Source organism: Campylobacter concisus (genome assembly GCF_002165785.1).
Lineage (GTDB): Bacteria > Campylobacterota > Campylobacteria > Campylobacterales > Campylobacteraceae > Campylobacter_A > Campylobacter_A concisus_W.
This window is the reverse complement of the sequence record NZ_NDYO01000006.1, coordinates 1-57,671: the sequence shown is the minus strand read 5'-3', so window position 1 is coordinate 57,671 and position 57,671 is coordinate 1. Positions and strand designations below refer to the sequence as shown.

Sequence of the window (57,671 nt, the reverse complement as noted above, 5' to 3'; positions counted from 1 at the left end):
ATATAAGAAAAAGCAAGGCAAACATTAGATATAATCCCACAATTTTTAATATAAGTGGGTAAAAATATGAATTTCTCAGATATTTTTTCAAAGATAAGAAAAGCTCAACCTCGTCCGGAAGAAGCGCCTACACACTGGGTAAAATGCGATAATTGTCACTCACTGATGTACTACAAAGAAGTTGAAGCTTGTTTTAATGTATGCCCAAAATGCGGCTATCATATGAGATTAAAAGCTACTGATCGCATAAATTTGATCTGTGATGAAGGTAGCTTTGTAGAATTTGACGCAAATTTAAAACCGGTAGATCCATTAAATTTTGTTGATAAAAAATCATACAAAAAAAGAATCACAGAAAATAAAGAAAAAACAGGACGCACAAGCTCAGTGATATGTGGCGAAGGTAAATGCGACGGGCAAGAGATCCAGCTAGTTGTTTTTGACTTTGGCTTCATGGGGGGTTCGCTAGCTTCAGTTGAGGGTGAAAAGATAGTAAGAGCGATAAAACGAGCAATAGAAAAACGCCAAGCTTTAGTCATAGTGAGTGCTTCAGGTGGAGCTAGAATGCAAGAGAGTACATTCTCTTTGATGCAAATGTCAAAGACATCAGCCGCTTTAAAACTACTTGATGAAGCAAAATTACCTTACATCTCAATACTTACTGATCCGACAATGGGTGGCGTTAGTGCCTCTTTTGCTTGGCTTGGAGATCTAATAATCGCTGAACCTGGCGCTTTAATAGGCTTTGCTGGTCAAAGGGTCATCAAACAAACCATTGGTGCTGACCTTCCAGAGGGATTTCAAAGAGCTGAGTTTTTATTAGAGCATGGCTTAATCGATGCTATTGTGCCAAGAAGCGAACATAAAAAATATATAAGCGATATGGTTAAATTTCTCACAAATAATAAGACAATACATCAAAAAGAAAGACAAGATGAGAGTGGAAATAACTTTGAACTAAAGCTAAAAACCAAAGGCTAAATTTGGAAATTTCAGTTTTTAGCATTCAAAAATCATTACGTGACAACTTTGAAAACGAGATACAAGAATATATAAAAATGAGTGCAAAATTTGCCAAGATAAACGATAAAGTCTTTTTCAATGAAAAAATAGCAAAAGCTCAAAGTACTGGAAAAAACGAAGCTTTAAGAGCTTATGATGAAATTTACGAACCAAATTTAAAAGGCTTTTGCGTAATGCTTGATGAAAATGGCTTGCAACTTGACAGCCAAGAATTTGCACAAATTTTAAACTCAAATTCACAAATTAACTTTTTCATAGGTGGAGCTTATGGCCTTAGCCAAAATTTAAAGAATAAAGCACAAAAAATTGTAAGCTTAAGCAAGATGACGATGGCTCATAAGGTTGCCAAGCTTGTACTTTTTGAGCAAATTTTTAGAGCACTTTGCATAAATGCAAACCACCCATACCACAAATAAAGGAATATAAATGACACAAACTGAGCTAAATTTTTTTAAAAAATTACTTGAAGAAAGAAAATTACAGATCAAAAAAAACATCTATGATTCATCTGTTGAAGTAAATGGCTTAAGAGATAGTGGTGTAAGCGACGAGTTTGATATAGCCTCAGTAAATACAGACCAGCTAATAGAGCATTCGATCTCGACGCAACAAAGAGCGGAGCTATCAGAGATAGATGAAGCACTAGAGAAGATAGCAAATAAAACTTATGGAATTTGTGACATGTGCGAAGAGGAGATCGGCGTCCCTCGCCTAAAAGTAAAACCGCATGCAAAATACTGCATAGCTTGTCGTGAGATAATAGAAAAAACAGCAAAAAACTAAGGAGAAAATATGAAAACCAGAAAATTTCTCGTCTACTGCATAATCTACATAGTAGTTGTTGCAGGACTTACCTATTCTCTTAATAGTTCAGACTTCACCTTTGAGCTCTTAGGTCAAGCCATAACCTTGCCAGTAGCTGTCTGGGTGGCACTTCCAGTAGCCATTTTGGCGCTCCTTGCCCTACTTCACATCGCATATCACGGATACGCCTTTTATAGATATAAAAAATGGATAAAAAAAGATAGCCAACTCTACAAAGACTTAGCAAAAGAGACGCTTCTTGGCTTTGAGAGCAACAAAGACTTCAAAACCGATACTTACAAGATCGCCTCACAGCTCACACGCTCTATCTCACCAGTAGGCGAGCTTAAAGATGTTGGTGTTGATGACGGCGAGATAAACAATATCTTACAAACCATAAAAAGCATAAAAAACAAAGAGATCGTCGATCTAAAGAAATTTAGACTAGCAAAAGATAGCAAGCTAAACATCCTAAACGAGCTAAACAAGATCGAGCAGATGCCTACTTACTATCTTGATGTGCTTAAAAATCAAGAGCAAAACGATAGCCTTAAAAAAGCGGCCTTCGATAAGCTCATAAAAACAGCTTCATTTAGCGAGATCAAAAAAATCGATCCAGAGCTAGCAAGCGAAGATATAATGACCATTATCACGCGTTTTGTAAATGATGAGATCGACCTAAGTAGCGATGAAATTTTTGATCTTTTAAATAATGCAAAAGTAACAAAAGTACAATACGACAAAGCAGCTATAATGCTTAAAAATAAGCTAAAACCAGACGCATTTATCGGCATCTTTGAGAAGCTAAAAAGCATCCATGCTGACGCTGATGAAGCCTACGTATATGCGCTATTTGAGCTTCAGATGCTTGATAAAGTAAGAGAGGCTATCGAAGGTAGCGACCCAGATGAGTTTAAAGAGATAAAGGTCTTGCTGTTTTTACGAGATAACGGCAAAATGGTGCCTAGCTCGCTATTTTTTAAATGATAGACTTTAGCAAAAAGCCACTTTTCTTAGCACCTCTTGCTGGCTTTTCTGACTTGCCACTAAGAAGCGTAGTTAAGAAATTTGGTTGTGATGTCACTGTTAGCGAAATGATCAGCGCAAATGCTCTAGTATATGAGAGTAGTGATAAAACTCTTGAAATGATTAAAAAATCCCCAAACGAAGAGCCTTATGTCGTTCAAATAGCTGGCAATGACACAGAAAATATAAAAAAAGCTGTGCAAATTATCAATAAATTTGATGGGATTTATGGGCTGGATCTAAACTGCGGCTGCCCCGTACCAAAGGTCGTTAGACAAGGTGCAGGCTCAGCCTTACTAAATAATCTTGATAAACTTCAAAGCATAATCTCAGCCATAAAAAGTACTTCAAACAAGCAAAGCTTAAGCGTTAAATTTAGGCTTGGCTTTAATGATAAAAATGAGATCAAAATCGCAAAAGCCTGCGAAGAAGCCGGCGCAGACTACATCGCAGTGCATGGGCGTACAAGAGCTGGTGGATACAGCGCAAAGGTTGATTACGAAGCGATCGCTAGAGTAAAGGCTAGTGTAAAAATTCCAGTCGTCGCAAATGGCGATATAAATGCGCAAAATGCAGATAAAATTTTAAATTTCACAAAATGTGACGCCCTAATGATCGGTAGAGCAAGCATCGGCAACCCTTGGATATTTCACGAGATAAAGACCAAAACTAGCGTAGATAAGGCGCTAAAACGAAAGATCATCCTAGCTCACTTTGATGCGATGATCGAGCACTACGGTGAGCACGGACTTTGCATATTTAGAAAGCACTTGCATCAATACAGCAAGGGCATCGACGGTGCAACAACCTTTAGAAACGATATAAATTTCATCAAAGACCTGACAGCGATGAGAGAGCGCATAAGGGAGTTTTTTGCCTAGATGCAAGGCTATATCCTGCGCGTGCAAAAGGTCAGAGACGAGGACCTTTTAGTCTTTGTGCTAACGCCAAATTTGCTCGTAAAGTCGTATAGATTTTTTGGCGCTCGCCACTCAAACATCATGACTGGCTACAAGATCGACTTTGAGCTAGAGCAAGAGGCGAAATTTCTACCAAAGCTTAGAAGCATACTTCATCTTGGCTTTAAATGGCTGCTAGAGCGAGACAAGCTCATCATTTGGCAGCAGTTTATGCGCCTACTTTATGATCATCTAAAAGAGGTCGAGCAGCTCGATAAAATTTATTTTAATGAGCTTGATCGCTGCGCCAAACAGATGCAGCTACAAAATCCAAAACGCCTTATCATCGAAAGCTACGTTAAAATTTTAGAGTATGAAGGTAGGCTTCACAGCGAGCTTGAGTGCTTCATCTGCGACGAGGAGATAGAGAACGAGCTTTGCCTAACTCGTGGTTTTTTACCCTCTCACAAGCACTGCCTTGATAGGAGCGAATTTGACGCTAGCAAGATCAAAAATTTATTTGATACAAAAAGCACGATCGAGCTAAATGACGATGAGATAAACCGACTTTATAAAATTTTACTTGACGGACTTTAAGTTATAGCTTGCTATTTTAAATAGCTATTTTTTAATATTTAAAGCACATGACTATTTTTTTAAGCTTAAATTTTCTAAGTTACAAAATTTTAACCAGTGGTTTTTGCACTAAATGCTTTTGTATTTGTTGTATATGACAGTTTTGATTTATGCACAAGTACAAGAATTTCATCTATTCATACATTTTGTATTTATTTTGACAAAAGCCAATTAAAATAGAAATATTTATAGATTGCTTCTTGGGATTAGTCCCAAAAAGCAAGTAAAATTTTACTCTTCACTACTGCTATTGAGAGCAAAAAAAGTATCAGTATGAATATTTTCAAATGCTGCTTTTAGCGAAGTAAAAAGCTTTGGATTTTCTTTTTCTAAAGTCGCTAAAAGCTGTTTGGTTTCATATCTAGCATGCGGCATCTTTACGTCAAATCTCATTGCAGGGCATGCTTCATCGCCAATGACTCTTAATTCATTTTTGATAGCATTTTCGCGAAGCTGTCTCTCGCGAATGAAGATAAACGGTCTAATAACCGTGATTCCATTTTTTGCAGTATATTTTGGAGCAAGCGTCCTTAGTGCACCATTATATGTAAAGTTCATAAAAAAGCTCTCCGCTGCATCGTCTAAATGATGAGCAATCGCGAGTTTATTAAAACCATGCTTTAAGGCGTAAGTATAAAGATAACCTCTTCTCATACGAGAAAAGAAACTACAAAAACTAGAATTCTTACGGATTTTCTCTTTTGAAATTTCAAAAATTGAGCTATCTATTACTTCGTGCTCTATTCCGTGCTCATTGCAATGCTTTGTAAGATAAGCGTAGTCCTCACCCATGCCGTAGCTTAGTGTTACTGCTTTAAACTCAAATTTTTCAGGTGTAACGTTTTGGATATGCTTTAGTACGTGAGCTAGTGCGAGGCTATCTTTACCACCGCTAAGACCAAGCAAGATCTTATCTCCGCCCTCTATCATCTTGTATCTGGCATTTGTCTGACCAACTTGCCTAAGAAGCCTTTTACTAAGCTCTATCATAAGCTTTCTACCATTTCAAGTATAAATTTTGCACTAACATTTGCTGAATCTTGCAAAAATTTATCAAAGTCAAACTCTGCTGCATCACCAGCTCCATCGCTGATAGCTCTTAGTATAAAAAATGGCACACCAAGTGTTTCGCAAACTAGTGCAACGCTAGCACCTTCCATCTCGGTAGCGCTCGCATTAAATATCTTTTTAATCCAAGCTTTCTTTTCATTATCGCAGATAAACTGATCTCCAGTCGCAATAATACCAGCGCTTAAGCTCATATCTTTTTTATCAGCTATCTTTTTTGCCAGTTCATTTAGCCCTACATCACTTTTGACAAAGATACTTGTGCCTGGCACATAGCCATAAGGATGGCCAAAAGCCGTAATATCAAGATCGTGTTGCACCAAGCTAGTAGCATAAAGCATATCGCCTATTTTTAAACTCTCATCAAGTGAGCCAGCTACACCAGTAAAGAGCAATTTTGAGGCCTTAAATTTTTCTACCATTAAAGTTGCCGTTATGGCTGCATTTACTTTACCTATCTTTGAATAGGCAATGACTAGCTCTTTTCCTTTATAGTTTGCTAAGTAAAATTTATTATTTGCATATTGAATAGTTTTATATTCACCGACCATTTCAAGGATCGGCGTTATCTCTTCTTGCATAGCTCCAAGTATCGCTATCATCTCTCCTCCAAAATTTTCACAACTTCTTCAAGACTTGCCATATCAGTAATACTATAAGTTGGCTTTTCGGTAATTTTTTTATTGATGCCCTTTAGCGTCGTAGCGCCAAGCTCGATAAAACAATCAACATTATTTTCATAGTTTTTAATGCTTTGTTTATAGCAAACTGGTTTTATTAGCTGCTCTTTTAGTAGGACTAGTGCTTCGCTTTTATCAGTATAAATTTTAGCATTTACATTTGAGACAACTGGAGAAAATTTGGCAGCCAAAGTACTCTCAAGCTCGCTTGCCAGCCTAACACTAGCTGGTTCAAGTATCGGACAATGGCTTGCTACTGACATATTTAAAAGCACTGCTCTTTTTGCGCCAGCTTCTTTAAATTTTGCTTCATAGCTAGCAAGATCAGCTCTTACACCAGCGACAACGATTTGTCCATCGCAGTTGTAGTTTGCAGCATAAATTTGTAAACCTTCTTCTCTTGCTTTTTTACAAATTTCTTCAACCACTTCATCACTAAGTCCAAGAACTACCATCATGCCAGCATCTTTGCCAACGCAGGCTTCTTGCATAAATTTACCACGTAAATTCACAAGCCTAATCGCATCAATAAAATTAAATGCTCCACTAACTGCAAGAGCAGTAAATTCTCCAAGTGAGTGCCCGAGACTAAATTCTGGTTTTTCTTTAATAAAATTTGAAAAAGCCAAATAAGTCATTAGCGAGTTTAAGACAATAGCTGGCTGAGTAAATTCTGTTTTATCTAACTTATCGTTTTGTGTAAATAAAAGCTCTTTGTAATCAATGCCAGTATCATTACAAGCATCATTTAAAAGTAATTTAGCAGTAGAAAAATTTTCGTAAAAGTCTTTACCCATACCAATACTTTGCGAGCCTTGGCCCGCAAAAACAAAAGCAAATTTTTTCATTTTAGCTTCTTAGTGATGGTGATGTCCATGTCCACCGCAACCGCAACCACCATCCTCGTGTCCATGACCCCCGCAGCACTCATGCTCATGCTCATGATCGTGACCACCACAACCGCAAGTATGAGCCCCAGCCACCATGCCTGTTGCTTTTTCATCTTCTGTCGCATCTCTAACTTCTAAAACTTCAACATTAAATAGTAAATCTTTACCAGCATATGGGTGATTAAAATCAACTGTCACTTCATCATCTTTGATCTCTTTAACAATAACACGAACGCTTGAGCCATCCTCATTTTGACCAAAAAGTTCCATTCCTTCATGCAAATCTATACCAGCAAATTGCTCTTTTGGTAACGACTGAATGGCTTCATTATTATATTCACCACAACCCTCTGCTGCCTTTACGCTTATAGTTGCTCTTTCGCCTGATTTTAATTTGCTTACTTCTTCTTCAAGCTTTTCTATAATATGGCCATGCCCTGTTATAAATGAAATTTGGCCACCTTCTTGCATGTTTGACTCTAAAATTTCACCAGTGTTAGCATCTTTTAGTTCGTAAAACATAGTTATAACTTGATCTTTACTCACAATAATCTCCTTAGATTTGGTTTTTTGATTAATGTGGGATTATATCTAAAAAAGATTAAAATTTAGTTTCTATTGGGAGAGGCTTTGGCTTCTTTGCTATCTGGATAACCGACTTTTAAAGCCTTATAAAATCTATTTGCACTTTGCGTATCACCTATCTTATCAAAGCTTATAGCTGTGTGATATAGAAGTTTTGGTGTATAGTCAGCCTTATCTTCGTCCTGTATGCTTTTTTTGTAGTATTGTATAGCTGTGCTGTATGATTTTTGACTGTAAGCAACTTCACCTAAATAATAATTTGTTGCACCAGTTTTATAGCCTTTTTTATTTAAATATTCAAAATATTCAGCTGCTTCTGTGCTATTGCCAGAATTTAAAAGTTTAATGCCATCAGCCAAAATATCTTTATCGCTTTTTCCACTAAAATTTGAAGTTGGCTTATTTTGTTGTTTTGGATTTGTATTTTGCTTTGGTTGGGCAGCATTTTTATCCATTATTGCACCTAATTTATTTAAGGCAGCAGTAATGTTCTTGTAGTTTTTGTCTTGTATATCTCTAGTTTCATCAACATAAGCCTTCAGCGATGTCAAACTTACACCAGAATCACTTATGCCACCATTTACCTTCGTCTCTATATCATTTATTCTTTGCTCAAGCTTATTCATTCTAGCGCTCATGCTCTCAAACAAACTTTGCAAACCTTGAAGTTGTTCTAAAACACTATTTATATTCTCTTCAATGTTTTGAACACTTCGCTTATTATTTAAGGTAATTTTTTCATTGTCAGTTAGACCGTATGGATTAGCACTATCCATATTTCCTGCATCAAAAGCCGAAATCTCTTGGCCGAAGGTGATAGAGATAGTGGCTCCTATCAGAGCCACTACAATTATTTTTTTATTCATTATTATTTAATTATAAATTATGGAAGTACTTTGAAATCTGCACGTCTATTTTGAGCATCGCAAGCTTTTGTTTTATCTGTACAAACTGGATTGCTTTCTCCAAAGCTAACTACAGCGATTCTATCAGCACTAACGCCATTTCTTACAAGAGCATCTTTAGCACTTTTAGCACGTTTTAAACCAAGAGCATAGTTATACTCATCTGTACCCCACTCATCGCAGTTACCTTCTACTTTTATAGAAAGAGCTTGAGCGTCAGCTTGGTTGAATACTGATGCATTTGAGCTAACAACACCTTGTTGATCAGCTTTGATATTAAATTTATCAAAGTCAAAGTATACACTTTTAACTTGACTCTCGATATTAGCAATAAGAGCTGCTAATCTATCAGCATCGCTCATGCTACCTGAATTGTCTGCAGATTGATTTGAATTTGAATTCATATCAACTTCAGGGTTTTTTGAGCTACAACCGCTCAACAATAAAGTTGCAACTGCAACACTTGCTAGAACTACTTTTTTCATTCCTTATCCTTTTTTAGAAATTTGGTCGAATTATATCACAAAAATTTTAAATTTTATCAGAATCTTACCAATCTATAGATTGAATTTTTCCTACTTTTAAAGGAAACTGAAAACTTCTGTTTTCATTTAGCCTAACAACACCTAGTGAACTTTGACCGCCAAGCTCTTTTATAAAGACGACACTTTGCCCATCGCTTGAGAATCTTGGATAGTTATTTTTGCCATTTGCTGTAAGCTGGCGTATAAAATCCGTTTGAGTTGAAATTAGATATATATTAAAACTACCGCTTACTTCCCTGCTTGAATAAACAACATAATTTTCAAACGTGCTTACAGAGTTGTTATTCTTACCATGAAATACCATTTGTTCAACGCTTCCGCCAGAAATCGCAGGAGTTGCGAAAACATTAGGATAACCAAGCCTATCTGATACAAAAACTATTTTGCTATCATTATCTACAAAATTTCCATTTACATCTATGCCTGGATAATTAGTAATCTGCGTCAAATTTTTACTATTTGTATTATAGATAAAGATATCTGGTTGATCTTTTGGTGCCATAGTTAATAAAATTTTACTTCCATCTTTACTAACATCTGAGGCTATAAGCATGCCAATACTATCAATTATCTTTGTTTTTGTACCAGAATTTAGATCATACCTAAATAAAGTTGGTTTATTATTTACATAAGATGTATAGTAAAATTTGCTTTGATCGGCCCCAGCCCATTTAGGAAAAATATTTAGTCCGCCACTTACTATGGTCTTTTGATATGTAAGTGTATAATCAGCAACTATAATAGAGCTTTGGCGAGCTGAAGTATATTTTGAAAGAATGATAAATTTTTCCATCCAGCCAACTGGTGGTAAATTTAGCTCATTAGTAAGCTCAACTATACTTTTATGTGCCAAAAACGGATACTTTGCGCCGTCTGGCATAGTGTAAACCTTCTCATATCTTGTAGTTGCTGTCTTAGCGTTTATCAGTTTTACTCTTAAAGTAAGAGGTGAGCCCATAGAGCCTTCAAGAGCATATCTAAAGATAAGCTCGACGCCTTTATCACTCATTGTATTAGTAGTCGCATCTCCTTCATAGGTAGAAGGCACATGATCTTCGATTACTTCAAAATCGGAACTAACCTTTAGATCTCCTAGCATGATTTTAAAGAATTTATCTTTAAATCCCGCATCGCTAACAGCAGTTGTTGCATCTTGCAAAGCTATCTTTGGCAAGGCAATACCTTGATTTACAACAGATATGGTCGCATCAGCAGCATAAAGCCCTAGAGAAACACATAAAAAAAGAAAAATTTTCTTCATCTCTACTCCATAATTTTATAAATTTTAGTTTATTTTATCTTCTAAATTTAAATTAAAAGTAGTGCTTTTGTCTGGATTAAATGGAAATTTCTCCGTTGTAAGTTTTTCTAAGCACTCTCTTACTTTTGCGTTAAATTCTTCATTATATGATAGCTCTAAAATTTCATAGCTAAAATTTCCGCTCTGATCTATCATAACTTTAACTTTAGCTAAATTTGCAGAGTCGGCCTTATAGCTTTGCCATCTTCTTTGAATTTGTTTTGTTATTGCACCCATTAGTGGATCGTAAGTACCGGTAGATTGTGATTTTGGAGCAGTTGGATTTTGGTCTATCTTTAAACTCTTTATTATATCACTAGCTTCTTTTGCGGCTTTTGAACTAGAAGCTTCGCTTTTTTTACGGCTTTGCACTTTATTTTCGGCCTTTTTTATACCATCATCTTTTTTAAGTTTCGTAGAATCTATGTCACTAAAAAGGTCTTTTATATTTGGTTCTTTTGGTTTTGGCTTTTCAACTGGCTTTGGTGTAGGCTTAGGCTCAGGTTTTGGTTCTGGCTTAACATCTTCTTTGGGTTCTTCACTTGGTTTTAAAATTTCTGGTTTTGGTTCTGGTTTTTTAGGCTCATGTTTTGGTTCCTCTTTTGGAGGAGTTGGTAAGCTTGGGGTAGGCAATGGTTCATCTGGTACAACAGGCTTATTTGTAGTCTCTTGTTTATCTTCTTCAGATTCCTTTTTAGGTTCAGGCTTTGTCTCTTTAACTACTTCATCTGCTTGTTTTGGAGCTTTAATGGTTTGATCAACTTCTCTATCAACCATAACCACATCCATAATAGCATCTTTATCATCGGTATATTTTTTAGGAGGTTCTGCAAAAAAAGTAAGCTTTATAAACAAAACAAGTATAATAATAACGTAAATACAAAACGCTACAAGAAACGAACTAAGCGTTGGAAATTTAACTTTATTTGACATCTTAACCGTTTGTCTCTAAAGCTACTTTATTAAAACCAGCACCTTTCAAAGTCTTTAATACAAACATAACATCATCGTATTTTAAATTTTTGTCAGCTTTTATATAGATAGGCGAGGTTTTATCGTATTTTGTACTCATTAATGCGATATTATCAGGAAACTCAGCAAGGCTCATAGTGCTTTGATCAACTCTAACTTGCCCCTGTGAATTTATAGAAACTATAAGGTCTTTTTGCTTAGATGTTGAAGTTTTTGCCTTTGAACCATCCGGAAGAGTAATATCCTCTTGATATGTTATAGTTGGCATAGTAACCATTAAAATAGCTAGTAAAACAAGCATAATATCAACAAGAGGAGTTATATTTAGCTCTGGTGTCTCATCGGTAAATTTAACGGCCATTTATAGTATCTCATCATCTTTTTTAAGTGCTATCATTACATCAGCCTGACGCTCAATAACACTCATTAATTCATAAGCTTTTCTTTTTATGAGTAAGTTGAATGTATATGCTGGGATGGCAACAAAAATTCCACAACCAGTTGCAACAAGTGCCTCTGAAATAGCTGGAGCGATAATACCAAGTGATGAACCTCCACCATTTCCAAGCTGTGAAAATGTTTCTAAAATAGAAACAACGGTTCCAAAAAGACCGATAAAAGGAGAAGTAGATGCTATTACACTTAGCCACGTTAGTCCACTTGTAGCATTTTTCTCGGCTATACTTATACATACGTTTAGTTTTTCTCTTGAGATTCTTCCATTTGCACATTTTCTCAAAGACGAATCATTTGGAATATTTTTAGCACCCATAAGCAGTGCTTCAAGTGCATTTTGCTCACGTTTTTGCCAAGCTCCAATACCAGCCATTCTTGAAAAAAGAATTGTGAAACTAACTATAAAATATATTGACAGCCAAGTTAAAACAATAATTGTAATAAAACTACTTCTTTGAATGTAATTTAAAAATAAATCTATACCGCCCACTTATCTAGTTCTCACTACATTTTCCATTTTAGATATAGTTGCTGCAAAAGCATTTGTATCACTGCTCATGCTCTCTATCAAATTTCTAGCAGCTTCCAATGAATTTGCAAGCTCACTTTCGCTATCACCAGAGACATAAATCGCACCGTCAGCAAGTATTACTACCTTGCCTTCGTCAATCTTTGCATAGCCCCAGTTAATCGCAACAACATCATGTTTTTTATTTTTATGTTCTATATCTATAATACCTGCTTTTAAAAGAGATATTAATGAGGCATGGTTTGGTAAAACACCAAACTCACCCTCGCTACCTGGAAGCACCACACTGCTCACGTCATCATTAAATATCTGACCTTGAGGAGTTACGATCTCTAAATGTAATTTATCCATTACGCTTCCTTTTTAAATTTAAGCCTTAAGTTTCTCAGCTTTAGCTAAAGCCTCATCTATATTTCCAACCATATAAAATGCTGCTTCTGGTAAGTGATCATATTTACCCTCTAAAATTCCCTTAAAGCCAGCTATATTTTCGTCAAGACTTACATATTTACCAGGGCTACCTGTAAATACTTCAGCAACGAAGAATGGCTGAGATAAAAATCTCTCGATCTTTCTTGCTCTATCAACTGTTAACTTATCTTCTTCGCTAAGCTCGTCCATACCAAGGATCGCAATGATATCTTGAAGATCTTTATATTTTTGGAGCACAGCTTGAACGCCGCGAGCTACCTTATAGTGATCTGCTCCTAAAATTTGAGGATCGAGCATTCTTGATGTTGAATCAAGCGGATCAACAGCTGGATAGATACCTTTCTCTGCGATCGATCTGTTAAGAACTGTTGTAGCATCAAGGTGAGCAAAAACAGTTGCAGGAGCTGGATCCGTAAGGTCATCAGCTGGAACGTAAACAGCTTGAACGGATGTAATTGAACCTTTTTTAGTTGATGTAATTCTCTCTTGGAATTTACCCATCTCACTTGCAAGAGTTGGCTGGTAACCAACAGCTGACGGAATACGTCCAAGTAGAGCTGACATCTCTGCACCTGATTGAGAAAAACGGAAGATATTATCGATAAACATCAAAACATCAAGCCCCATCTCATCACGGAAGTACTCAGCCATTGTAAGACCAGTTAGCGCGATACGGTTTCTTGCTCCTGGTGGCTCATTCATTTGACCATAGCACAAGGCAACTTTATCCAAAACATTACTTTCTTTCATTTCGTGATAAAGGTCATTTCCTTCACGAGTTCTCTCACCAACGCCTGCAAATACAGAATAGCCACTGTGTTTAAACGCAACGTTGTGGATAAGCTCCATAATAATAACCGTTTTACCAACGCCAGCACCACCAAAAAGACCTACTTTACCACCCTTTGCATAAGGAGCTAGAAGGTCAACTACCTTGATACCCGTTTCAAAAATTTCACTCTTTGTACTTTGCTCTTCAAATGGAGGAGGATCGCGGTGAATAGACCAGTGTTTATCAAAATTTATACCCTCACCCTCATCGATCAAATCACCAACTACGTTAAAAATTCTACCTAGAACTTTTTCACCAACTGGCACACTAATAGGTGCACCAAGCGCTTTAGCCTCTAAGCCACGAGTCAAACCCTCGCTCATGTCCATAGCAATAGTTCTGACTCTATTATCACCTAGGTGAGCAGCAACTTCTAATATTAGTTTATGTTTCTTGCCCTCAACCTCAAAGAAAACTTCGATAGCTTCATTGATCTTCGGCAAGTAGTCATTAAAGTCAACATCGACCACAGGGCCCATAACTTGACTAATAACACCCTTCATTCATACTCCTTTTATTTCATTGATTCAACACCACTGATGATCTCGATAAGCTCAGTGGTAATAGACTCTTGTCTTGCTTTATTGTAAGCAAGATTTAACTGTTTGACGCGTTGTTTAGCATTGTTTGTTGCATTATCCATAGCTTGCATTCTAGCGCTGTGCTCAGCCGCTAAAGAGTCAACTAAAGCATAATACATACTATACTCAAAATATTTATTGAGCAATTCATCCATAATCTTAGTATAGTTGTCCTCTGGCTCAAATTCCATCAAAGAATTTGTCTCAACCGCAACTATCTTAGATGGCTCAATAGGCACAATATCATTTACTCTAATCTCTTGAGAAATCATATTTTTATAGCCATTGTGTATTAGCACGACCTTATCAGTTACGCCGTTAGTAAAGTCATCAATAGCGTCTTTTATGATCTTTTGAGCTTTTTCATATGTAGGTGATGAGCTAGCTCCGACATAAGTCTCGAGTAGTTCAACGCCTTGGAAATTGAAAAATTCTATGCCTTTTTTACCAACAGCTCTTAGTCTGACTTTGATCTTTTTGGCTTTTAGCTCATCGATCATGCGCCTAACTGTCTTTATGGTCTGGACATTAAAGCCACCGCAAAGCCCTTTATCAGCGGTAACAAATATAATATCAACCTTTTCTACACTCTTTGTTGTGTTAAAAAATTTACTCTCAGTCATAACTGAAGCATATTGATTGATCTTATAAGCTATCTCTGATAAAACCTCATTGATCTTAAGTGCGTAAACTCTAGAGTATCTAGCAGCTTCTTCAGCTTTGCGAAGCTTTGCTGTAGAAACAAGCTTCATTGCACGAGTCGTCTTTTGAGTATTCTGAACGCTCTTAATCTTTCGTTTTATATCTTTTAAATTTGACATATCTTAGCCCTAGTTAGCGGCAAAAGTCGCTTTAAAATCTTTCAACGCTTTATGTAAAATTTCTTCTACTTCTTTATCAAGAACTTTTTTAGTTCTGATTTGCTCAAAAATTTCAGGGTATTTTGCCTCAATATATGGATAAAGCTCTGCTTCAAATTTTGTTACATTTGCAGTTGCAACATCATCTAAATAACCCTTAGCACCAGCAAATATGATAACTACTTGATTCTCAACTGGAAGTGGAGAATATGGGGGTTGTTTTAGCACTTCAACCATCTTTTGACCACGCTCTAGTTGTTTTCTTGAGCTCTCGTCAAGATCACTTGCAAATTGAGCAAATGCTTGTAGCTCGCGGTACTGAGCAAGGTCTAGTCTTAACGTACCAGACACTTGTTTGATAGCTTTGATCTGAGCTGCACCACCGACACGAGAAACAGAAAGACCAACGTTGATCGCTGGGCGGATACCTGAGTTAAATAAGTCACTTTCAAGGAAAATTTGACCATCTGTAATAGAAATAACGTTTGTTGGGATATAAGCTGAAACATCACCCGCTTGAGTTTCAATGATAGGTAGAGCTGTTAAAGATCCAGCACCTAGTGCGTCATTTAGCTTACTTGCTCTTTCAAGAAGTCTTGAGTGAAGGTAGAAAACGTCGCCTGGGTAAGCTTCACGACCTGGTGGTCTTCTTAGTATCAAAGACATCTCGCGGTAAGCAACCGCATGTTTTGACAAGTCATCATAGATGATTAGCGCATGGCGAGAGTTGTCTCTAAAATATTCACCCATTGTTACGCCAGCATATGGAGCAAGGTATTGAAGCGCAGCTGCATCGCCAGCACCAGCATTTACAACTATCGTGTAGTCCATAGCACCGTACTCTTCAAGTTTTTTAACGACTTGAGCAACGGTTGATTGTTTTTGACCGATAGCTACGTAGATACAAATGACATCTTGACCTTTTTGGTTGATGATAGTATCTATCGCAACTGTTGTTTTACCAGTTTGGCGGTCGCCGATGATTAGCTCTCTTTGACCTCTGCCGATTGGCACAAGTGCGTCGATAGCTTTGATACCTGTTTGAAGTGGCTCATGAACGCTCTTTCTAGCCATTATACCTTTTGCTTTTTCTTCGACGAAGCGAGATTCAGTAGCTTCGATTGGTCCTTTTGCGTCGATTGGCTCACCAAGTGAATTTACAACACGGCCGATCAATGCGTCACCAACTGGAACACGTAGAAGTTTTTTAAGTCTTTTTACAGAGCTTCCTTCTGTAATGCCGCTAGTTTTTCCAAGGATAACTATACCAACACTGCTCTCTTCAAGGTTAAGAGCCATACCCTTTTCGCCGCTTTCAAATTCAACCATCTCGCCAGCCATAACGTTTTTCAAACCATAAACGTTAGCAACGCCATCAGCGACTGAGATGACTTTACCAGTCTCTTCTACATCAACACTTAAATCAAAATTTTCAATACGCTCTTTGATTATCGTGCTAATTTCGTCAGCTTTAATTTTTGCACTCACGCTTTCACTCCTTTTTAAATTGCTTTTAATATATATTCACTCATTTGACTTTTTAGTCTGTCGATCGAGAAATTTACCTCGACACCTAAATCGTCTAACTCAACTTTTACGCCGTTGTAATCGCTCTTTGAGCCATCAAGCTTGATCTTAGAGTCAAATTTCTTAGAGAAATTCTCTTCTAAAGCTTTTAGCTGCTCAGCGCTTAGTTCAAAATTTCCAATGACCTCACCACGATATATATTTTCAAGCAAAGATTGCTCTAACTTCATCTCGTTTAAGATCGCTGGGATAAGCTCCAGTCTTTTATTTGTGCCAAGAAGCTTAATAAAATTTGTAAATTTGACATCTTGACTTTTAACCAAAGATAGTACAAAATCAACCTTTTGTGAGGCCTTTAAAGTAGGCAAACTTATAATGCTTTTAAATTTATCGCTAGCAAAAGCTGCTGCCAGCTCTGATAAATTTTCAACAAATATATTAAGTTCATTTGATTTTACGTCGCTTAAGATCGCTTTTACGTATTTTTTAGCTACTACTTCATTCATTAGCTAACCTTTTTAAGTATGATATTTATAAGCTCTTTTTGATCGACTTTTAGGCTATCGCTTGAGAAAATGTCGCTCAAAATTTCATTTACAACGCCTTTTGTCATCTTGCGCTCTTCAAATTCTTTTTGCTCTTTGTAGCTCTTTTGAAGATTTGTTATATCATTTTGAGCATCACTTTTAACCTTAGCAGCTAAATTTAAAGCCTCTTTTTTAGCAGTTTCGATTAAAGAGTTTGCATTTTGCTTAGCCTCTTCTACACGTTTTAGAGCGTCATCTTTTTTGGCCTTAGAATCACGGAGTTTTTCTTGGATACTTTCAAGCTTGTTTGAGATCCTGTCAATTCTGCTTTGATAAAGAGCTTTTAGTGGCTTAGCTGCAAAATATACCAAAATAGCAAAGAAAAGTAAGAAGTTTAGCGTTCTCTCTACTATATCGTAATTTGTTCCGCCATGCCCACTAGCATAAGCTAGAAATGGAAGTGCTAGAAAAAATAAAATTTTTATCTTCATGAAATTCCTTTAAATTTTAGAGAGTTTGGCATTTAAAGCCGCTCTAAGTTCAGGTAGTTTAGCTGATAGATCTGCCTTTAAGTTATCTTTCTGAGAGCTTAGAGCATTTAAAAATTCATTATAATTAGCCTCTAAACTACTCTTTACGGCATTTACTTCTTTTAAAGACTCTTCTTTTGCTAAATTTAAGGCTTCTTGCCTTATTTTATTGGCCGCAGTCCTTGCGTTTAATATAATCTCTTCAATCTCTTTTTCATGAACACTTAGATCACTTGCATTTTTACTAGTACTCTCTTCATCATTTTTTATAGAGGCATTTCTGTCATCTATGAATTTGAGCATTGGCTTATAAAGCAAGGAATTCAAAATAGCGATCAATATCAAGAAAACGACAGCCGTTAAAAGCATCAATGGCACATCTATTTCTAACATCCACTCTCCTTATTTTATCATTAAGTTTTATTTAATATTCAAATTAAAGTCTGATTTTACAATAAATTACTAAAAATAAAAATAAATTTGTAATTCTATTTTAGCCTAGAAATAAATTCTTCTATCTGTGAAATATTATTAAATTCTAAAACTAGATTGCTAGATTTTACTTTTGCTTTTATCTTTAAATTTTTAAAAATTTCTTGTAAATTTGATAGTTTTTTACTCATTTCCTCAGAAATTTTTAGCTTTTTATCTTTTATCTCTTCCTTATTTTTTATCTTTTTTACTAAAATTTCTGTGTCTCTAACGCTTAACTTTTGACCGATGATCGTATCAACAACCATCTTTTCTTCTTCGGCGCTAAGCCCAACTATAACTTTAGCGTGGCCTTGTGTGAGCTTGTCTTCTTGTAAAAGTTTTTGCGTATAGTCACTAAGAAGTAAAAGCCTCATCGTATTTGTTATTTGTGTTCTACTTTTATGAATGATATTTGCCAAGCCGTCTTGTGTGATCTTATACTCATTTATGAGCTCTTTATACGACTTTGCAAGTTCGATTGGATTTAAATTTTCACGCTGAATATTTTCGATAAGCGCAAGCTCTCTCAAATTTTGAGACTTGATATCAGCGATGATTGCCTTTATCTTGCTTGCTCCAAGCATCTTTGTAGCGCGGTATCTGCGCTCACCAGCTATTAACATATAGCCATCATCTTTTTTGATGACGATTATTGGCTGTATTAGTCCGTGCCTTTTGATGCTAGCACTTAGCTCTCTTAAAGCCTCTTCGTCAAAATGTGTTCTTGGCTGGTATGGGTTTGGCAAAATTTCATCTATATTTATCTCTTCGACTATCTCAGAGTCGTTTAAATTTGCGATCTCTTTGCTGTAGGCCTGCTCTACATCTTCAAGTATCGCGCTAAGCCCGCGCCCTAATCCACCTTTTTTCGCCATTTTTTTCCTTATTTTTTAGTTTAAAATACAATATGCCAAATTTTGATATGCGATTGAGCCTGGTGATTTTATATCATAAAGTATCACTGGCTTACCAAAACTTGGACTTTCAGCAAGTTTAACATTTCTTGGAACGACCACAAATTCCTCTTTGCTGTCCTTACTCTTAAAGAGCTTGTTTTCAAAATGCTGCTTTAAATTTGCAATGGTCTCTTTTGAGAGATTATTTTGCGAACTAAACATAGTCGGCAAAAAGCCCTTTATATTTAGCTTTGGATTTATTGTCTTCTTAATAATCTTGACTGTATTTAAGATCTGCGCTAGTCCCTCAAGTGCATAAAATTCACATTGAATCGGGATGATAACACTATCACTTGCACTAAGAGCATTTATCGTAATGCTACCAAGTGCTGGAGGACTATCGATGATGATAAAATCATAATCGTTTACAACTTCTGAAATTTTATTTTTAAGGATTAGTTTATAATCCTTATTTTGATCGTTAAATTCTTGCTCAATACCGACAAGCCCGATGTTTGATGGAGCTAAAAAAAGTGTTGGGATCTCAGTTTTTAATACAATTTGCGAGAGCTTTTTTCTATCTGTTAAGACGTGATAGATGTTAAACTCATAGTCACTTCTGCTAAAACCAAGTCCAGTTGTCGCGTTTGCCTGTGGATCGATATCTATTAATAATACTTTTTTTTCAGCAACTGCCAGTGATGCAGCTAAATTTACGGCTGTTGTAGTCTTGCCAACACCGCCTTTTTGATTAGCTATTGTTATTATCTCGCTCATCTTAAAGAATATACCTTTTCCCCATTTAGTAAGATCGCTCCATCATCGCAAATTTCAGCATCCTGAAGCGAAACAGCTCTATTTGCAATATGCGTAATAAAACTTTTTGACTTGCAAAAGTCTATCCTAAATTTGCTAAAAATTGGCTTCCATAAAATCTTTTTATCAAGCATACTAACAAAGCCCCAAACTAGCTCATCTACGCTAGTTTTTATGTCTAAAATGCCCGCATTTTCGGGCGCGCTAGCTAAATTTATCCCCATGCCGCAGATGTAAATTTCATCCACTTTATTTGTCAAAGTGCCGCCTATTTTAAGGCCATCTACGTAAAAATCATTTGGCCATTTTATCCAGCACTTTGAGCCAAGCTCACTCAAGACTTCACGCATCAACATAGAAAAATATATCGAGATAGATGGCGGAGGTATGTCGCTTGGCAGCTCATCTTCGCTTATGCAAAACGACATAAACAAATTTCCGCCAAGCCCCTCCCAGCTGTTGCCGCGGCTACCGACACCTTTTGTTTGATTATATGCCACGACCATATAGGGAGCTTTTATCTCGCCGTTTTTTAGGACCTCTATCAAAAATTCTTGCGTCGAAGGCAGACTTTGGAAAAACTCAACCTTCAAATCACACCTTAAATTTATAGAAGTGATTTACCGGATTTTGTCCGCCGCCAATAATGACTGCGTTTTTAATAGCGTTAAATATATAATCGTGTGCGTTTTTCACGCTTTCTTTTAGACTATGTCCATTTGCTAAATTTGAAGCGATCGCGCTTGATAGTGAGCAGCCTGAGCCGTGTGTCGCAGTCGTTTTTATGCGCTCATCGCTAAAAATTTCATATTCGCTGCCATCATAAAATATATCAAGCGACTTGCCATCAAGCTCGCCACACTTTAGATAAACGCTCTTTGTGCCAAATTTCAAAAGCTCCTTGCAAGCCTCTTTTAGCTCGCTCTCGCCCTTTAGCTCACGCTTTAAAATTTCGCGCGCTTCAAAGATATTTGGCGTGATCACGCTTGCAAGTGGAAAAAGCTCCTCTACGATGGCGTCTTTTGCAGCGCCCTCTAGCCAGATGTCGCCATTTTTACAGCTCATAACTGGGTCAAGCACTACTGGCGGTAAATTTTTGATCTCTCTTAACGTTTTTGCTACGCATTTTATGATATCCACGCTTGGGACAACGCCTATTTTTATCACATCAACTTTTATATCATCAAATATCGCCTTGATCTGATCCTCGATGAGCTTAGTATCAACTAGCTGCATGCCAAATATGCCCTTTGTATTTTGAGCAGTGACCGCCGTGATCGCTCCCATCGCATATACGCCGTGCGCTATAAAGACCTTTATGTCAGCTAAAACTCCAGCTCCGCCGCTTGGATCAACCCCTGCTATACTTATTGCATTTTTCATAACCGCTCCTTTAAATTTATTTTAATTCATCGCCAACGCTAAGACGCTTACCATTTATATATGCTTTTGCGTTTGTTGGCTTTTTGCTTGGCTCTTGAAGCTCGTAAATTTTGACAGCTTTGTCCTTGCAAGCAACCACAACGTGATCTTTTTCTACGCTTAAAATTTCTCCACTTTTGCCACTTTTTTCGCTTAGTTCAAGCGATAAAATTTTAAGACCGCTTGTTAGATAAAGCCCCGGCCAAGGTGTGAGCGCACGAAATTTATTATAAATTTGCCCTGCCTCTTCCTCAAAGCTAAAAAGTCCGTCGCTTTTACTTATCTTTTTGCAGTGCGTAGCCTGTGCGTCGTCTTGCTTTTGTGGTTTTAAATTTGCAAAATTCTTAAGCACTTTTACGATGAGCTCGCCACCAAGCTCGCCTAGCTCACTAAAAAGCTCACTTGACATCTTACTCTCGCAAGGCGTGTAGATGAAGTCCAGCATATCGCCAGTATCAAGGCCAGCATCCATTAGCATTGAAGTCACGCCTGTTTGCTTCTCGCCTGCTAGGATCGCACTTTGTATCGGGCTCGCACCTCTATATTTTGGCAAGATCGAGGCGTGCAAATTTATACAGGTGGCGACGTCTAGGACACTCTGAGGTAAAATTTTGCCATAAGCTGCCACGACGATAAAGTCTGGGCTAAACGCCTTTAGCTCGGCAATCACCGCCTCATCTTTTAGCGTATTTGGCGTAAAGACTGGCACGCCTCCTAGCTCATTTTGAGCGTAAATTTTGACCTCACTTGAAGTCAAAATTTGCTTTCTGCCAACTGGCTTATCAGGCTGGGTAAAGACCGCTTTTATATTAAAGCCAGCTTCTTTTAGGTGCCTAAGTATCCTAACCGCATAATCAGGCGTCCCCATAAAAACTACATTCATCACTTTCCTTTAAATTTCAACGACTTTTATTTTGATCTATGTTTTTGCTGTCCCACGGCCAAGAGCTGCAAGGATCTTCTTTCCAATCAATCTTTTGAAACAATAAACTTCCTAGCTCATCAAGGCTAATTTTGCCGTTATGATCGGTATCTAATCTCTTAAATTTCTCACTAGTGCATAGATCTGGTGCTATTTTTAGCGCTGATGGCACTTTGCAGGACGTCCACTCATCTAAATTTAGCCTGCCGTCACGATCTATGTCATTGTAATCCAAAAACATATACGCTGGATCCGCTGGATCGCAGCTATATGCACCAAGGCAAAATAGCATAATGCAAAACATTTTCTTCATTTTATATTCTTAAATTTCTAAGTTTAAAGCACCAAAAAGTCGCAACTCAAAGCTCTTTTTTTAGCAGCTCAAGCAGTGCAAATTTAAGCTCGTCAATGTTCTCGTTTGTCGCTGATGAGATTGGCAAAACAAAGTATGGTTTTTTCGCGTCAAAACTGTATAGGTCTTGCTTATAGACAAATTTACCATCTTGATTTGGCTCTAAATTTATGCTTTTCATAAATTCTCTTATATTTTCATCTAAATTTTCAGCCGCATCGACTCTGGTGATCGCGATAGCATAGTCCCTGCTAGCAAGCACACTTGAAAATTTAGCGACCTCCTCTTTTAGCACGCTAAACTGCTCGCTCATGCTTCTGTAATTCGCACTATCTATCATAAAAAGCAAAATTTTATTTCTCTCGATGTGCTTTAAAAACTGCACGCCAAGGCCGCGTCCGTCGCTCGCTCCCTCGATGATACCAGGGATATCAGCCATGACAAAGCCGCTAAACTGATCGACCTCGACAAGTCCGAGCTTTGGCGTAAGCGTGGTAAATTCGTAGTTTGCGATCTGCGGTTTGGCGTTTGAGACGGCTGAGATAAGGGTTGATTTGCCAACATTTGGAAAGCCAACAAGACCCACGTCAGCTATTAGCTTTAGCTCAAGCCTAACCTCTACGCTCTCTTCTGGCATGCCCTTTTGAGCGTAATCTGGAGCTTGGTTGATAGAGTTTTTAAAGTGAAAATTTCCTAGTCCGCCCTTGCCGCCTTTTAAAAATAGCGTCCTTTGCCCCTCTTCTACCATGTCGCAAAGCAGCTCATTACTCTGCGCATCATAGACCGCCGTTCCTGGTGGCACGATAAGTTCTAGGCTCTCGCCCTTTTTACCAGTCATGCGTCTGCCCATGCCAGCCTCACCGTCGCTAGCTCTCATCGCCCTTTTACCCTTGTAGTTTGCCAGAGTGTGGGTGTTGTTGTCGCAAACAAAATAAACATCTCCGCCATCTCCGCCATCTCCGCCATCAGGACCACCTAAAATGACGTGTTTTTCACGGCGAAAACTCACAGCTCCAGCTCCACCATGCCCCGAACTTAGAGTCAATCTTGCACTATCTATAAACATTTTTTACCTTAAATTTTTTATTTGGATTATATCCAACTTTACTGAAATTAAATCGTAATATCTTGTCTAAAATAAAGCAAAGATAATCAGTATGAAGCCTAAAATATAAAGTTATGGTTGATTTAAAATTTCTCTCAAATAGCTATTTAAAAAATTCTAAACACTAAATAAAAATTTTGATTTTTGAATAATTTTAAGAAAAAAAGGGGCGATTGCCCCTGAGATTATGCAGCTGGATAAACAGATACTTTTTTTCTGTTTTTATCAAGTCTTTCAAATTTTACAAAGCCATCGACTAATGCAAAAATAGTGTGATCTTTGCCAAGACCTACGTTATTTCCAGCGTGAGTTGCTGTTCCTCTTTGACGGATGATTATATTTCCAGCACGAACGAACTCACCACCAAATTTTTTAACACCTAATCGGCGTCCGATACTATCACGGTTATTTTGGGTTGAACCTTGACCTTTTTTGTGTGCCATATCTTATCTCCTTAAGCTGCGATACTTACGACTTTTACACGTGTAAATTGTCTTCTAAAGCCGCGTTTTAGTTTTGAGTCTTTACGTCTGCGTTTTTTGTAGATAACTACTTTTTTGTCTTTGCCTTCATTTACGACCTCAAGAACAACTTTTGCACCCTTCACAAATGGCGCACCTACCTTTACTTCGCCGTCATTTACAGCCAAAACTTCTGTAATCTCAACGGTTGATTTAGCTTCAGCACTAAAGTGATCTAGCTTAAGGTACTCGCCCTCGCCAACACGATATTGCTTACCGCCATGCTTAAATATAGCGTATTTTGACATACTCTACCTTTCTAAAATTTGGTAAGACCAAAAAGCACTTTTTTGCAAAAGATTTATGGAGCTTTGTTGGTTGTAAGGTGTAAATATTAGCCAAAAGTTTATAAATTCTTCTTTAATGCCCCTGATTTTATGATCTCATCGGCTAAATTTCTTATCATAGAGCTATGATCCAGAAAAAAAGGTTTTGTCATTTGGTAAATAAGGCTGATGTATCAGAGTTTTAGCTACTGGCGCATTTAAGATCATATTTATCAGTTCAAACTCAGGTGGCAAAACAAAATAGAGTTTTGGCCTAGGAATTTCTTCTTGAAAGAGCCTCCCACACTGGTTATATCCGCCGTTGTAGCCTGGGAGTAAATTTAGCTTTGCATACTAAAAGAGGAGATTATTCAACACCTCAACATCGCCATCTTCTAGGCACTTTTCAAACAAATAGTCGTAATCACTTGATTTTCTCCCCTTTAGCTCAGCATAAATCTTTGCATACTTACCTAAAATTTTTGTACTTTTTTGACTCTAAAGACAATATCTTGTTTACCCCTTGTTTTTGTTGATTTTAGCTAAAAATGACTAAGATAGCTTAGCTCTTTTTATATGCAAAAGGTGGCTTTAGCGGATAGTTTAACCGCATTTTGGCTATAATCGCCCCAAATTTAAGCAAGCTCAGGATAAAGATGGCAGGCGAAGATCAGGAAAAAACCGAAGAAGCGACCCCCAAAAAGATAGAAGATGCCAAAAAGGATGGTAACGTCCCCAAAAGTCAGGACCTAGCTGGGTTCGTGACCCTTGTCATCGCTATTGGCGTACTACTTGCGATGCTAAATTTTATGAAAGAACAGATCATCTCACTTTATATCTACTACTCAAAATTTATCGGTCAGCCACTTACCTTGCCAACTGTAAAAATGATCGTCGTAAATACCTTTGCAAGGTCGCTTCTTATGATACTTCCGGTTTGTATCTGTGTGGCGATCGCTGGTGTCATCGCAAATGTAATGCAGTTTGGATTTATCTTTACCACAAAGCCTATAATGCCAAATTTTGGCAAGATAAATCCACTAAAGGGACTAAAAAATTTATTCTCGATGAAAAAAGTGATAGATAGCATCAAAATCGTGCTAAAAGTTAGCATCGTCTTTGGAGTTGGATTTTATTTTTTCTTGCAGTTTATAAAGGAGCTACCGCACACGCTCTTTTTTTCTATGTTTGATCAGCTTGCTTGGCTAAAAGAAAAGCTCATCATTCTTGTTAGTGTCATGCTTTTTATTCTTTTTGTGATCGGACTTATCGACCTTCTCATCGTGCGTTTTCAATACTTTAAAGACCTTCGTATGAGCAAGCAAGAGATAAAAGATGAGTATAAGCAAATGGAAGGAGATCCGCAAGTGAAGGGCAGAATTCGTCAAGCACAAATGCGTGCAGCCAAGCGTCGAATGATGCAAAATATTCCACAAGCTGACGTAGTCATCACAAACCCTACTCACTACGCCGTAGCGATAAGATATGATAAAAGTCGCGACGAAGCACCGATAATACTTGCCAAAGGTGTTGATTTTTTAGCGCTGCAAATCAAAAAAATAGCCGTTGAAAATGGTGTGCAAATTTATGAAAACCCGCCACTCGCAAGAGAGCTTTATAAAATTTGTGAAGTCGATGATACGATACCAGCACATCTTTTTAGAGCCGTAGCCGAGGTGCTAAGCTTCGTTTATATGAGCAATAAACAAAAATTTAAAGATAAGCTTTGATAAATTCTACTCTTGCCACTAGAAATTACTAGCAGCAAGAGAAATTATCTATTATAGATATCCAAAAGCAGTTGCAAAAATATAGCCAAATATACAAGAGGATATAACACCAATAAGACCCGGAATGATAAAGCTATGATTGATAACGAATTTACCTATATGTGTCGTACCGCTTCTATCAAACTGAATAGCCGCAAGGTCGCTTGGATATGTTGGTAGGATGTAGTATCCGTAGCAAGCCGGCGCAAAGGCTAGAATGATAGCAGGATTAACATCTATATTTAAAGCTAATGGCACAAATGCAACCAAGGCTGCAGCTTGAGAATTTACAAATTTTGAGATAATCAAAAGCATGACCGCATAAGTCCAAGGGTGCTCTTTTACGATGCTTCCTAGCGCCTCCTTCATCATCGGAGTATGCACTGCAAACATAGTCTCAGCCATCCAAGAGATACCAAAAACTGCAACAAGAGCGATCATACCTGATCTAAATATCTCGTTTTTGCCGATCTTGCTAGCATCTGTTGGTGTAAAGATTAAGATGATAGCGCCAGTTAAAAGCATGAAAATTTGGATAACATGAACCATGCTTAGGCTTTTTGAAGATGCTTGTTTGTTGCTTATATTGATGTAAGCACCTTGGAATTCTTCTTTTGCACCTTTTTCATTTATATATGTTACTGCACCATCAGCCGTGCGAGTAAGAGTTTGATTTGCATCTTTGCCGATGATTTTGACTGATTGAGCTTTTTGATTGGCATTTAGCTTATCGTTTGCTACTTTTAACTCAGCCGCCTCTGTTTGGATGCTAGCGTCTTTTATTTTTAAGGTTTTTAAAACTTTTTGTTCAGTTGGAAGGTTAGCTATTACTTGAACGACCGTTGCGTCTTTGTAAGTAGTCCAGCTTGGACGAAGATCTTTAAAATATCCAAGAAGCGCAACTACAAGAATAGAGCCTAAAAATATCCACATTGCAGCCCATTGATAACCAGGAAGCTTTTTGCCTAAAAGCGTCGCACTATCACCATAAACATATTTTTTAAACTCAGGATCTTGAAGCTTTGCTTGAAATACCTCGTCTTTGTCAAGATCTTTACCTCTAAACCAGCTAAAAATTCCTACCGCTAAAACACCACAAAATGTTGATGGAATCGTAATCTTTAAAAGATCTAAATATCCATCAAAGCCAGCTAAGTGAGTTTTAGCATTAATAAGAAAGCTTGTAAGAGTTACAACAGCAACTGAAACTGGACTTGCGATGATACCCATTTGTGAGGCTATCGAGCTTGCTGCCATTGGTCGCTCTGGGCGGATACCATTTTTGATAGCGATATCATAAACGATAGGAAGCACGGTATAAACAACGTGTCCAGTACCGCATAAAATAGTAAGTGTACATGTTACAAAAGGAGCCAAGATACTTACATATTTTGGATTTTTTCTAAGTATGGTTTCTGCTATTTGAAGCATAACATCAAGGCCACCACTAGCTTGAAGCGTAGCACTTGCCACAACAACAGCAAGGATAGTTAGCATAACATCAATAGCTGGCTTACCGGGCTCGATGTTAAATCCAAAAACGAGGACTATAAGACCGATACCACCTAGCATACCAAGTGCGATACCGCCTTTTTTAGCTCCGTAGAACAAACAGATAAGGACGATGAGAAGCTGGATAGCAAACTGCATGCCTTCACTTAAATTCATGAGAAAATCCATGAAACCTCCTAAGTTAATATAAATTTAATCAAGATTATATCTCTTATGGATTTAGATTAAACTTATATTTTAAGGATAATTTGATACAAATATAATATTTTGATTAATAAGGCTTATTTAGGATAAAATTTATAAGATTATCTCTTACAAATTTTTTATTTGATCTTGAAGATTTTATTTGTCTTAGAATATATAAAATGAAAATAGCATTGTTATATTTTAAATTTATTAATAATAAAAATTTATTTAAATTTTTATAAATAACCTAGAAAAATAGCATAAAAGCCTTGTAAATGTGAAATTTAATAGAACTAAGAAAAAAAGGATTGATGTTTAAAGGAAGGTAATGGTGGTTAGAGGCAGAATCGAACTGCCGACACGCAGATTTTCAGTCTGCTGCTCTACCGACTGAGCTATCCAACCACTCGTTAAAGAAAGTCAGATTATACATGTTTAATATTTAAAGCAAGTTTAAAATACACACTTTTTTAAATAAAATAAGCTATGTTTTTCTATTTTGACTTGAAATATAAAAGAAATTCTACAAAGCAGATAATAAATTACGAGCTTAAATAAGCTTGTAATTTATTTTAGTGTATATGAAATAGGAAAGCGCAGATAACGATCTTGCTTAGGCTTTGGAAACTCAGAACTTGCTCTTTGAATGTTTTCTAAAGCACCATTATCAAGCGACTCAAAACCAGAGCTTTTACTAACTTTAAGTTCATCTATGCTGCCGTCTTGCTTGAGTAAAAACCTAACTTCTACAACTCCTTGATGTTTCATACGTCTAGCATTATTTGGGTAACTTTTATGCCTCTTAACTGCGATTATAACCTTCGTAAAATCTTCATCGCCTTGCGAATTTGATAAATTTAGCTCAGGTGTTACATTTTGAACTGGAGCTGCAGCGATAGACTTGTTATTGGCTGGTAAATTTGTATTTACACTAGCTGGCGGTACAATAGGCTGCACTGGCTGAGCAATTACCGGTTCAGGCTTGGGCTCTATTTTTTTCTCTTTTTTAGGCTCTACCTTTTTTATTTCACGCTTTGGTTTCTCCACCTTTTTAGGTTCAGGTTTTGGTTCTGGCTTTGGCTCAGGTTTTGGTGGCTCTGGTGGTGGCGGTGGAGCTGGTGGAGTTGGCTCTGGGATAAGCATTTGCTCCGCTATTTGAGGTGCTGAGACTTGTGGCACTGGAGTAAATGAATTAAGAGCTATTTTTATCGGTTTTTGCTCACCTATTTTTATCTCATCAAAATTATGTGAAAGCAAAAAATATACTGCTGCTCCATGCACTATAAGCGAAACAGCTAAGCCGCTGTAATTTGAAATTTTATTCAGAGATTGTTTGGATTGCAAAATTTTCGTGGCCCTTCTCTTTTAATATATCAATTACTTTGACAAAGCTATCAAATTTCGAATTTTTATCGCTTTTTAGTTCGATCAATGTCTTTATATCAACCGCATTTAGCTTATCTTTGAGTTCATCCTCAGAAATTTCTACATCATCTATAAAAAATTTATTATCCTTATCAATTACTACGCTTACCTTTTTATCGTCCTCTTTGCTTTGCTCAGCACTGTTTGCACTTGGAAGATCAATAGCTATCTTGCCTTGAGCAATAAAAGTCGAAATGCTAAGCACGATAGCAAGCAAAACAAGCATAATATCAATAAATGGGACAATATTTAACCCATCTTTTTTATTTAGACGCATTTTCAGCCTTATATCTATTTAGCATCACATCTACTTTTCTGACAAAACCATTGTAAATCATCAAAGTTGGTATCGCCACAAGTAGTCCAAAAGCAGTTGCTTTTAGCGCAAGAGAGAGGCCGACCATTATGCTTTTAGTATCGATTCCGCCTGCCATACCCATATCATAAAATGTGATCATAATTCCAGCAACTGTACCAAGAAGTCCTACATATGGCGCATTTGAGTAGATAATGTAAAGCGTGGTTAAATTTTTGGTTAGTGCTTCTTCAAGCGATTCGATACTTTTGTAGCCTTTTATATCAACGCGTGAATAAAAAATAATACGCTCAATCGTATACCAAAGTACAAAAAAACTCATAATGCCTAAAATCGCAATAATTACATGATCAATGTGATGTTTAATTAGCTCCATAATACCTTCTTAGTAAAAATTTTTGCGTGATTATAGCTATATTGATAACCAATGTCAAATATTTAGTAAAAATGTAATCAAATAAAAACTAAAATTTTTAATTTTGTATGTATATATTTAATATTTTTAGAATTTCAAAATTCTAATTTTTTTCTTAGTAGCTCTATTTCGGTGATGACTATTTTTGGCGTAAGCTCCTTCATACAGGCATGTGTTTTTATAGGACACACTCGCTTCATGCATGGCATACAATCTAAATTTAAATGCACTATCTTTGCACTCTCATCTTTCCATGGGCTAGTCTCTTTAAATTTAGTAGGTCCAAAAAGAGCCACAAGTGGCACTTTATAGGCAGCTGCAATATGCATAGGACCACTATCATTTGTCAAAAAGATACCATTTTTTATAGAACCTATGACCTCACAAAGCTCTTTTATGCTTGTTTTTCCGGCCAAATTTTCACATTTCATACCATTTTGTAAGAGTATTTGCTCGATTTCATTGCAGATCTCAAGCTCAGCTTTTGAGCCAGTGATCTTTACATCAAATTCATCTTTAAAGTGCAGTGCAACCTCTGCAAAATAGTGCGGATACCACCTTTTGGCACTTCCGTAGCTAGCACCTGGATTTAGCACGAGGAGCTTTTGCTCGCTTTTTTTAGCTTCATAATAAATTTTTAGTTCGTTTGAAATTTCTTTTAAATTTAGGCTTTGCTTTATGAAATTTAGATATTTTTGCACCTGATGCAAGCTCTCGCTACTCTTTTTAAAGCAAAATTTTTGCGTTGCTTTTAGAAAAAATAGCAAAAATTTACTAGCAAATGAGCTTCTAAAACTAATAGCGATATCAAATTTTCCAAGCCTTCTAGCTGTTTTTATAAGGCTTAAATATCTTGAGCTTTGTTTTTTACTATCATCAATTACTACTTTTTCGCACTTTGGATGTGACTTATAAAGCTCACAGGCCACATAAGAGCCAAAAAATACAATATTTTTAGCATTTTTACTTAAATTTTCTATCGCCGCACTAGCCATCACAGCATCTCCAAGCCAAGTTGGAAGCTCTATAAACACTCTCACTTTTTCTCCAAATTTAGCACTTCGTTTATAATTTCAAGAGTTTTGCTTGCATTTTCTTCTATACTAAATTTTTGTGAAAGTAAAAATGACTTCTCTTGCAGCTCTCTCATCATGTCATTATCATTAAGCACCTGCTCCACTAGCCCCAGTATACTCTCATCATTTGGTTCACGCATGACAAAACGATTTTCTAAAATTTCAGCTGCCCCATTTTGAGCCGTTGTAAAGACAATATTTTTAAAGCTAAGTGCCTCTAGAACGACATTTGAAAATGGCTCATAGTGTGTTGGAAATATAAAAATATCGCTTGCTTCATAAAATTTTGCAGTCATTTTTTGCTCACCTGTAAAAAATGCCTTTATCTTTAGCTTTTTTGCTAGCTTCTTGTATGAATTTAAATTTTTATCTTTGCCTACTATTAGCGCATTTACTGGCGTTTTTAGCTTTGAGACAAGAAGTAAAAAGTCCTTTACTCCTTTTCTTTTAAAGCCATTTCCGACAAAAAGCACAATTGGTAAATTGTAATCGAGTCCAAATTCTTCGCATACGCTAAGTTTTGCTTCTCCTTTTTCTACTTTTTGTGGCAAATTTATACCGTTGTAAATGGTAACGATTTTTGACTCATCGATACCGTAAGCTGAAATGATTTGCTCTTTTATGTAGTTTGAATTTGCGATTATCTTTTTAGAATTTTTAAAGCAGCGTTTTTCTAAATATGGATAGACAAAATTTAGAGGATTAACCCACCAAAATGGCTTTGTGGCACGATAAATTTTATGTACACCATCCCCTGCTCTATAAATATCTGCACAACTCACTCGCTCCAAGCTAAAATATACCTCATCGCTTTGTTTCTGGCGTTTTACCTGTGCGTTAAATCTCAAAGCCTTTTTCCATGACGAGATCCTAGCCTCTCCTAGATATGAGCGTATAGACGTGTCTATGCTTACGTCTTTTAGGGCTTTGGTAAGCCTTCTTAAATAGCGTTCGGCACCACCGACTGCGTTTGGATTGATACGTAAAAAAACTATTTTTTTCATGACCTCAAAGCTTTTTATTTTTGTGATTTTTTATTTGTAATGTCAGCCATAATATCAAAAATTTTTATAAATCAGCCTATTTTTTGCCTAAATTTCATAAAATTACGCAAAGGATAAAAATGAAAACACTTACGATTATTGACACTTTTGGTTTCTTTTTTAGGCTCTACTACGCCATGAGCGGACTTAAAAACCGCGATGGCAAGCCAAGTGGAATGATAAGTGGCTTTGCAAATTTTATAGCAAGCCTCAAGGATGAATACCAAAGCGACTATCTCATCTTTGCACTTGACAGCAAAGGCAAGACCTTACGTCACGAAATTTTAGGTGATTACAAAGCAAACAGAAACGAGCCGCCAGCTCAGCTAAAAGAACAGCTTCCAGTTTGCATAGATATGATAGAAAAAATGGGGCTTTACAGCCTTAGCCGTGAGGGTTACGAAGCCGATGACATCATCGCAAGTGCTGTTAAATTTTGTAAAGACAAAGATATATTTGTGAGAATAGTCACCCACGATAAAGACCTTTATCAACTCATAGAGGATGGCAAAGTGAGCATCTACAGCCCGCAAAGCAAGATCGATCACGACAGTGCTAGCTGCTTTGAAAAGTATGGAGTTTATCCGGCACAAGTAAGGGACTTTCTAGCGATCGCAGGCGATAGTTCAGACAACATTCCAGGTGTCAAAGGCATCGGCGCAGTGGGAGCTAAAAAGCTTTTGGCTGAGTATGGCAGCTTAGAGGGAATTTATGAAAATTTAGCCCTTCTTAGAAACGAGCGCACTAAAAATATGCTTGCCGCAGCAAAAGACGAAGCATTTTTGAGCAAAAAGCTAGCCACTTTATTTGATGACGCAGTTAGTTCATTTGATCTTGAGCACTCTAAATTTCCAGAGCAAAATCCTTTGATAAATATCTCAGAAATTTTAAAAGAGTACGATCTAAATAGGCTTCTTAAGAGCTTGCAAAAAGAGGAAAATGCTGAATTTAAGCTTGGCTTTAGAGCAAATTTACTCCTTGATGAGGCTAGCGTAGAAAAGCTCTTATCAGACGTCACACCAGAGACCATCGTCGCATTTGACACCGAGACCACAGGCGTTGATAGCAGGAGCGCAAAGATTGTTGGATTTAGCTTTTGCTTCAACGATGAGGACGCCTACTACGTACCGATAGCTCACAACTACCTTGGTGTGCCGCAGCAAATAAGTCTAAATTTTGCCACTTGGGCGGTAGGGCAAATTTATAAAGGCTGCGTGATCGGACAAAATTTAAAATATGACTTTGAGATAGTTAAAAACAACCTTGGGCTAAACCCACCTGCAAATTTCAAAGATACGATGATACTTGCGTGGCTTAGCGATCCAAACTCGAGCGTTGGCATGGATGCGCTAGCAAAGAGACTTTATGACTACGACACGATCAAATTTGAAGATGTGGTCAAAAAAGGGCAAACTTTTGGCGATGTGCCGCTAGAAAATGCCGCTAAATACGCGAGCGAGGATGCTTGGATAACGCTTAAATTTTATAAAACTTTTTTAAACACGCTTGATAAAAATTTGCTAACCCTCGCCGATACACACGAGTTTCCTTTCATCCTCACGCTATTTGACATGGAGCAAAACGGCATCAAGATAAATGAAGCCAAAATGCAAAAGCTCATCCTTGAAAACGACACCAAACTAAAGGCGCTAACAAGTGAAATTTACGAGCTAAGCGGCGAAAATTTCAACATAAACTCAGTCAAGCAGCTTGGCGTCATACTCTTTGAGCATCTAAAACTGCCAACCAAAAAGAAGACAAAAACAGGATATAGCACCGATGAGAGCGTGCTAGCAGAGCTCATAGACGCTCATCCAGTGGTGGAGAAAATTTTAGCCTACAGGGAGCTATATAAACTGCAAAGCACCTACTGCGAGCCGCTTTTAGCACTTGCCAAAAAGGATGAGGGTTCACGAATTTACACGAGCTTTTTACAAACTGGCACAAGTACCGGTAGGCTTTCAAGTAAAAATCCAAATTTACAAAACATCCCTGCTCGTGGCAGCCTCGCAAAGGATGTCAGAGGGTGCTTTGAGGCGCGCGAGGGGTATAGCTTTGTAGGGCTTGACTACAGCCAGATCGAGCTTAGACTGCTAGCTCACTTTAGCCGCGATCCTGCGCTTCTTGAAGCGTTTAAAAATAACGAGGACATCCACGCAAGGACGGCTATTAGTATATTTGGCAGCAGCGACGGGCAAAACAGAGCCGTGGCAAAGAGTATAAATTTTGGCCTTATTTACGGCATGGGCTCAAGCAAGCTTGCAAATCAAGTAAATATCACAAGAGCCGAGGCAAAAGAGTATATAGAGCGCTATTTTAAGGCATTTGAGACGATCAAAGAGTTTTTAGAGGGGATAAAAATTTCAGCTAAAAACGACGGCTTTGTGCAGACACTGCTTGGCAGAAGGCGCTACTTTGACTTTAAAAGTGCCACACCTATGCAAATAGCCATGTTTGAGCGCGAGGCGGTAAATACGGTCTTTCAAGGCTCTGCGGCAGATCTAGTTAAGATGGCGATGGTAAAAGTTAGAGCAAATTTAGATAAAAATGCAAAAATGTTGCTTCAAATCCACGACGAGCTGATATTTGAAGTAAAAGACGAATTTGCACAGGAATTTGGCAAGGCGACACAAAAGACGATGGAGGAAATTTACACGCTAAATGTGCCACTTAAAACATCGCTAAATATCGCCAAAAACTGGGGCGATTTGAAGTAAAAATTTAAAGGCTCATTCCAAATGACCCTTTTCCTTCAAATCTTCAAGTATAAATTTTATCTTTAGTTTTTGGTTTTTATCGCCGTTTTGTGATATCTTTTCAAATACTTGTGAAATTTTATTTTTTAGCTCTTTGTTATCCGAAAGCTTAGAAATATTTCTTTGCAAAAATCCTATCACGCTACGGAGAAATTCCAAATTTTCATAACAATATTTTTCTAAAATTTCTTCCGTTATTTTTGAAGATAATTCTTTTTGGATCGGAACTCTAGTATTAAAAATATTTTCCATTATCCTCTCTGCAGATGATATCTTATATATTTCATTTTGTGTTATAAGGTTATCGTATAGTTCCTTGACACGATCATCAAATTTTATCATCTCGTCTAAATTATCGGTATATAAATTTTGATATTGGTTGTTTTCGAAAATATCCGTTATATAATCCAGCAAAATTTTAACCGCAAATTCATGGTATTTTTGCTTATTTTCTTCATCAAATTTTCCTAGTGTTTCTATGTATAAAAGAAAAGGGCTAAACCCAACTATATCTATTATATTCTCTTTATTTGTTTCTAAATAAGCAAAGAGGCTCTTTATAAAAAGTCTATTATCATATTGTAAATCTAACGTGCCTTTAAAATACTCATTCAAAATTTCCTTTTTGATTTTTTGATATTGCTCATTTTTAATTATATTTTCTATAATCGTATCAAGGCTCTTAGTATCTATAATAGATTTCTGGGCATAAGATAGTATATTTGCGCCCAATTCGCGATAGAATTTATCATATGAAATTATAAGCAAATATTCCGCATATTCTTTTTTACTCATATCTTTTTTATTTTTAAATAAATCGTATACGTCCTCAAGCTCTCCAAAAAAATTTAACACACCGAGAAATCGTTCGATCTCGGCGGAAGAATTCAGCGCATTTATGATTGATATTCCTAGTATATAAGTTATTACGTTGTCTTTTATAGGTTGATATTTTTGCAGCTTGTCTTCTAGATGTTGTTTATAATCATTCAGCGCATTTATCGCTCGCCTCATCACTCTGATGTTATTTATGGCATGCTTTGCAAAAAACTGTAATGCCGCATCTCGGTAAACTTCCTCTAGTTCGCTTGATATGGTACTAAAAGATTCCTGCGGAGTCGGATCATAATAAAATTCGTAGTCCATGATTTTATCTTTATATTCTGATAAAATTTTTTCTGGTTCTGTTTTATCCTCTTTTATTTGACTATCATTTTTAAGCTCTTTATCTTTTAAATTTTCCTCATCTTCTTTTTGAATTTCTTTAGCAGAATCCGTCATCTTTGAGCGATTTAAAATCATAACTATATGACAATTTTGCTGCTCTTTATATTCGGAAATCAGTCCTAAAATATCTTTTAAATTTATCTTATCAGATATTCTTTCAAAATCGTCAAAGCAGATTATTGCATCTTTGTACTTATCTGTATACAGGGAGTCCAGCATAATTAAACCAAATTCTGCAATTTTATTATCGGCAAATATTTTTGTAGTAAAATTTAAAATGCTTGTAAGATCAAATTTTTTATATTTTTCTATCTTTGATACGGCTTTATTCTTTTTGTAATAAAATTTTAAACTTATCTCTTGTTTGATTTCCTGAATGCTTTCCTTGCCAAATAAAGATACATAAACAGAATTTTTATCGAAATTTTTGGCAGAAAAATTTTTCCAGAAAGTTGTTTTTCCTACGCCCCATTCGCCATCCAAAACAATACATGTGCCAACTTTGCGTTCTAGTATTTCTTTTAGTCTTTCTTCAATATCTACTTTTGAGCTATTCATAGTAAACCTTTGTAGATTTTATTTTTAAAAATTTCAATAGAAAATTTAGCACAACCAGCTAAAAAGCTATCTTAGAAAAAGGTTCGTATTTTTGTTTTTAGGGTAGTGAAAATTTGCGAATATTATTCTTTGAAATTTTCTATCAAATCTTTAAAAATTTCATAAAGTTTATTTACTTCGTGGGCGCTAACTCGTTCGTTTTTGGCGTGTATGCGGTCGTTTATGACGCCAAATTCTATCGCATCTACACCAAATTCAGCAAAGTGCCTTGCATCGCTCGTGCCACCCTTTGTATTTAGAACCGGTGTGACACCGGTAATTTTTGTAACAGAGGCCATCAAATTTTTTACGATTTTGCTATCTTTATTTGTTAAAAATCTCTTTGAGCTTTGCTTTATGCTAAGCTCGTAATCAAGCCCTTTTAAAACGCCTCTAAGATAGCTCTCAACGTCATTTACGTCGGTTAAATTTGAGTTTCTCACATTAAACATTATGCTAAGCTCACTTGGAGTAACGTTGCAAACTTGCATACCGCCTCTAATATCAGTTATCACAATCTTGCTTGGACTAAAAAACTCACTTCCAGCGTCCATATCGTGATCAGCTATTTTACTTAAAAGTGGAGCTATCAAATTTACCGGATTTACACACTTTTCAGGATATGCTACGTGCCCTTGAATGCCATTTATCACGATCTTGCCATTTATTGAGCCACGTCTACCAACTTTTACGCTATCACCAAATTCTTTATCGCAAGTTGGCTCAGCCACTACGCAAAATTTTGGCAAATCATTTATTTCGCGTAAATATTCAAGTGCTAAAGGCGTACCATATGTGCCATCGCCCTCTTCGTCGCTTGTTAAAATAAGACTTAGCTTACCATTAAATTTCGTATCTTTAGCAGCGCAAACAAAAGCAGCCACGCCACTTTTCATATCCTGTGTGCCTCTTGCGTAGATGTAGCCATCTTTTTCTAATGGAGTAAATGGCTCACTATCCCAGCCCTCACCTGGAGGCACGACATCAACGTGTCCAGCAAAAGCTAGATGCTCGCCGTCTCCATAAATTTTAGAAAGTATGAGATTTTTGGTGCCATTTTTTTCTATAAATTTCGCCTCAAAATCAGGTAAAAATTTAGCGATAAACTCTAAGCTTCCAGCATCATTAGGTGTGATAGAGCGAAAGCTTAAAAGCTCTTTTAAAAAGCTAATTACCACTAAGTGCCTTATGAGCCAGCACGCTCTGGTGCACCAAAATAAAAGCCCTGGAACTCATCTACACCGATCTCTTTACAGATTTCAAATATCTCTTTTGAATGCACATATTCAGCAATAGTTTTTATACCAAGGTCTTTTGCAAATGCCACGATCGCACTTGCAATAGAGTGTGAATCTTTATTTATATCTATATCTTTTATAATAGAGCCATCGATCTTCACATAGTCAGGCTTGATCTTTATAATGTAAGAAAAATTTGAATATCCTGAGCCAAAATCATCAATAGCGATCTTTGCGCCCATGCTTTTTACACGCTCGATAAAATTTGAAACTCTCTCTAAATTTTTAAGCTCTTCATCTTCAACGATCTCAAATACTACTCTGCCGGCAACATTGTGCTTGTTTAATAAATTTAAAACAAGTGAGCTAACATCACCATCGATCATATCTCTACTGCTTAAATTTATAGAAAGTACTAAATTCTTATCCTCTACAAGCTGTTTAAAACACTTTACAATGAGTTGTTTCTCAAGATCAGCATAACGCTTAATGCGCTTTGAGATATCTAAAAAGACATTTGGTGATATAACATCGCCTCTATCTAAAAGTCTTATCAAGCATTCGTATTTTACGGGTACCTTTTGGTCATTAACTATCGGCTGAAAATAAGGAACAATATTGTTATTTATAGTGGCGTATTGTATCAGTTTAGAGCGTTCTATTTGAGTTGCGTATTCCTCTTTTTGATTTAGCCCTTTAAAATAGCAAACATAGTCTTTATCTTGCTCTTTTGCCGTTTTTAACGCTATTGTTGCTTTTCTTAGTGTTTGATCACTATCAAGAGCAAAGCCTATTGTACTATGTATCTCGATACCTTCTATCTCCCTACCATCTTCATCGACTATACTTAGCATACGACCTTTAAAAATTTCTATCAAATCTTCAACCATATCTTCATATCTATCGATAAAGCTATCGCTATCTTCTACCAGAGCAAACCTATCTGCTTCTATGCAGTAAGCTTTCATATTCTCATTTTTGGCAAATTCACTGATCAAATCAGCCATTTTGACCAAAATCTGATCACATGCAAATTTACCGTAAAAGTCATTCATCTTGCCAAAATCGTCAATATCTATAAGCACTACTTTAGGATTTTCATAGCTATTAATATCACGCACCAATGCTGTTTTATTTAAAAGTCCAGTCATTGGATCGATATAAAGCTTTTCTCTAAGCTCTTCTATCTGTTTTTTAGTATCTGTTTTTAATGCGTTATAGTTATTTTTTTCTTTTATGTATTTGACCGCATACCATATACAAGTAGATAAAGCAACTATTGCACCAACGAAGCTTAAGATGAATGTTAAAGCCATATTGTTTAAAAGCCACTCAAAAAAGTACTCATCATGCGTGCCAGTAATACGCTGATCGACCTTTCCTTTAAAGCCTAATATATACTCTCCAACTGGCACAAACATACAAACTTGAGCGGCGTTTTCTGGCAAAATTTTTGCCCAAAAATAATCTTTTTGGAAATTATGAGCAAAGATATTTCCACAGCTTTTATCGTTAAATTCTTTATTTATTATTCTTTTATCTGAAGACGCTACGACCTTGTATCCATTTTTATTATCATCCTTTAATAAAAGGACATCACCCATAGCGCTATCGTTAATGTAAGATTGAAAATTTGCGACATCATATTTGCTGACATTTTTGAAATAATCAACATATTGATATGTCAAATAATCAACTTTCTTTCGAAGATTAAAACCATTTTCAGCAGAAGCATTATTAAATTTAAAATAAAAAACTGCCAGGTTTTCGACTAAAAAAATACTTCCTAAAACAAACACTAAACCTATAATCGTTTTAGTGATATTTAGATTTTTACCCGTTTGCTCGTCCTTGTTACTCAAAAGTTACTTCCCTTATTTTGTGTACTTGTCCTGATTATATCAACCTTAAAATAAATTTTAACTTTTGGGAAAAAGTTAAAGCCTGACTATTTTAGCGCCGTATCCACCCTGATTTGCTGGTGCGTCAAAAAATTCTTTCACGCTTGGATGCTCTTTTAAGAAATTTTTGACAGCAAAGGCGAGCTTGCCAGTGCCGATACCGTGAAACACGCTAACCTCATCAAACCCCATAACAAGACTATCTGAAATAAATTTATCAAGCTTTGCTATCGCCTCGTCAGCTCTCATGCCGTGCAGATCAAGCGAGAGCGAGGCCGTTTTTGGCTTATCGACACTTAAACTTACACCACCTTTTTTAGGTAAGACCACTTCGTTGCCATTTTTTCTTAAAAGCTCGAGTGGCACACGCAAATTTATGCCATTTGACTCGATCATCGCGTCATTTTTAGAGATGCTTAAAACCGTGCCTTTGATATTTTCATACTTCACTCTATCGCCTACTTTTAGGCTCTCACGCTCAGTTTTTTTAGGCTTAACGATGGCAGCTTTTTTCTCATTTGCCACGTTTAGCGCCCTTTGCTTGTCTTTTATGTCCTTGAAATTTATAACAGCTTTTGCCGCATTTATCGCTTCATAATACTCTTTTTCAAGGCGCGAAATAGTCGCATTTAGCTTGATCTCATTTTTCTCTTTTAGCTCTTTTTGCTCCTCAAGCAAGCGCTCCAGCCGCTCCTCTTTTGCCGTGACCTCTTTTATCCCCTCATCAAGCTTGGTTTGTAAATTTAGCGTCTTTGTGATGATCTCGTTTAAATTCTCTTTATCTTCGCCATAAATTTTCTTTGCCTGCGCCACTAAATTTTGAGATATGCCGTATCTTGCCGCCGTTTCAAAGGCATAAGACTTGCCGATCGTGCCTTTTAAAAACTCAAATTTAGGCCTTTGAGCCGTCTCGTCGTAAAGTGCCGCCACTAGCTCAACCTCTGGATTTTTAGCTAGCAACATCGCAAGGCGCTTGTGGTGGGTCGTGATGATCATTTTGATATCTTGAGTGATGAGACGCTCTATCATGACGCCATACAAGCTCGCAGCCTCTTCAAAGTCGGTACCAAGCTCAATCTCGTCGATGCCGATGATGATCGATTTTTTAGTAAAAAGCCTTGCAAAATGCACCATCCTGCCAGCAAAGGTCGAGATGTCGTTTTTCACACTTTGCGGATCTTCTATGATCGCGTCAAATTCTTTAAAAAAGCCGATGCTTGAGCGGTTTGCGTCGATACGCATAGGCAGCAGATACTTTGCAAGCAGCGTGGCTGAGATGATCGATTTTAAAAGCATCGACTTACCGCCAGCATTTACACCGGTAATGAGAAGCACCTTTTTGCTAAAATCCACACTCACGCTCTTTGGATTTTTTAGCGCTGGATGGGCAAATTTCTCAAGCTTGATAACATGTGAGCTATTTGGCAAAACAAACTCATAGTCACGCGATCTAGCCAAATTTACTCGAGCCTGATATGCGTCAAACTGATCAAAAGCGTTATTTATAAATTTCAAAAAGAGCAGGCTCTTGCTCATCTGCAGGCTAAATTTCTTGCAGTGCTCAAAAATGATCTCCTCTTTTCTATCAAGTAGCTCGCTTTGCTCCTTTTTTAGGCGCTCAGTGCTTGCAGGTGCGACGTAGAAGTAGCCGCCTGAGCTTCTAGCGATTACGGTGCCTTTTAAGGCGTGGTTAAAGCCACCACGTACCAAAAGTGCCTCTTGCGAGTTGATGTAGTGCGTCTGGGTATCTACAAGATAGGGCGTGATATGCTTTGAGTAGATGAGCTTTTTAAGCTCAGCGTCGATCTGGCGCTTTTTCTCGCTAAACGCCTGCTTTATCGCAGAAAATCTCTCATCCACGCTGTCGCTAAACTCGCCGTTTTCATCAAAGCTGTTTGCCATCTGGCTCATCAATTCTGGGATTTCAACCTTTGCGATCCACTCGCCAAGCCTACCTTCAAATTTTTGCTTTTTTAGATATGAAAAATACTTAATAATCTTTGCAAACTCGTAAATTTCACTGATGTGAAGCACCGCTTGCTTGCTAAGTCTCATAAGTGCGTCATCTAGGTTTTTTATCTCGCCTGGTGCCTTGAAGTCATACTTTGAAAGCTCGTTTATGTTTTCAAAGTGGATTTTGCTATCGCCTTGTAAAAATAGCGGTTTTTGCCTTGCTAAAAAGGAGTTAAATTTATCCAGATACTCGCCTAGATCGAGCTTTAAAAATATCTCTTCAGTCATTGCTCGCAACTTTTTATAGGCACGATAACGCCTGAGAGATCGCTAAATTCTCTTTTAGCTAAAAATGACGCCGTGCCAAATTCGTAGTTAAATTTCTCAGCGCTCACGTTGTATTCGCCACATTTTAGCACTTTGCCCTGCTTAAAATCGCTAACTAGCTTTGAGATGGCATCCTCGTTTTTTGATAAATTCTCTTCGTAAAAATAGACGCAAATAAGGATCACTACAAGCACCGCACTAACGAGCGCTTTTATGCCTTTGCTGATCTTTTCATCTTTTATCGCCCAGATCGCTCCAAAAAGCACGATCAAGCCAGCAATTAGGATCAAATTTCTTACCATTTTACGCCCTTATACTTTGCGATGAGCTCTTTGTAAAGCTCAGCATGAGGCTTGATCTTTTCTAAAATTTCTGCCATAACCTCACTGATATCTTGTTTTTCAACTAGCAAGCAAACGGCTAAATACGGGGCATTTGGCAGCATATCTTTTATCTGAGCGCTACTTAACTTTTGCTCCCTTGCAAGTGCGATCAAGATATCTTTTTTGCCTAAATTTATAAGGCTAGAAATTTCATTCTCACTTAGCTCTTTTTCTTTTATCTCTTTTAAAATTTCATTTTCACCTTGGTGCTTGAAGTTACCTAGATCCATTAGTAGCCGCCTCTTAGTTGCACGCTGATATCGCCCGCTCCAAAGCCAACTACTATGCCACCACTTAGGCGGTTCTTCACGCCAAATTCATCTGTAAATTCAATGCCGTCCTCGACTCGCTCGACCTTATCGGTAAAGATCGGGTTATACTCGCTAAATTCACTCTTCATATCAACTTCGATCGGATTTTCCCCAGCTGCATAAACTGGCAAGATGACAAGCTCATCAACGCCTTTAAAACACTCTTTAAAGCCAGGTAAATTTGTGCTAAGTCTTGTGTAGCGGTGTGGCTGAAATATCGCTGTGACGCTGTTTATGCCTAAAATTTTGGCGTATTCAAAGACTGATTTTAGCGTCGCTTTTATCTCGGTTGGATGGTGTGCGTAGTCGTCTATTAGAACGAAATTTTTGTTTGCACAAAGTATGTCAAAACGCTTTTTTATGCCTTTGAAATTTAGTAAATTTTCTCTGATATCTTTAAGCGGTGTCTCGTGCATCGCAGCAAGAATAGCCAAAGATGCGTCTATAGCGATGTGCTCGCCCATGCCAAAGGCTTCAAATTTGCCTAAATTTTTAAGATTAAAGCTGGTGTATGGCTGATAGTCTCTTACAACCATCGTAAGCTCGGTGATGTCGGTGCTTGGATAAAGCCTGATCGCATCAAGCTTAAGCGTGCTTAAAAACTCGTCCTCAGCGTTTATCACTCTAACCTTCGCGCGCTCCAAAAAGCCCTTGTAGGCTGCGTAAAATTTAGCTAGATCATAATCGTAGTGTTCCATGTGCTCTGGCTCTGCGTTGGTGACTATGGCTAGATATGGGTTTGAGTTTAGAAAGCTCGAATCGCTCTCATCAGCCTCAAATACGACGTTGTCACTCTTTGCATAGCGCATATTTGAGCCAAACTGCTTTGAGATGGCGCCGATGATGACTGAGCCTTCGATTAGGCTTGCTAGCATCGCTGAAGTCGTGCTCTTGCCGTGCGCACCAGCTACTGCAAAAACACACTTATCCTCAAGCACGTAAGGCAAAATTTCCTTTCTTGAAAAGCACTTTATACCCTTTCTCCTAGCCTCCACTAGCTCGATATTGTCCTCTTTTATCGCAGCTGAGTAGACCACAAAGTCTTGGTCTTTTATCGCCTCTTTACAGTGCGGTGTAATGACCTTGATGCCTTCATTTTGAAGCTCCAGCGTCGTTTTGCTCTCTTTGATGTCGCTGCCGCTTATCTTGTGGCCTTTTTCGTGTAAAAATCTAGCGATGGCTGAGATGCCGATACCACCGATGCCTATGAAATGGACTTTTTTGATTTCGTTGTTTAGCTCTTGCAAATTTTATCCTTAAGTTTTTCGTGATTTTAACAAAAACTACTAAATTTAAGGCTGAAAAATGGCTTTTATTTGCTTAGCATAAAGCTTTCATCTATCAGGTCAAAAACGGTTTTTTGTGAGATTTTTGAGTTTAAATTTACACTTATCCAGTGTTTTTTGTTCATGTGATAGGCTTTAAAAATTTGCTGCTCATCAACTAGTACCATCGCTAGATCAGGACTACATTTTAGATTTAAAACCTCGGTCACTTCGTCACTTTCAAGCCCAAGCTTGCTAGCGCTTATCTCCATAAGTAGTGCAAACCACTTCTCATTTTTCTTATGACGAAAGGCGCTAATTTTTAGATATTTTGGGAAAATTTGCTCACCTAAAACGTCAAATTTCTCTTTTATGTATCTCTCAACGTCACTTCGTTTCAAAATTCACTCCAAAATTCCTTTAAAAAGCGCTCATTCTTGTTAAGCTCGCTTTCCTATCCAGTTACGGCCTTCTTTCATCTTTTAAATTTATCCTCTATATGCATAAAGCCCCAAGTGCTTCTAGCCTCGCTAAGCTCCTTTTTGCTAAGCTCATCTATCATCATCTCTTCATTTTTTCCGAGCCTATTTTTAACCTCGCCAAATGGGCTAATAAGCATCGAATCGCCGTAAAAGCTCCACTGTGCATCGTCACTCTTATGGCTACCTACGCGGTTTACGCGGAGCACGTAGACGTTATTTGTAAAGGCTCTAACCTTTAAAAGCTCCTCCCAGCGCGCCTGAGAGAAAAATGTGCAAGCCGTTGGCACTAGAACAATATCTACCTTTTTAGCACTCATATAAGCCCAGCAAATGTCAAAATGTGCCTCATAGCCAAACATAACGCCTACTTTAAATTTATCATATGTAAAGATAGGTAAATTTAGCTCATCGCTTGTGTTATTAAAGAATTTCGCCTCATTCCAGTGAGCGTAAGGCATGAGAATTTGCTGATCATATAGCTTTACTTGTGTTGGGGTAAATTTAGCTAGACTTTTAAAAATTTCCTTACCTTTTAGATTTACAATGGGTGCAACAATATTTAGATCATACTTTTTTGCCATTGCAAAAAGAGCCTCTTTCTTGCGCTCGCTCTGCTCTTTTATAAGGCTTTTTGGCATGCTAATGAGCTCTTTAAAAAAGCTATTTAGAACATATTCACCAAGCACAACCAGCCTTGCGTTTTCATCCGCACAAATTTTTAGGTAATAATCAAGCCTCGCCTCACTTAAAGGCTGCGTTGGTAGCTGAAGAGCACAAATTTTACTCATCATCCACCTGCTTTATGCTAAGTTTTGCATTTTCTAAAATTTCTCTTGCTTCATTTAAGAGCTTTTTGCCCTGCTCGTGTAGCTTTATGCTATTTTCCAAGCTCACATCATCTTTGTTTAGATCGTTTAAAATTTTATCTGCTAGGGCTAATTTTTCTTCAAAGCTTTGCTCTTTTTGCTCCATTTTCTATCCTTTTAATATATTTTTTATATATCCATCAAATTTTTCTATCTCGACCAAAAATGCGTCGTGGCCGTAGTTGCTATCTATCTCTATAAAATTTGTCTTTGCGCCTCTGCCCATCTCGCAAAGTGCGTCATAAATTTCTCTCATACAGCACGGCGGAAAGAGTAGATCGCCCTTAAATGCGATTAGGTGCAAATTTGCTTTTATCGGCGTAAGGGCGTCTTTTAGGTTGTCATAGTGTCTTGTACAGTCAAAGATATTCATCATTTTTACGATATATAGGTAGCTTAGTGGATCAAACCTCTTTGGGAAGTTGTAGCCGTTGTACTCCATGTAGCGATCCACCTGAAAGCGCCCAGAAAGCTCGTAAAGACCGTCAGTTTCTACGTAGTTTCGTCCAAATTTCTCATCCATGCTATCAGGGCTTAAAAAGCTGATATGGCCTACCATCCTGCCGTAAGCCATACCTTTTAGCCCATTTTTTCTTATAAATTCCACGTCGTATTCGCCATTTTTGAAATTTTCATCATTCAAAATGGCTTCAATAGCGATCTTGTTAAACGCTATCGCCCAAGGTTTGGTTTGGTAGGTGCTTGCAAGCATGACGATATCTTGCGCAAAGTTTGGAAACTCTATAGCGTAGCAAAGTGCCTGCATACCGCCAAGACTGCCGCCGATCACAGCCCTTGCTCTTGTTATGCCAAGCTCGCTAAATAGCCTCATCTGCGCCTTTACCACGTCGCTTATGGCAAGGACAGGGAAATTTAGCCTGTACTCTTTACCACTACCTCTATCCACGCTTAAGGGCGAGGTCGAGCCAAAGCATGAACCCAGGATATTTACACAAATGACGAAAAATTTATCGGTATCAACCGCCTTTTTACTGCCTATTAGCCCATCCCACCAGCCAGCTTTCTCATCGCCTGCGTATGTGCCAGCAGCGTGGTGCGAGCCAGTTAGGGCGTGGCAGATCACGATAACGTTGCTTTTATCGGCATTTAGTGTGCCATAAGTCTCGTAAATAAGCTTGAAATTTGATAGCATACGGCCACTCTCAAGATAGAGTGGCTCGTTAAATTTAATAGTTCTAGTTTGCAGGTCTAACACTAATTAACTTTGTAGTTTGGTGCCTCGTGAGTGATAACTACGTCGTGGACGTGGCTCTCTTTTAGTCCTGCGCTTGTTATCTCGACAAATTCGGCTCTTTCTTGAAGAGTCGGGATATCCTTTGCGCCAACATAGCCCATTGCGCTTCTTAGGCCACCTATTAGCTGATGTATCACATCTTTTATACTACCAGCAAATGGCACACGACCCTCGATACCTTCAGGCACAAGCTTGTCTTGAGCGGTGCCCTCTTGGAAGTAGCGATCCGAGCTACCCTTTGTCATAGCGCCTATTGAGCCCATGCCACGATATACTTTGTACTGACGACCTTGAAAAGTGATGAGCTCGCCCGGGCTCTCCTCACAACCTGCTAGCAAACTACCAGCCATGACGCACGCCGCACCTGCTGCAAGGGCTTTTGCCACGTCGCCTGAGTATTTTAAGCCACCGTCTGCGATAACTGGGATACCGTATTTTGCTGCTTCAATCGCACAATCGTCAATCGCAGAAATTTGTGGTACGCCAACACCAGCAACTATCCTTGTAGTACAAATAGATCCTGGTCCGATGCCCACTTTTATGCCGTCAGCTCCAGCCTCAGCTAGATCTTTTACGGCTGCTGGGTTTGCGATATTGCCAGCTACGACGTCAACTTTAAAATTTGCCTTTACCTCTTTTAAAGTATCAATGATACCCTTTGAGTGGCCGTGAGCCGAGTCGATGACAATGACGTCTACGCCAGCATCTACAAGGGATTTAGCACGCTCTATCTGACCCACACCAATAGCCGCTGCTACGCGAAGTCTGCCGTAGCTATCTTTGTTTGCATTTGGATACTCTTTGCGTTTTTTTAGATCTTTTATGGTGATAAGTCCATCGAGTCTGCCATCTTTATCAACGATAGGTAGCTTCTCAACTCTATTTTGAGAGAAAATTTTCTCCGCATCATCAAGCGTGCAGCCCTTTGGCGCAGTGATAAGCGGTGTTTTTGTCATGCGGTCTTTTACCAAAGTGCTCATATTTGTCTCAAATCTCAAATCGCGGTTTGTTAAAATTCCTATTAGTTTGCGGTCCTTGTCGATGACTGGAACGCCTGAAATATGAAGATCAGCCATAAGGCTTAGAGCTTCGGCTACAGTCGCTTCTGGATGTATGAAGATAGGATCTATGATGACACCGCTTTCGCTTTTTTTAACACGTTTGACCTCTTTTGCTTGGCTTTCGATGTCCATATTTTTGTGTATAACGCCGATACCGCCTAGCCTTGCCATCATGATAGCAGTCCTATGCTCAGTCACCGTATCCATCGCAGCAGAGACGATCGGGATGTTTAATGTGACATTTTTACTGATCCTGGTTTTAACATCAACTTGTTTTGGCAAAATTTCAGAGTATTGTGGCACGAGAAGCACATCCTCAAATGTTAAAGCTCTCTTTACTATCTTCATATCTTTATCCTTTTATTAAATTTTCTAGGCTCTTGGCACCATTTATCAAGGTCTGCTCGTCCCATGCTTTTGCGATGAGTTGGGCGCTCACGTTTAAATTTTGATCATCTTTGCCAACTGGCACAGAGATGGCTGGCAAGCCTGCTAAATTTACGCTGATCGTGTAGATATCGCTTAGATAGGCCTGAAGTGGATCGCTGTGTGCTCCAAATTTATAAGCTGTGCTTGGAGCAACTGGCATAAAGATGAGATCGTTTTCTTCTAAAATTCTCTCGTACTGAGCTTTTATATGTGCTCTTGCTTTTTGAGCTTTGATGTAGTAAGCATCGTAGTATCCGCTACTTAGCACAAATGTACCAAGTAAAATTCTTCTTTTCGCCTCGTCGCCAAAGCCTTCTGAGCGTGAATTTACATATAGCTCTTTTAAATTTCTAGCATCTGCACGTCTGCCGTATCTCACGCCGTCATATCGGCTTAAGTTTGCGCTCGCTTCTGCGGTTGCGATGATGTAGTAGGCTGCAACGTCATATTTTGAGTCTTCAAAATTTGTATAAGTTACGCTGTGGCCGTGTGATTTTAGCTTCTCGATAGCTAAATTTAAAGCTACTTTTGTCTGCTCGCTTGCGTTTTCGACGTAGTTTTTAACAACGCAAATTTTTAGCTTTTTCTCGCTATCTATCTTGTCGCTAATGCTCACAAACGGCACATCTGCGCTCGTGCTATCTTTTGGGTCGTGTCCAGCGATAGCGTCATATAAAATGGCAGCGTCTTCTACGTTTTGAGCGATCGGGCCTATTTGATCAAGGCTGCTTGAGTAAGCACCTAGGCCATATCTACTCACTCTGCCGTAAGTTGGCTTAAAGCCCACACATCCGCAAAATGCCGCTGGCTGGCGGATCGAGCCACCAGTGTCGCTACCAAGTGCGGCTACTGCGATGCCAGCTGCGACTGCTGCTGCCGAGCCACCGCTACTGCCACCTGGGACGTGAGCGTGGTTTAGTGGGTTTAGTGTTTTGCCGTAAAATGAGCTCTCAGTCGTGCTTCCCATCGCAAACTCGTCCATATTTGTGCGGCCAAATGGAGCTAAATTTTTACTAAGTAGCTTCTCTATAACCGTTGCATTATAAGGGGCTACGTAGCCTTGTAAAATTTTTGAGGCACTTGTGATGTTCCAGCCTTTTACCTGGATGTTGTCTTTTATAGCGATTGGCACGCCCTCGCCTAGTTTCGCGATCTCTAAATTTGCTAGTTGCTCAACATAAGCTCCAAGCTCTTTTTCTTTTATAATCTTCGCCTCAAGCTCAGCTCGTAAATTTTTTATCTCTTCAGCTGAAAATTTTAAAGCTTCTTTTAAAGTTACCACTATTTTTATCCTTTAAATTTATTAACCAAAAATATGCCAAACAAGCTAACAACGACCACCGCAGCGATCGTTGCGACTATGATAGTTGCGCTTACTGGCTCACTTAGCACTTATGACCTCTTCACATCTTGGGCATAGCGCATCTTCTTTGCTAGCGTTAAATTTCCAGCATCTTGGGCACTTGTGAAGGTTGCTTGCTATGATCTTAAATTTATCGCCCTCTAGCTCAAACTCGGCTAATGGCTCGCTATCATCATAAGGCCTAACTGAGCTTACCATATAAAGATCGGCTACTTCGCGCTCGTCATAGCTTGTGATGTTGTGGTTTGTGGTCTCCAAGCTTAGCTCTAGAGTTGATTTTATCTTTTTATCTTTTTTAAGCACATCCACGATCTCGTTAAATTTCTCCCTGCTGGCAAAAAGCAGCTCATCTTCAAAGCTAAGATCAAAAATAATTGGCTCATAGACTAGATCAAACGCGTCTTTTGCGTCGCCTTTGATGATCTTTGGAGCGTAGTCCATCACCTCATCAACGGTGTAAGTAAGCGTTGGAGCGATGAGTGGAAGCAATGTCTTTGTGATGATCGCCATTGCGCTTTGGGCTGATCTTCGTCTTGGGGCGTCTTTTGCGTCGCAGTAGAGTCTATCTTTGCAAACGTCAAGATATACGCCACTAAGATCGGCTGAAAGGAAATTTAAAAGGATGTTAAAGCCCTTTGAAAAGTCGTAATTTTTAAAGCAAGCGCTCGCTTCATCAAAGACCTTTTTAGCGCGTGCTAATATCCATTTATCAAGGATGTTAAACTCAGTATTTAGGCTCTCAAGGTCATTTACGTTTGCTAGCAAGAAGCGTATAGTGTTGCGGATTTTGCGGTACTGCTCGCTGATTTGTTTTAATATATCTTCGCTTATTTTTAGGTCGCTTGAATAATCACTCATGCCAACCCAAAGGCGTAAAATTTCTACGCCGTGAGTCTTAGCCACGTCTTGTGGAGCGATGACGTTGCCCTTGCTCTTACTCATCTTTTCGCCCTTAGCATCGACAGTAAAGCCGTGAGTTAGGATACTCTCATAAGGTGCGTGAGAATTTACAGCTGTGCTTACTAAAAGCGAGCTTTGAAACCAGCCTCTATGCTGATCTGAGCCCTCTAAGTACATGCTTGCAGGGTATTTGCCAGCGTCGTAGTTGTCGCTTTGCAAGACCGCGTGCCACGTCGAGCCGCTATCAAACCAAACATCAAGGATATCCATAACTTTTTCTAAATTTTCAGCCTTGTATTTTGAGCCCTTTGGTAAAAGCTCGTCTATGCTTAGCGCCCACCACGCATCAGCGCCTTTTTCTTTGAAAATGCCTGCGATGTGGTCTAAAATTTCACTATCAAATATAACTTCTTTTGTCGCTTTATCCCTAAAAAACGCTATCGGCACGCCCCAGTCACGCTGACGAGAGATGCACCAATCTGGGCGATTTTCTATCATAGAGCCTATTCTTTTTATGCCCACGCTTGGATAAAATTTAACCTTTTCAAGCTCTTTTAGCGCTGTTTGCCTAAGCGTTTTGCCACCTAGTTTTGCCTCGTCCATAGCTATAAACCACTGCTTTGTCGCTCTATAAATGACAGGCTTGTGCGTTCTCCAGCAAAATGGATAAGAGTGCCTAAATTTAGAGACGCTAAGTAAGCTTTTGCCAAGTAGCTCTAAAATTTTATCATTTGCTTTAAAGATGTGCATACCGACAAACTCATCTACCACGTCACTTCTAAACAGTCCGTGATGTTTTATGCTCTCATCGTAGCAGCCGCCATCATCAACTGGCATCAAAATTTCACTAAAACCATACTTCAAACATACGTAGTAGTCGTCCTCGCCGTGACCTGGAGCTGTGTGAACAAGTCCGGTACCGCCATCCATCATTACGTGATCACCTAGTAAAAATCGCGACTTTCTGCCATTTAGCGGATTTATAGCGTGAGTGTTTTCAAGCAGGTTTGATTTAAACTCTTTTTTGATCTCGCCCTTGCTTAGGCCGTTTTGTATAACGCTTTCAAGTAGTGGCTTTGCAAAGATCAAATTTTCAGCTGTTAGCACGTAAATTTCATCTGGATTTAGACTTATAGCTTGGTTTGCTGGAAGTGTCCAAGGCGTGGTCGTCCAGATGACAGCGCTTGCCTCTTTTACGCCAAGCTTTTCTAGCGCATCGCCGTCAAGGTCAAAGGCTACGTAAATAGAGTAGTCCTCTTTCTCCTCGTACTCGACCTCGGCTTCAGCTAGCGCCGATCTAGCCGCCCAACTCCAATAAACTGGCTTACTTCTTTCAACCAAAAGCCCCTTTTTAGCGATCTCGCAAAGCGCTTTGTAGATGTCAGCCTCAAACTCAAATTTCATCGTCATATATGGATTTTCAAAGTCGCCGATGATGCCAAGGCTTTTAAATTCATTTCTTTGAATGTCTATAAATTCTCTCGCGTGCTGCCTGCAAAGCTCCCTAATCTCGACCTTGCTAAGCTCTTTTTTCTTATCGCCAAGCTTTACTTCGACTTGCTGCTCGATAGGCAAGCCGTGGCAGTCCCAGCCTGGCACATAGCGGACGTTTTCGCCATAAAAATAGTGCATTTTTGTAATGATATCTTTTAAAATTTTATTTAACGCGTGGCCGATGTGTAGGTGGCCGTTTGCATACGGAGGGCCGTCGTGGATGTTGAAGCTTTTAGCCGCATTTTGGCGGTTTTTCTTCATTTTTTCATAAACCTTGCGCTCTTCGTACCATGATTTTAGTCTTTGTGGTTCATTTTGTGGGAGATTTCCGCGCATCGGGAAATTTGTCTCTGGGAGTAAAAGTGTCTCTTTGTAGTCCATTTTTTACCTTGATTTTAAAATTTGCTAATTTTACACCTGTGCTGGTTAAATCACACTGAAAAATAGTATAATGAGGCAAAAAAAGGAGCTTAAAAATGAGACAAAGTATCTTGATAATAGGCGAAGATCTTGAGATAAATAGAGAATTTCTAAACTACATTTTTCAAAGTTACGAGGATCATTTTGGCGAGCTTGGAGTAGTTAGTTTTGCTCCAAAAAATAGCAAAGAGCTACCTTTTATCATCGAAAATTTATCAAAAGATTACGACTTTGTAAGCATTTTTGGCTCAGATGAAAATTTTGCCATCGCCGCAAAGATCGTAGCGACGCTAACTGGGGGCTCGCTCGAGCTAAAAGATAGCACAACACTTGCGCTTAAAGATAGCTTAGACTACTCTAAAAATAGCTTTTTAACAAGCCTAAATAACGCTCAGATAAATCTCATAAAAGCTAATCCAAATGAAGAGCTGGGCGAGTTTTTAGTCGAGTACGAGCCTGATTTTAGCTACTTTCATCTAATAGACATCGACGCAGATAGCGCGAAGATCCTTATGCTGCCACTTGCTAAAACTTATGAAGTTGATATAACCCTTGCGCAGATCCTGCCAAATTTGATACTAGTAAGGGCAAAAAGCAACAAATTTGGCCGGATCGAGAGCTTTTTACAAGGTGTAAAAACGCTATTTTCACAAAAATTTATCCCGCAAAAAGATGTGATCAAATTTGTAGCAAATAGGCTCATGCAAAAGGGGCTTAAAATTTCATTTGCTGAGTCTTGCACGGCTGGGCTTGCGGCGGCTAAATTTGCAAGATATGGAGGCGTCTCAGCTAGCTTTGATGGCTCATTGGTGACCTACGCAAACCATATAAAGCACGAGTGGCTCGGCGTTGAGGATGAAATTTTAGATACTTACGGAGCCGTGAGCGAGCCTTGCGTAAAAGCGATGGTAAAAGGCACGCTAAGCACTACAAATGCAGACTTTGCGCTTGCGATTAGCGGTATCGCAGGACCTGGCGGGGGCACAGCTAGCAAGCCAGTTGGCACGGTATATGTCGCAGCTGGCGATAGAAATGGCAACATCGAGGTTGAGAGACTTCTTTTAAAAGGAGATCGCAACTACGTAAGAGAGCAAAGCGTGCTAAGTGCGTATCTATGCCTATTTCGCCTAAAAAGTGAGATATTTTTCGCATAAATTTTATCTTTTATAAAAACCCCCCCTACGCGAAATTTAATGAGTTAAAATAACAAAAACCATCAAAGCCCCGAGCTAGACAAGCCGCTTGGGACATGAAAATCAAACTAAGTTTTTATATTTTTACAAGATAAAACGCTAGCACATAGCCCATATATCAGCACGCAAAGGCTAACACTTAGCCCAAAGACGCTAAGGGCGGCAGTGAAACTAAAAGATAGCGTAAAAAACGAGATAAAGCTCGTAATAAATGCGCAAAATATCCCATAAATTCGCTTATTTTCGCTAAGACTATCATTTAGCGCAAATATCATGTAGTCAATCCCAACAGCACTTGCAAGTATGAGCCCAAAGACGCCAAAGATGCTTAAATTTACGCCAAAAATGGCAAAGATAAAGAGCGTAAGAAGTACACCAAAGATGATGACACCCATCACAAGTGCCGAAATAAGCGCACCAAAGTAAAACCATAGCAGTAAAAACGCGACTACAAGTGCTGCCATTTTTAGCTTCAGAGCAAGCTCTTTTGCCTGAGTTAGACTCTCATTTAGCGAATCAGCAAAATTTAGGCTAAAAGCGTTGTGGCGAGCAAGCACCTCATCACTTTTAGCCCCTTTTACAAAGCCGCTCACGTAAGCCACACTCGTATTTTCATCAAGGGTAAATTTATTAAAATCCTTCATTGATTTTAGAGCTAAAATTTCTTTTTTAAATCTTCGACTCCAATCTTTGCTTTCGAAATGGCTAAAACTGCGATATTTTCTTTATGAGAAAGACAGATTTTACCTCTCATCTTTGTTTTAAATTTTAAGTAGCGAGATATTTTAAATGAGTTTTGTTTTATTAAATTTGGATATTTTTTTACTATTCTGCGATCTTTTTTATCTAGCATTTTTGGGCTAAATTTCTCACTGCAAAAGCTGATAAGAAGATGAATTTCACCCCTTTTTATAGGCATTTAATCTCTTTTTATAATTTTCATCAAACTCTAAGGCTTTTTCAAACTCAGCAGTAAATGCTCTAAGACGATCATTTTTTTGCTGGTTTTCATCGCCAAATGATCTAATACGTGGTGTAAAAATAATCTCATCTTTTATAAAATCAGCCTCTTTTAGATCAAAGTTTAAATTGCTCATTTTGCTATTTAAGATATGCAAGGCACATTTTCTTGGCCCAAAGATAAAATTTTGCCCGTTTAAGGGCTTTAGGCTTCTTACTAAAATGCCACCATAAAGCGATGGCTCGCTTTTAAAAGATATGTCAAAGCCAAAGTTGTGAAAGTAAATCTCTCCTGCCTCACACTGCCTTTTGTAGGTATTTGCGTCAAAACAAGTATAAATTTCAAGCTCACTAAATTTATACTCTTTGCCAGAAACAATTAAAACTTTACTTTGCATAAGCTCGTATAAAAAGCTCTGAAATTTCTCGTCGAAAAACTCTTTAAAACCAGCAGTCCCAACTATCTCTTGCTTTATATTTTTATCTAAAATTTTAAAGTTATTTTGTTTGAGCAGATTAAATTTTTCTTTATCAAAATGACTTTGCTCTAAAAATTTACTAAGTACCGCCACTAGATCAAATTTAGCAAAATGGCTTTTAAGCAGCTCACCAGCTAGCATCTTTGCTCCTAAGTTTTTATATATTTTAAAGGGTTTGAGCTTTACAAGCTAATCTTTGATGGGATTTTACCAGCTGCCACTTGCCCCGCCTCCGCCAAAACCGCCTCCGCCGCCACTAAAGCCACCACCTCTTGAACTGCTTGAATGTCCGCTGCCACTGCTATTTGAGTCTGATTTATCTCGTCTAAAGCCACTATATGTATTTTTGCTTTGAGTATTTTTTTTAAAGGCATTTTTTAAAATAATAAAAAATATTACAAACACAACGGCAAAGACAATGAAGTAATTTTGCACGCCAAAAAATTGCTCAAATACCGTAGATATCAGTCCTGCAAAACACGCACTAAAGCCAATTCGCATAAAAAATTTACCTAAAAAGCCAGAGACAAAACACGAGATCATGCCAGCAAAAAAGGCAACTATTCCAAATGGTATCTCTTCATCTTCACTCACGCTTTCAAATTCTTCACCACTAGCCACTTTTATGATGGCTCTTATGCCCTCTATCACGCCACCACCCATATCTCCTTGCTTAAATTTAGGCACTATCACATCATTTATGATCTGGCTTGATATAGCGTCAGTTAGCACACCTTCAAGCCCATAACCAACTTCTATACGCACTTTTCTCTCGTTTGGAGCGATTATTAAAAGCACTCCATTACTGCTTTGTTTTTGTCCTAGCTTGTAGCCTCTAGCTACCTCAAGAGAGATCTCTTCTATGCTTTTATTTTCTAGTGATTTAAGTGTCACGATAGCAATTTGCGTCGTGCTATTTTGCTCGTAATTTTGCACCAAGCTTAAAAGCTCAGCCTTCTCATTTTTAGAGAAAATTTGAGCCTCATCATTTATCTGCTCGTTAAAATTTATGGCAAAACAAAAGCAAAATGTAAAAGATAAAAGAGTAAAAATTTTCTTCATCATTTCTCAAATGAAACTTTTGGATTTATCTTCTCTTCGTTACTTATTTCAAGATTTTGTTTTGGCTTTAGCTCAGGATAAAAAGCACTTGCTATAAATTTATTTGGAAAGCTTCTAAGGGCTACGTTATACTCTTTTACAGCTTCGATATAATCATGCATTGCTACGCTTATGCGGTTTTGCGTACCTTCAAGCTGACTCTGAAGAGATAAAAAATTTTGATTTGCTTTTAGCTCCGGATAGTTCTCACTAACTGCCATAAGCCTACCAAGTGCCAAGCCAAATGAGCTTTGTGCTGTCATAAATTCTTTCATCTTAGCTTCATCACTAAGACCACTTGCATCAACGCTTACTTGCATGCTCTTACTTCTAGCATTTGCCACATCTTCAAAAATTTTTTGCTCATGAGCTGCGTAGCCTTTTACAGTTTCAACCAAATTTGGCACAAGTTCGGCTCTTCTTTTATATTGATTTAACACCTGTGACCACTTTGCATTTACATTTTCATCAAATGCAACAAATGAATTTATATACTTAAAAGCACCAAAAGCAAGTGCAACAATAACTATAATAACGGCTATTAAATTTTTCATATTTTCTCCTTTAAGGAGCAAATATTAGTAAAACAAGACTTAAAAAATAATGTGAGTTTGAGTTTGAAATGAGTGCGAATTTACGCACTCATTTTGGGGATTAAAGATCGGTTTGGATTTTGTCGTCTATTTGGATATGGATAGTTTTTCCATTTATTTGATCTATGCTTGAGTAGCCTTTAAATCCAGCAGTATCATATGAATGATCTGCGGCCCATTTATGAACTAGATCAACTTTTGTGATTTTATTGCCATTAGCATCAACATCACCACCTTTTATTTTAAGCACCGTATCAGGATTATCAGTAATATCAAGGATATTTTGTGCATTAAATTTGATCTTTGTTTCTCCTTTAAGCTCAAGGTTTTAAAGACTATATTGCGTATACCGGCCAAACAATACGATGTCATAAAAGTGCTTGGTAACAGTATGGAACCGTTTTTAAAAGACGGCGATATGGTGCTTGTCTTACCTACGCACGAGGCCAGTAACGGTGAGATAGTTATAGCAAACCTCGGTGGCGATCTATATGTCAAAAAGTTACTTAAAGGCCCGATAAAAAAGTGTATTCGCTTAACCTCTATGAATGAACTTTAGGAAGACGATGAGCTAGACCAGCTTAGGATTGTAGGCGTCGTTAAAAAAGTTCTTCCATCGGGTTTAATATTAGCATAAAGCCTATTTTACGCTATTTTAAAATATTTTTTGAAGTTTTGAAGTAATTTTGAAGTAGATTGAAGCTTTGACTTTCAAAATGCAAAAAAATGCCTAAATTTTGCATTTCGGGTTCTCATTTTTTACCTTACATCCACACCTACCCAAACAAAGTTTCTAACGCTATTTGCTTCACATTTTTATCTATTCTCATTTTTTTACCTTTTGCATAAGATTTATCACTAAAGAGCATTACATGGAGTGCCTTGATGATGTTTATGATCTAGAAGTCTTAGGCAATATATGAAAACAAGGAGCTATTAGATGAGTAGCCCAAAGAGAAAAACACATAACCGCCCTTGCAAGCCTAGAGGCGTT

The 57,671-nt window shown here is 37.9% G+C and carries 62 protein-coding genes and 1 tRNA gene; 10 read left to right on the top strand and 53 right to left on the bottom strand.

The window, feature by feature from the left end; all coding sequences use genetic code 11:
* Positions 1-66 precede the first annotated feature (66 nt).
* From accD to recO, 6 genes are read left to right on the top strand one after another with little or no spacing between them, the layout of a single operon-like run.
* Positions 67-981, top strand: a complete 915-nt coding sequence (accD, locus tag B9N62_RS05045) for an acetyl-CoA carboxylase, carboxyltransferase subunit beta (protein WP_087584824.1) — start codon at positions 67-69, stop codon at positions 979-981.
* Between the two features lie 2 nt (positions 982-983).
* Positions 984-1,439: a 23S rRNA (pseudouridine(1915)-N(3))-methyltransferase RlmH gene (locus B9N62_RS05040; RefSeq protein ID WP_087584652.1), complete on the top strand. Its 456-nt coding sequence runs from the start codon at positions 984-986 to the stop codon at positions 1,437-1,439.
* Positions 1,440-1,449: 10 nt separating this feature from the next.
* The gene (gene dksA / locus B9N62_RS05035) at positions 1,450-1,806 is read left to right on the top strand and encodes an RNA polymerase-binding protein DksA (RefSeq protein ID WP_087584651.1); all 357 of its coding nucleotides are present in this window, start codon (positions 1,450-1,452) and stop codon (positions 1,804-1,806) included.
* A 9-nt stretch (positions 1,807-1,815) separates the two neighbouring features.
* Positions 1,816-2,814 (top strand): uroporphyrinogen III synthase HEM4, encoded by a 999-nt coding sequence (locus B9N62_RS05030; RefSeq protein WP_087584650.1) that lies wholly within the window; start codon positions 1,816-1,818, stop codon positions 2,812-2,814.
* On the top strand, positions 2,811-3,734 hold the full coding sequence (locus tag B9N62_RS05025; protein WP_087584649.1) for a tRNA dihydrouridine synthase: 924 nt from the start codon (positions 2,811-2,813) through the stop codon (positions 3,732-3,734). The genes B9N62_RS05030 and B9N62_RS05025 overlap by 4 nt, the downstream gene beginning before the upstream one ends.
* Positions 3,735-4,349, top strand: coding sequence for a recombination protein RecO (gene recO, locus B9N62_RS05020; protein ID WP_087584648.1), 615 nt, complete (start codon positions 3,735-3,737; stop codon positions 4,347-4,349). It begins immediately after the preceding gene.
* Positions 4,350-4,619: 270 nt separating this feature from the next.
* Here recO and B9N62_RS05015 read toward each other — a convergent pair whose 3' ends face one another.
* The 26 genes from B9N62_RS05015 to rplU all read right to left on the bottom strand — a co-directional run bounded on the left by B9N62_RS05015 (position 4,620) and on the right by rplU (position 24,363).
* The gene (locus B9N62_RS05015; protein WP_087579673.1) at positions 4,620-5,378 is read right to left on the bottom strand and encodes a tRNA 2-thiocytidine biosynthesis TtcA family protein; all 759 of its coding nucleotides are present in this window, start codon (positions 5,376-5,378) and stop codon (positions 4,620-4,622) included.
* Positions 5,375-6,058 (bottom strand): 5'-methylthioadenosine/adenosylhomocysteine nucleosidase, encoded by a 684-nt coding sequence (locus B9N62_RS05010; RefSeq protein WP_087584647.1) that lies wholly within the window; start codon positions 6,056-6,058, stop codon positions 5,375-5,377. Before B9N62_RS05010 ends, B9N62_RS05015 begins: the two co-directional genes overlap by 4 nt.
* Entirely contained in the window at positions 6,055-6,984 is a 930-nt protein-coding gene (gene fabD, locus B9N62_RS05005; RefSeq protein WP_087584646.1) for an ACP S-malonyltransferase, read from the bottom strand. Before fabD ends, B9N62_RS05010 begins: the two co-directional genes overlap by 4 nt.
* 9 nt (positions 6,985-6,993) lie before the next feature.
* Positions 6,994-7,578 (bottom strand): FKBP-type peptidyl-prolyl cis-trans isomerase, encoded by a 585-nt coding sequence (locus B9N62_RS05000; RefSeq protein WP_257640197.1) that lies wholly within the window; start codon positions 7,576-7,578, stop codon positions 6,994-6,996.
* Positions 7,579-7,634: 56 nt separating this feature from the next.
* The gene (locus B9N62_RS04995) at positions 7,635-8,477 is read right to left on the bottom strand and encodes a tetratricopeptide repeat protein (protein WP_087584644.1); all 843 of its coding nucleotides are present in this window, start codon (positions 8,475-8,477) and stop codon (positions 7,635-7,637) included.
* Between the two features lie 17 nt (positions 8,478-8,494).
* Positions 8,495-9,001 carry an OmpA family protein gene (locus B9N62_RS04990; RefSeq protein WP_021090913.1) on the bottom strand — a complete coding sequence of 169 codons (507 nt, stop codon included), beginning with the start codon at positions 8,999-9,001 and terminating at the stop codon, positions 8,495-8,497.
* A gap of 64 nt (positions 9,002-9,065) precedes the next feature.
* A complete protein-coding gene (gene tolB / locus B9N62_RS04985) occupies positions 9,066-10,322 on the bottom strand; it encodes a Tol-Pal system protein TolB (RefSeq protein WP_087584643.1) in 1,257 nt (418 codons plus the stop codon).
* 24 nt (positions 10,323-10,346) lie between these two features.
* Positions 10,347-11,294, bottom strand: a complete 948-nt coding sequence (locus tag B9N62_RS04980; RefSeq protein ID WP_087584642.1) for a TonB C-terminal domain-containing protein — start codon at positions 11,292-11,294, stop codon at positions 10,347-10,349.
* Position 11,295: 1 nt separating this feature from the next.
* Complete coding sequence (locus B9N62_RS04975) at positions 11,296-11,694, bottom strand: biopolymer transporter ExbD (RefSeq protein WP_021090535.1); 399 nt, start codon at positions 11,692-11,694, stop codon at positions 11,296-11,298.
* Positions 11,695-12,279, bottom strand: a complete 585-nt coding sequence (locus B9N62_RS04970) for a MotA/TolQ/ExbB proton channel family protein (protein WP_051288435.1) — start codon at positions 12,277-12,279, stop codon at positions 11,695-11,697.
* Positions 12,280-12,669: an ATP synthase F1 subunit epsilon gene (atpC, locus tag B9N62_RS04965; protein ID WP_084041261.1), complete on the bottom strand. Its 390-nt coding sequence runs from the start codon at positions 12,667-12,669 to the stop codon at positions 12,280-12,282.
* A gap of 18 nt (positions 12,670-12,687) precedes the next feature.
* Positions 12,688-14,085 carry a F0F1 ATP synthase subunit beta gene (gene atpD, locus B9N62_RS04960; RefSeq protein WP_002939420.1) on the bottom strand — a complete coding sequence of 466 codons (1,398 nt, stop codon included), beginning with the start codon at positions 14,083-14,085 and terminating at the stop codon, positions 12,688-12,690.
* A gap of 11 nt (positions 14,086-14,096) precedes the next feature.
* Positions 14,097-14,984: an ATP synthase F1 subunit gamma gene (gene atpG, locus B9N62_RS04955; protein ID WP_087584641.1), complete on the bottom strand. Its 888-nt coding sequence runs from the start codon at positions 14,982-14,984 to the stop codon at positions 14,097-14,099.
* A 9-nt stretch (positions 14,985-14,993) separates the two neighbouring features.
* On the bottom strand, positions 14,994-16,511 hold the full coding sequence (gene atpA / locus B9N62_RS04950; protein WP_087584640.1) for a F0F1 ATP synthase subunit alpha: 1,518 nt from the start codon (positions 16,509-16,511) through the stop codon (positions 14,994-14,996).
* Positions 16,512-16,525: 14 nt separating this feature from the next.
* Entirely contained in the window at positions 16,526-17,056 is a 531-nt protein-coding gene (locus tag B9N62_RS04945; protein WP_087584639.1) for a F0F1 ATP synthase subunit delta, read from the bottom strand.
* Entirely contained in the window at positions 17,056-17,568 is a 513-nt protein-coding gene (locus B9N62_RS04940; RefSeq protein ID WP_087584638.1) for a F0F1 ATP synthase subunit B, read from the bottom strand. Before B9N62_RS04940 ends, B9N62_RS04945 begins: the two co-directional genes overlap by 1 nt.
* A 9-nt stretch (positions 17,569-17,577) precedes the next feature.
* A complete protein-coding gene (locus B9N62_RS04935) occupies positions 17,578-18,000 on the bottom strand; it encodes a FoF1 ATP synthase subunit B' (protein WP_087584637.1) in 423 nt (140 codons plus the stop codon).
* Positions 18,001-18,095: 95 nt separating this feature from the next.
* A complete protein-coding gene (locus tag B9N62_RS04930; protein WP_054196217.1) occupies positions 18,096-18,956 on the bottom strand; it encodes a ParB/RepB/Spo0J family partition protein in 861 nt (286 codons plus the stop codon).
* Between the two features lie 15 nt (positions 18,957-18,971).
* Entirely contained in the window at positions 18,972-19,754 is a 783-nt protein-coding gene (locus B9N62_RS04925) for a ParA family protein (RefSeq protein WP_021090449.1), read from the bottom strand.
* Positions 19,751-20,386: a biotin--[acetyl-CoA-carboxylase] ligase gene (locus B9N62_RS04920; RefSeq protein ID WP_087584636.1), complete on the bottom strand. Its 636-nt coding sequence runs from the start codon at positions 20,384-20,386 to the stop codon at positions 19,751-19,753. The genes B9N62_RS04925 and B9N62_RS04920 overlap by 4 nt, the downstream gene beginning before the upstream one ends.
* Position 20,387: 1 nt before the next feature.
* Positions 20,388-21,176 carry a bifunctional hydroxymethylpyrimidine kinase/phosphomethylpyrimidine kinase gene (gene thiD / locus B9N62_RS04915; protein WP_087584635.1) on the bottom strand — a complete coding sequence of 263 codons (789 nt, stop codon included), beginning with the start codon at positions 21,174-21,176 and terminating at the stop codon, positions 20,388-20,390.
* A gap of 16 nt (positions 21,177-21,192) precedes the next feature.
* A complete protein-coding gene (fmt, locus tag B9N62_RS04910) occupies positions 21,193-22,098 on the bottom strand; it encodes a methionyl-tRNA formyltransferase (RefSeq protein WP_087584634.1) in 906 nt (301 codons plus the stop codon).
* Between the two features lie 16 nt (positions 22,099-22,114).
* Positions 22,115-22,450 (bottom strand): GDP-mannose dehydrogenase, encoded by a 336-nt coding sequence (locus tag B9N62_RS04905; RefSeq protein WP_087584633.1) that lies wholly within the window; start codon positions 22,448-22,450, stop codon positions 22,115-22,117.
* A gap of 46 nt (positions 22,451-22,496) precedes the next feature.
* A complete protein-coding gene (obgE, locus tag B9N62_RS04900; RefSeq protein WP_087584632.1) occupies positions 22,497-23,555 on the bottom strand; it encodes a GTPase ObgE in 1,059 nt (352 codons plus the stop codon).
* Positions 23,556-23,779: 224 nt separating this feature from the next.
* Complete coding sequence (gene rpmA, locus B9N62_RS04895) at positions 23,780-24,037, bottom strand: 50S ribosomal protein L27 (RefSeq protein ID WP_002942569.1); 258 nt, start codon at positions 24,035-24,037, stop codon at positions 23,780-23,782.
* A gap of 11 nt (positions 24,038-24,048) precedes the next feature.
* Positions 24,049-24,363 carry a 50S ribosomal protein L21 gene (gene rplU / locus B9N62_RS04890; protein WP_087584631.1) on the bottom strand — a complete coding sequence of 105 codons (315 nt, stop codon included), beginning with the start codon at positions 24,361-24,363 and terminating at the stop codon, positions 24,049-24,051.
* A 674-nt stretch (positions 24,364-25,037) separates the two neighbouring features.
* Here rplU and flhB point away from each other — a divergent pair.
* A complete protein-coding gene (gene flhB / locus B9N62_RS04880) occupies positions 25,038-26,111 on the top strand; it encodes a flagellar biosynthesis protein FlhB (protein WP_035167257.1) in 1,074 nt (357 codons plus the stop codon).
* A 51-nt stretch (positions 26,112-26,162) separates the two neighbouring features.
* Here flhB and B9N62_RS04875 read toward each other — a convergent pair whose 3' ends face one another.
* From B9N62_RS04875 to B9N62_RS04845, 7 genes are all read right to left on the bottom strand, one after another.
* Complete coding sequence (locus B9N62_RS04875) at positions 26,163-27,830, bottom strand: anaerobic C4-dicarboxylate transporter (RefSeq protein ID WP_072593834.1); 1,668 nt, start codon at positions 27,828-27,830, stop codon at positions 26,163-26,165.
* Between the two features lie 347 nt (positions 27,831-28,177).
* Positions 28,178-28,253, bottom strand: a tRNA-Phe gene (locus B9N62_RS04870).
* 162 nt (positions 28,254-28,415) lie between these two features.
* Positions 28,416-29,192, bottom strand: coding sequence for an energy transducer TonB (locus B9N62_RS04865; protein ID WP_087584630.1), 777 nt, complete (start codon positions 29,190-29,192; stop codon positions 28,416-28,418).
* Positions 29,167-29,550, bottom strand: coding sequence for a TonB system transport protein ExbD (gene exbD, locus B9N62_RS04860; protein WP_087584629.1), 384 nt, complete (start codon positions 29,548-29,550; stop codon positions 29,167-29,169). Before exbD ends, B9N62_RS04865 begins: the two co-directional genes overlap by 26 nt.
* On the bottom strand, positions 29,537-29,965 hold the full coding sequence (gene exbB, locus B9N62_RS04855) for a TonB-system energizer ExbB (protein ID WP_054196205.1): 429 nt from the start codon (positions 29,963-29,965) through the stop codon (positions 29,537-29,539). Before exbB ends, exbD begins: the two co-directional genes overlap by 14 nt.
* A gap of 134 nt (positions 29,966-30,099) precedes the next feature.
* Positions 30,100-31,044 (bottom strand): lipopolysaccharide heptosyltransferase II, encoded by a 945-nt coding sequence (gene waaF, locus B9N62_RS04850; RefSeq protein ID WP_087584628.1) that lies wholly within the window; start codon positions 31,042-31,044, stop codon positions 30,100-30,102.
* A complete protein-coding gene (locus B9N62_RS04845) occupies positions 31,041-32,084 on the bottom strand; it encodes a glycosyltransferase family 4 protein (protein WP_087584627.1) in 1,044 nt (347 codons plus the stop codon). The genes waaF and B9N62_RS04845 overlap by 4 nt, the downstream gene beginning before the upstream one ends.
* Before the next feature lie 119 nt (positions 32,085-32,203).
* Between B9N62_RS04845 and polA the strand changes: the two genes are divergently transcribed.
* Positions 32,204-34,840 carry a DNA polymerase I gene (gene polA, locus B9N62_RS04840; RefSeq protein WP_087584626.1) on the top strand — a complete coding sequence of 879 codons (2,637 nt, stop codon included), beginning with the start codon at positions 32,204-32,206 and terminating at the stop codon, positions 34,838-34,840.
* 12 nt (positions 34,841-34,852) lie between these two features.
* Here the strand turns inward: polA and B9N62_RS04835 are convergent, their stop codons facing one another.
* From B9N62_RS04835 to ileS, 14 genes are all read right to left on the bottom strand, one after another.
* Complete coding sequence (locus B9N62_RS04835; RefSeq protein WP_087584625.1) at positions 34,853-36,664, bottom strand: P-loop NTPase fold protein; 1,812 nt, start codon at positions 36,662-36,664, stop codon at positions 34,853-34,855.
* 122 nt (positions 36,665-36,786) lie between these two features.
* Entirely contained in the window at positions 36,787-37,881 is a 1,095-nt protein-coding gene (gene dapE / locus B9N62_RS04830) for a succinyl-diaminopimelate desuccinylase (RefSeq protein ID WP_087584624.1), read from the bottom strand.
* 8 nt (positions 37,882-37,889) lie between these two features.
* On the bottom strand, positions 37,890-39,803 hold the full coding sequence (locus B9N62_RS04825; RefSeq protein WP_087584623.1) for an EAL domain-containing protein: 1,914 nt from the start codon (positions 39,801-39,803) through the stop codon (positions 37,890-37,892).
* A 75-nt stretch (positions 39,804-39,878) separates the two neighbouring features.
* Positions 39,879-42,083, bottom strand: coding sequence for an endonuclease MutS2 (locus tag B9N62_RS04820; protein WP_087584622.1), 2,205 nt, complete (start codon positions 42,081-42,083; stop codon positions 39,879-39,881).
* Positions 42,080-42,424 carry a hypothetical protein gene (locus B9N62_RS04815; RefSeq protein ID WP_087584621.1) on the bottom strand — a complete coding sequence of 115 codons (345 nt, stop codon included), beginning with the start codon at positions 42,422-42,424 and terminating at the stop codon, positions 42,080-42,082. Before B9N62_RS04815 ends, B9N62_RS04820 begins: the two co-directional genes overlap by 4 nt.
* Entirely contained in the window at positions 42,418-42,735 is a 318-nt protein-coding gene (locus B9N62_RS04810) for a hypothetical protein (protein WP_087584620.1), read from the bottom strand. The genes B9N62_RS04815 and B9N62_RS04810 overlap by 7 nt, the downstream gene beginning before the upstream one ends.
* Positions 42,735-44,042 (bottom strand): UDP-N-acetylmuramate--L-alanine ligase, encoded by a 1,308-nt coding sequence (gene murC, locus B9N62_RS04805; protein WP_087584823.1) that lies wholly within the window; start codon positions 44,040-44,042, stop codon positions 42,735-42,737. The genes B9N62_RS04810 and murC overlap by 1 nt, the downstream gene beginning before the upstream one ends.
* An 86-nt stretch (positions 44,043-44,128) precedes the next feature.
* The gene (locus B9N62_RS04800; RefSeq protein ID WP_087584619.1) at positions 44,129-44,482 is read right to left on the bottom strand and encodes an MmcQ/YjbR family DNA-binding protein; all 354 of its coding nucleotides are present in this window, start codon (positions 44,480-44,482) and stop codon (positions 44,129-44,131) included.
* 74 nt (positions 44,483-44,556) lie between these two features.
* Positions 44,557-45,351: a carbon-nitrogen hydrolase family protein gene (locus B9N62_RS04795; RefSeq protein ID WP_087584822.1), complete on the bottom strand. Its 795-nt coding sequence runs from the start codon at positions 45,349-45,351 to the stop codon at positions 44,557-44,559.
* On the bottom strand, positions 45,344-45,535 hold the full coding sequence (gene xseB, locus B9N62_RS04790) for an exodeoxyribonuclease VII small subunit (protein WP_004317712.1): 192 nt from the start codon (positions 45,533-45,535) through the stop codon (positions 45,344-45,346). The genes B9N62_RS04795 and xseB overlap by 8 nt, the downstream gene beginning before the upstream one ends.
* A gap of 3 nt (positions 45,536-45,538) precedes the next feature.
* A complete protein-coding gene (gene metX, locus B9N62_RS04785; RefSeq protein ID WP_087584618.1) occupies positions 45,539-46,645 on the bottom strand; it encodes a homoserine O-acetyltransferase MetX in 1,107 nt (368 codons plus the stop codon).
* Positions 46,645-48,093: an IMP dehydrogenase gene (guaB, locus tag B9N62_RS04780; RefSeq protein ID WP_087584617.1), complete on the bottom strand. Its 1,449-nt coding sequence runs from the start codon at positions 48,091-48,093 to the stop codon at positions 46,645-46,647. The genes metX and guaB overlap by 1 nt, the downstream gene beginning before the upstream one ends.
* A 4-nt stretch (positions 48,094-48,097) precedes the next feature.
* On the bottom strand, positions 48,098-49,456 hold the full coding sequence (gene gatA, locus B9N62_RS04775; RefSeq protein WP_087584616.1) for an Asp-tRNA(Asn)/Glu-tRNA(Gln) amidotransferase subunit GatA: 1,359 nt from the start codon (positions 49,454-49,456) through the stop codon (positions 48,098-48,100).
* A gap of 99 nt (positions 49,457-49,555) precedes the next feature.
* Positions 49,556-52,312 carry an isoleucine--tRNA ligase gene (ileS, locus tag B9N62_RS04770; protein ID WP_087584615.1) on the bottom strand — a complete coding sequence of 919 codons (2,757 nt, stop codon included), beginning with the start codon at positions 52,310-52,312 and terminating at the stop codon, positions 49,556-49,558.
* A 95-nt stretch (positions 52,313-52,407) separates the two neighbouring features.
* On the opposite strand from ileS, the gene B9N62_RS04765 reads away from it, so the two are divergent.
* Complete coding sequence (locus B9N62_RS04765) at positions 52,408-53,505, top strand: CinA family protein (protein WP_087584614.1); 1,098 nt, start codon at positions 52,408-52,410, stop codon at positions 53,503-53,505.
* Positions 53,506-53,612: 107 nt separating this feature from the next.
* On the opposite strand, the gene B9N62_RS04760 is transcribed toward B9N62_RS04765, so the two are convergent.
* From B9N62_RS04760 to B9N62_RS04735, 6 genes are all read right to left on the bottom strand, one after another.
* Positions 53,613-54,188, bottom strand: coding sequence for a hypothetical protein (locus tag B9N62_RS04760; protein ID WP_180382157.1), 576 nt, complete (start codon positions 54,186-54,188; stop codon positions 53,613-53,615).
* A gap of 11 nt (positions 54,189-54,199) precedes the next feature.
* The gene (locus tag B9N62_RS04755) at positions 54,200-54,463 is read right to left on the bottom strand and encodes a hypothetical protein (RefSeq protein WP_087584613.1); all 264 of its coding nucleotides are present in this window, start codon (positions 54,461-54,463) and stop codon (positions 54,200-54,202) included.
* The gene (locus tag B9N62_RS04750) at positions 54,444-55,124 is read right to left on the bottom strand and encodes an ABC transporter substrate-binding protein (RefSeq protein ID WP_087584612.1); all 681 of its coding nucleotides are present in this window, start codon (positions 55,122-55,124) and stop codon (positions 54,444-54,446) included. The genes B9N62_RS04755 and B9N62_RS04750 overlap by 20 nt, the downstream gene beginning before the upstream one ends.
* A 66-nt stretch (positions 55,125-55,190) precedes the next feature.
* On the bottom strand, positions 55,191-56,045 hold the full coding sequence (locus B9N62_RS04745) for a TPM domain-containing protein (protein ID WP_180382156.1): 855 nt from the start codon (positions 56,043-56,045) through the stop codon (positions 55,191-55,193).
* A complete protein-coding gene (locus tag B9N62_RS04740; RefSeq protein WP_087584610.1) occupies positions 56,045-56,638 on the bottom strand; it encodes a LemA family protein in 594 nt (197 codons plus the stop codon). The genes B9N62_RS04745 and B9N62_RS04740 overlap by 1 nt, the downstream gene beginning before the upstream one ends.
* A 100-nt stretch (positions 56,639-56,738) precedes the next feature.
* Positions 56,739-56,927, bottom strand: a complete 189-nt coding sequence (locus B9N62_RS04735; protein WP_087584609.1) for a hypothetical protein — start codon at positions 56,925-56,927, stop codon at positions 56,739-56,741.
* A 90-nt stretch (positions 56,928-57,017) separates the two neighbouring features.
* On the opposite strand from B9N62_RS04735, the gene B9N62_RS04730 reads away from it, so the two are divergent.
* The gene (locus tag B9N62_RS04730; protein WP_141083202.1) at positions 57,018-57,236 is read left to right on the top strand and encodes a S24 family peptidase; all 219 of its coding nucleotides are present in this window, start codon (positions 57,018-57,020) and stop codon (positions 57,234-57,236) included.
* Positions 57,237-57,671: the final 435 nt, after the last annotated feature.

Coding starts and splice junctions, on each gene's coding strand:
- B9N62_RS05025 (WP_087584649.1), top strand. CDS start 2,811: ATGATAGACTTTAGCAAAAAGCCACTTTTCTTAGCACCTCTTGCTGGC.
- atpG (WP_087584641.1), bottom strand. CDS start 14,984: ATGTCAAATTTAAAAGATATAAAACGAAAGATTAAGAGCGTTCAGAAT.
- B9N62_RS05010 (WP_087584647.1), bottom strand. CDS start 6,058: ATGATAGCGATACTTGGAGCTATGCAAGAAGAGATAACGCCGATCCTT.
- atpD (WP_002939420.1), bottom strand. CDS start 14,085: ATGAAGGGTGTTATTAGTCAAGTTATGGGCCCTGTGGTCGATGTTGAC.
- rplU (WP_087584631.1), bottom strand. CDS start 24,363: ATGTCAAAATACGCTATATTTAAGCATGGCGGTAAGCAATATCGTGTT.
- fmt (WP_087584634.1), bottom strand. CDS start 22,098: ATGAATGTAGTTTTTATGGGGACGCCTGATTATGCGGTTAGGATACTT.
- tolB (WP_087584643.1), bottom strand. CDS start 10,322: ATGAAGAAAATTTTTCTTTTTTTATGTGTTTCTCTAGGGCTTTATGCT.
- B9N62_RS04815 (WP_087584621.1), bottom strand. CDS start 42,424: ATGGTAAGAAATTTGATCCTAATTGCTGGCTTGATCGTGCTTTTTGGA.
- B9N62_RS04935 (WP_087584637.1), bottom strand. CDS start 18,000: ATGTTAGAAATAGATGTGCCATTGATGCTTTTAACGGCTGTCGTTTTC.
- B9N62_RS04765 (WP_087584614.1), top strand. CDS start 52,408: ATGAGACAAAGTATCTTGATAATAGGCGAAGATCTTGAGATAAATAGA.
- B9N62_RS04940 (WP_087584638.1), bottom strand. CDS start 17,568: ATGAAGATAAAAATTTTATTTTTTCTAGCACTTCCATTTCTAGCTTAT.
- B9N62_RS04745 (WP_180382156.1), bottom strand. CDS start 56,045: ATGAAGAAAATTTTTACTCTTTTATCTTTTACATTTTGCTTTTGTTTT.
- B9N62_RS04875 (WP_072593834.1), bottom strand. CDS start 27,830: ATGGATTTTCTCATGAATTTAAGTGAAGGCATGCAGTTTGCTATCCAG.
- atpC (WP_084041261.1), bottom strand. CDS start 12,669: ATGGATAAATTACATTTAGAGATCGTAACTCCTCAAGGTCAGATATTT.
- B9N62_RS04930 (WP_054196217.1), bottom strand. CDS start 18,956: ATGGCGAAAAAAGGTGGATTAGGGCGCGGGCTTAGCGCGATACTTGAA.
- obgE (WP_087584632.1), bottom strand. CDS start 23,555: ATGTTTATAGATAGTGCAAGATTGACTCTAAGTTCGGGGCATGGTGGA.
- dksA (WP_087584651.1), top strand. CDS start 1,450: ATGACACAAACTGAGCTAAATTTTTTTAAAAAATTACTTGAAGAAAGA.
- B9N62_RS04760 (WP_180382157.1), bottom strand. CDS start 54,188: ATGAAGGATTTTAATAAATTTACCCTTGATGAAAATACGAGTGTGGCT.
- rpmA (WP_002942569.1), bottom strand. CDS start 24,037: ATGGCACACAAAAAAGGTCAAGGTTCAACCCAAAATAACCGTGATAGT.
- ileS (WP_087584615.1), bottom strand. CDS start 52,312: ATGGACTACAAAGAGACACTTTTACTCCCAGAGACAAATTTCCCGATG.
- fabD (WP_087584646.1), bottom strand. CDS start 6,984: ATGAAAAAATTTGCTTTTGTTTTTGCGGGCCAAGGCTCGCAAAGTATT.
- B9N62_RS04945 (WP_087584639.1), bottom strand. CDS start 17,056: ATGAATGAAGTAGTAGCTAAAAAATACGTAAAAGCGATCTTAAGCGAC.
- B9N62_RS04795 (WP_087584822.1), bottom strand. CDS start 45,351: ATGAGTAAAATTTGTGCTCTTCAGCTACCAACGCAGCCTTTAAGTGAG.
- B9N62_RS04995 (WP_087584644.1), bottom strand. CDS start 8,477: ATGAATAAAAAAATAATTGTAGTGGCTCTGATAGGAGCCACTATCTCT.
- B9N62_RS04980 (WP_087584642.1), bottom strand. CDS start 11,294: ATGTCAAATAAAGTTAAATTTCCAACGCTTAGTTCGTTTCTTGTAGCG.
- B9N62_RS05015 (WP_087579673.1), bottom strand. CDS start 5,378: ATGATAGAGCTTAGTAAAAGGCTTCTTAGGCAAGTTGGTCAGACAAAT.
- polA (WP_087584626.1), top strand. CDS start 32,204: ATGAAAACACTTACGATTATTGACACTTTTGGTTTCTTTTTTAGGCTC.
- B9N62_RS04925 (WP_021090449.1), bottom strand. CDS start 19,754: ATGAGCGAGATAATAACAATAGCTAATCAAAAAGGCGGTGTTGGCAAG.
- B9N62_RS04810 (WP_087584620.1), bottom strand. CDS start 42,735: ATGGATCTAGGTAACTTCAAGCACCAAGGTGAAAATGAAATTTTAAAA.
- recO (WP_087584648.1), top strand. CDS start 3,735: ATGCAAGGCTATATCCTGCGCGTGCAAAAGGTCAGAGACGAGGACCTT.
- B9N62_RS04905 (WP_087584633.1), bottom strand. CDS start 22,450: ATGAAGAAAATGTTTTGCATTATGCTATTTTGCCTTGGTGCATATAGC.
- thiD (WP_087584635.1), bottom strand. CDS start 21,176: ATGAAAAATGCAATAAGTATAGCAGGGGTTGATCCAAGCGGCGGAGCT.
- B9N62_RS04835 (WP_087584625.1), bottom strand. CDS start 36,664: ATGAATAGCTCAAAAGTAGATATTGAAGAAAGACTAAAAGAAATACTA.
- B9N62_RS04820 (WP_087584622.1), bottom strand. CDS start 42,083: ATGACTGAAGAGATATTTTTAAAGCTCGATCTAGGCGAGTATCTGGAT.
- B9N62_RS05030 (WP_087584650.1), top strand. CDS start 1,816: ATGAAAACCAGAAAATTTCTCGTCTACTGCATAATCTACATAGTAGTT.
- B9N62_RS04990 (WP_021090913.1), bottom strand. CDS start 9,001: ATGAAAAAAGTAGTTCTAGCAAGTGTTGCAGTTGCAACTTTATTGTTG.
- accD (WP_087584824.1), top strand. CDS start 67: ATGAATTTCTCAGATATTTTTTCAAAGATAAGAAAAGCTCAACCTCGT.
- B9N62_RS04750 (WP_087584612.1), bottom strand. CDS start 55,124: ATGCTAGCTGGTGAGCTGCTTAAAAGCCATTTTGCTAAATTTGATCTA.
- B9N62_RS04845 (WP_087584627.1), bottom strand. CDS start 32,084: ATGAAAAAAATAGTTTTTTTACGTATCAATCCAAACGCAGTCGGTGGT.
- flhB (WP_035167257.1), top strand. CDS start 25,038: ATGGCAGGCGAAGATCAGGAAAAAACCGAAGAAGCGACCCCCAAAAAG.
- B9N62_RS04975 (WP_021090535.1), bottom strand. CDS start 11,694: ATGGCCGTTAAATTTACCGATGAGACACCAGAGCTAAATATAACTCCT.
- guaB (WP_087584617.1), bottom strand. CDS start 48,093: ATGAAGATAGTAAAGAGAGCTTTAACATTTGAGGATGTGCTTCTCGTG.
- xseB (WP_004317712.1), bottom strand. CDS start 45,535: ATGGAGCAAAAAGAGCAAAGCTTTGAAGAAAAATTAGCCCTAGCAGAT.
- B9N62_RS04755 (WP_087584613.1), bottom strand. CDS start 54,463: ATGCCTATAAAAAGGGGTGAAATTCATCTTCTTATCAGCTTTTGCAGT.
- B9N62_RS04740 (WP_087584610.1), bottom strand. CDS start 56,638: ATGAAAAATTTAATAGCCGTTATTATAGTTATTGTTGCACTTGCTTTT.
- exbB (WP_054196205.1), bottom strand. CDS start 29,965: ATGGAGCTAATTAAACATCACATTGATCATGTAATTATTGCGATTTTA.
- exbD (WP_087584629.1), bottom strand. CDS start 29,550: ATGCGTCTAAATAAAAAAGATGGGTTAAATATTGTCCCATTTATTGAT.